The sequence below is a fragment of the Roseovarius sp. MS2 genome, assembly GCF_051447875.1.
Classification (GTDB): domain Bacteria; phylum Pseudomonadota; class Alphaproteobacteria; order Rhodobacterales; family Rhodobacteraceae; genus Roseovarius; species Roseovarius mucosus_A.
In genome coordinates, this window is sequence record NZ_JBKHVF010000001.1 from 3,882,232 (window position 1) to 3,937,373 (window position 55,142).

Genomic DNA, 55,142 nt, shown 5'->3' on the forward strand with positions numbered 1-55,142 from the left:
CGGGGCCGCCCATGTACGAATATCGCGCACCCATGTCCGCCCCATCAGGGCCGCGCCAATCGTAGGGATAACCGCCACCGGATCACCCGACGCAGGCAGGATCAGAAACCAAGGGCGGCTTGGGCTTTCCCAGAACCGGGTCAGATAGCCGGTGAAATACCGGATTTCCGGCTCGGTTGTCAGCAAAAGCGCGCCAAGCCCTATCTCGGCCATGCCTGCTTGCGCCGCGCGCAGCCGCGCCTTGAACTCTGCCGGCGCGAACCCGCGCCTCACGCCTCTGGACCTTCGCTGAGAATACAAAGCACCCGCGCGCCCGCGCCAAGCGCCAGCCCCGCAATCGCCGCCACCCCAGCCGCCCCCGAAGGCGTCGTCGCCAGCCCCTGCGCCGCCAACCCCTCAAGCACCGCCTCGGCCTCGTCATCCGTGATCGTCACGAACGCATCCGCATCCCGCGCCAATCCCTTGAGCGCGATCAGTGATGGCACCTTGCAATCCAGCCGCCCCATGTTGGACACCGGCCCGCTTGTCTCTAGGGCGCGTCCCGCGCGAATGCTCTCGTAAAGGGCTGGCGCGCGGTCAGGTTCCACCACGATGATCCGGGGCGCATCGCCCCAGACCTGCCGAAACCATGCCGCGCAAGCCCCCGCCAGCCCGCCTACCCCCGCTTGCAACAGAATATGCGTAGGCACTTCCGGCATCTGGCGCGCGGCCTCTTCAGCCATGGCCAGATATCCCTCCATCAACCGATGCGGCAAATCAAGATAGCCGGGCCAGGAACTGTCCGACAATAGGGTCCAGTCGTTATCCATCGCCGCGCGCCCCGCCGCGACCATACTGGCCTCGTAATCTTGCCCCTCGCGCACCACCTCGGCACCCTTGGCACGCAGTCGCGCGGCAAACCCCTCGGGCACGGTTTCCGCCAGATAGATCACCGCCCGCGCCCCGAATAGCCGCGCCCCCGCCGCAACCGACATGCCGTGATTGCCCGCACTCGCCGTCACATAGGTGCGCCCCGCCAGCGCGTGGCTCATATCCTCGGCCCCGGTTTCTGCCGCCTCATGGGCAATCACATAGGCCGCCCCCAGCGCCTTGAAACTGCCCAGCCCCATGCGCCCGCGCTCATCCTTGGCCCAGACCTTTGGCGCAAATCCCGTTACAGGCACCAGCGGTGTCTCTGCCGCCGCCGGGCACCGCCCCAAAAGTGCTTGAACCGCGCCCACATCCACGCTTGGCCATGGTGCGCCGGTCAGAACCGTCTCAGGCAATCCCTCACCGCGCCACGGATTGTCGATTTCTTGCATGTCGTCCCCTGTCCCTCATGAAAATGGCGGGTCCCGAGACCCGCCATTTCAAACCTCACCGCAGTCTAACAGCGCTCAGTGCGCCGCCGCAACCGCCCGCCGCGTCATCACACCAACCAGATGCGCGCGGTATGCCCCCGACCCATGCAGGTCCGAGATCATACCATCCCCCGACAGGGTCAGCCCCTCCAACGCCTCGGGCGCAAAATTGCCCGACAGCGCCGCCTCGGCCTCGGCCCAGCGGAACACACCTTCTTCCGACGCGCCCGTCACGGCCACGCGCACGCCCCCGGCGTATTTGGCAACAAACACCCCCACGAGCGCAAAGCGCGAGGCCGGTTGCTCGAACTTCTGATAGCTGGCCTTTTCCGGCACAGGAAAGCGCACTTCGGTGATGATCTCGCCATCCTCAAGGGCCGTGGTGAACATGCCTTGAAAATAGTCATCCGCCGCGATGCTGCGGTTGGAGGTGATCACCGTCGCCCCCGACCCGAGCACCGCCGCCGGATAACAGGCAGAGGGGTCGTTATTGGCAAGGCTCCCGCCGATGGTCCCGCGATTGCGCACCGCCGGATCACCGATATGCCCCGCCAGCGCCGCCAGCGCCGGATAGGCCCCGGCCCCGGCTGCCACTTCGGCATGGGTGGTGCCCCCACCGATGCAAAGCGCGCCATCATCAGCGGTGCAAATCCCCTGCATCTCTTTGATCGCCGACAGGCACACCAGCTTGGCGGGGGCCGCCAGCCGTTGCTTCAGCGTCGGGATCAGGGTTTGCCCCCCACCCAGCGCCTGTGCCTCTTCTGTGCCCAGCGCCGCAATGGCATCAGCGATGGTAGCGGGACGTTCGATATCGAATGCATACATGATCGCTCTCCTTACCCTTGCATCGCTTGCCAGACGCGCGACGGCGACAGCGGCATATCAATATGGGTGATGTTCCGCCCCGACCGTTGCAGCGCATCAATCACCGCATTGACCACCGCAGGCGGGCTGCCAATCGCCCCGGCCTCGCCACAGCCCTTCACACCCAAGGGGTTGTGCGTGCAGGGCGTCTGACAGGAATGATCCACCTGATAGAACGGCACATCATCGGCACGCGGCATGGCATAATCCATGTAGCTGCCCGTCTGAAGTTGACCGTTCTCGTCATAGACGCAGGATTCCAGCAAGGCCTGACCAATCCCTTGACCAATGCCGCCATGCACCTGCCCCGACACGATCATCGGATTGATGATATTGCCGAAATCGTCAGCGGCGGCGAAACGCTCGATCGTGACTTTCCCTGTGTCCGGGTCCACCTCAACCTCACAGGCATAGGCCCCCGAGGGATAGGTGAAATTCGACGGATCATAAAACGCCGTCTCTTCCAAACCCGGCTCGATATCCGCCAGCGGATAGTTATGCGGCACATAAGCGGCGAGGGTCACATCGCCCCAGGCTACCGATTTATCCGTGCCCGCAACACTGAACTTGCCATCTTTCAGCTCGATATCGGCCTCCGAGGCCTCCATCAGATGCGCCGCGATCTTCTTGGCCTTGTTGATGATCTTTTCGGTCGCACGCACCATCGCCGAGCCACCAACCGCGATGGACCGCGACCCGTAGGTGCCCATGCCCATCGGCGTATTGGCGGTGTCGCCATGCACGATCTCGACCATATTGGCGTCAATGCCGATCATCTCGGCCACCACCTGCGCGAAAGAGGTCTCGTGCCCCTGCCCGTGGCTATGGCTGCCGGTCATCACCACCAGCCCGCCGGTGGCATTCACCCGCACCGTCGCACTCTCGTAAAGACCCGCACGCGCGCCCAATTGCCCGACAAGGTTCGAGGGCGCGATGCCGCAGGCCTCGATATAGCAATTGATGCCCAGACCGCGCAGCTTGCCCTTGGCGGCACTTGCCTCACGCCGCGCCTCGAAACCACCGAAATCCGCGATCTCTTCCAGCTTGTCCATCGTGGCATGGTAATCGCCGGTGTCATATTCCACCGCCACGGGTGTGGCATAGGGGAACTGGGTGATAAAGTTCTGACGACGCAGCGCGATGGGATCAACCCCCAATTCCCGCGCCGCCTTGTCGATCACCCGCTCCAATTGATAGGTCGCCTCGGGGCGGCCCGCGCCACGATAGGCATCTACCGGCACCGTGTTGGTGAACACCGCCTTGACGTTCACATAGATCAGCGGCGTGCGGTAATTCCCCGCCATCAGCGTGCCATGCAGCCAGGTGGGCACCGAGGGCGCAAAGGTGCTCAGATACGCCCCCATATTCGCATAAGTATCGGTGCGAACGGCGGTAAAGTTGTTCTCGGCATCCAGCGCCAATTCGATCTTGGTCACGTGATCGCGCCCATGGGCATCGGTCATAAAGGCCTCGGACCGCGAACTGGTCCATTTCACCGGCCGGTTGAGCGCCTTGGCCGCAAAGGTGCAAAACGCCTCTTCCGCATAGTGAAAGATCTTGGATCCGAATCCACCACCCACATCGGGCGCCACCACGCGCAGCTTGTGCTCGGGGATACCCAGCACAAAGGCCCCCATCAGCAAGCGGATCACATGCGGATTCTGACTGGTGGTGTAAAGCGTCGAATCGCCTGTTGAGCGGTTGAAATCGCCCACCGCCACACGCGGTTCCATCGGATTGGCCACCAGCCGGTTGTTGATCAGTTCCAGCGTGGTGACATGGGCCGCCTTGGCAAAGGCCTCATCCACCGCGCCTTTGTTCTCTTCGACAAACCCCCAATCATAACAGAGGTTGTTCTTCAACTCGTCATGCACCAGCGGCGCGCCCGCCTCCAGCGCCTTCTTCATGTCCACAACCGCCGGCAATTCCTCGATGTCGAGCTCAATCGCCTCGGCGGCATCGCGCGCCTGCGCATAGGTCTCGGCCACCACGGCGGCAATCGGATCGCCGACATGGCGCACCTTGCCGCGCGCCAGCACCGGATGCCCCGGCTCTTGCATGACCTCGCCAAACCGGTCGGTGACCTGCCAGCCACAGGGCAGCCCGCCCACGCCTTCGAAATCCGCGCCGGTGAAAATCCGCAACACCCCCGGCATGCTCTCTGCCGTGCGCGTGTCGACCTTGTTCAGCCGCCCATGCGCCACATCCGAGCGCAGGAAATGCACATAGGCCTGCCCGCGCAGATTGATGTCATCGGTGTAATTGCCATTCCCGGTCAGAAACCGGATATCCTCGCGCCGCTTGGTGCTGGCGCCAATGCCGCCGTCTTTTGGCATGACATTCTCCTCCCTGAATGATGCGGGGTTTCCCCCATCAAACCCGCAGCGCTTTCATCATTCCCCCAATACTCCGAGGGTGCGCCGCAGGCGCGGGGGCAGCGCCCCCTAATACGCCTTATTCCGCCGCGATCCGGCTCACGTCCTGACCACTGGCCGCCAAAATCGCCTTGACGATATTGTGATAGCCCGTGCAGCGGCAAAGATTGCCCTCGAGGTAATCGCGCACCTCAGACTCACTTGGCGTCGGGTTCTCTGCCAAGAGCGCCGCCGCCGACATCACCATACCGGGCGTGCAGAACCCGCATTGCAAGCCGTGATGATCCTGAAACGCCTGCTGAATCGGATGCAGCGTGCCATCCGGCTCGGCCATGCCTTCGATGGTCTTGATCTCGGCACCTTCGGCCTCGGCGGCAAACATCGTGCAGGATTTCACGGCCTTGCCATCCACATGCACCACGCAGGCGCCACATTGGCTGGTGTCACAGCCCACATGCGTGCCTGTCAGGCCAAGGGACTCTCTCAGAAATTCGACAAGAAGCGTGCGGCCCTCGATCTGGCCCGACGCTGGCTTGCCATTCACGGTCATTTTGACCTCAGGCATTGGCTCCTCCCGGTTTGAATTGTCCGTCTCCTCATGAGACCTTAGTAGGAAAGGCCCCGCTGTCCAGTGCGACTAAAGCATGCCTCTTGCCCCTTGAGAACCCGGTTTCTTGCCCCTCAGCCACGCCCGCCCCGGCGCGGCTGGGGCCGGGTGGGAATTTCCTTGAGCAAGCCGCCGACGCCCATCGCCGCAATCTCTGCCGCTCCGCAGGGCAGATCACAGGCCACCCGCGCCAAAACCCAATCAGCGCCGTGCAGCACCGGGCTGCGCGCCGATCCGGGCAGGCCGATAACAGGCCGCGCCCCCAAGCGCCCCAGAAAAAGCAGATTGCCGGGATCTACCGGCATGCCGAACCGCTCCACCTCTCCGCCCGCCGCGCGCAGCGCCTGCGGGGCAGTGTCAAACGGGTCCGACGTGGCCGAAGCGGTCAGAATCAGCACGATCTCGCCCTTGGCGCGGGTGATCGCAGCCGCCAGCGCTGCCTCGTCATGCGGGCAGATCAGCGTGTCCACCATCTCCATGCCCAGCCCGGTGACACGCGCCGCAATCGCATCGCGCCCCTTGTCCCCCGGCCCGCCGGGGACATCTGTAATGATCAGGCTTGCCGTGCGATACTGCGCCACCGCCAGCCGCACCGCGCCCCGCGCCGCCTCGGCCGCGCGTTCCAGCGCCGCCCTTGGCACGCCGTAGGCGATGATCTTGACCGTCGCGATCATACCGCCTTCGTGGATCTGATGATGCGGCACCACGGTGGCCACGGTGATCATCGGATCAACCGCATTGGCGGCATGGATCGCCGCCACATCAAGACAGACCACACCGGGCCGCGCCGCAATCAGATTGACCCGGCCTGTAAAGGGCGCGCTGCACGTCATCGCCTCGGCCCCCTCGGCCAAGGCCGCCGCCAATGCCGCCGCCGCGTCATTTTCATGCATGTCCTCGGGATCCAGCATCGCTACTGTGACCGCCCGATACCCCGCCGCGCGCAACGCCGCGATCTGATCGGCGTCAAGCACAGCCCCTTTGCGCAACCGCCCTGTCCCCACCTGTTCGGAATGCGCAAGAATCGCCCCCTCGGCCCGGTCCAGCGGCACGGGGCCAAATTTCATGCGCCTTTCCTCAACACGCGCGTCATTTCGGCAAGGATGCTCACCGCGATTTCCGATGGGCCCGCCGCCCCGATATCCAGACCGATGGGGCCATGAATGCGCGCAATCTCCGCCTCTGAAAATCCCGCCTCCTGCAACCGCGCCACCCGCTTGGCATGGGTGCGGGTCGATCCCAGCGCGCCGATGTAAAACACCTCAGAACGCAGCGCCTCGATCAGCGCCGGATCATCCAGCTTGGGGTCATGGGTCAACAGCACCAGCGCGCTGCGCGCATCCAGACCAAAGGCGCGCACCCCCTCATCGGGCCAGTCCTGCACCACCGTCTCACCCGGAAACCGCGTCTCCGACCCAAAACTCTCGCGCGGATCAATCAGCAGCGGATCATAGCCGGCAATCCGCGCCATCGGCACCAGCGCTTGGGCAATATGCACCGCCCCGACGATGATCAGGCGCAGGGGCGGGTTGTGAATGGCCACAAAGGTTGCGCCATCCTCCTCAAAGCCAGAGCGGTCCATGCGAAACCGCGCGCCATGCCCCTCGCGCTCCAGCCGCCGCCCATCCGGCCCGGTGACATAGGCCACCGGCACGCGGGCATCCCGCGCCAAAACCAGATCGCTCAGCAGCGCCTCGGGCATCACTGATCCGATGGGCTCCACCAACACCCGAATGGTGCCACCACAGGCCAGCCCCACGGCAAAGGCATCGCCATCCGATACGCCATAGTCCAAGAGCACCGGCTTGCCCGTCTCGATGGCCTCCACTGCCTCGACCACAACCGCCCCCTCGACACAGCCTCCCGAAACCGACCCGGCAATCTCGCCCGCGCCAGAAATCGCCAATTGGCTGCCCACCCGGCGCGGCGCGCTGCCCCAGGTCTCGACCACCGTGGCCAAGGCCGCCCCCTTGCCTGCCCGATGCCAGGCAAGGGCTGTCTCCGGGATATCGTCAAAACGGTCCATCTTGCTCATCTCCCTTGCATCGCCGCCATCAGCCGTGCCTTTTCCCCACTGTCGTCGCGGCGCGAAATGGCCTCGGCCAGCTCCTCCAACGTGGCGATGGAATGCCCCGCGCGGAACGCATCGACATGCGGCAACATCGCCTTGATCCCTTGGGCCTTGGGCGCGAACCCCTCCCAGCGCAGCAGCGGATTGAGCCAGATAAGCCGCCGCGCCGAGAGATGCAGCCGCTCCATCTCGTGGCTCAGCGCCTCGGGCGCGTCGCGATCCAACCCATCGGTGATCAAAAGCACCACCGCGCCTTGCCCCATCACCCGCCGCGACCAATCGCGATTGAACGCATGCAGACAGGCCCCAATCCGGGTTCCGCCCTCCCAATCCTGCGCCTGTTTTCCAGCGGCAGCAAGGGCCGCATCCACATCCCGCGTTGCCAGTTGCCGGGTGATATTGGTCAACCGCGTGCCAAAGGTAAAGGCATGCACCCGCGCCCAGCCCGCCCCCTTGGTATTGGCGACAGCATGAAGAAAATGCAAAACCATCCGGCTGTATTGGCTCATGGAACCTGAAATATCGCAAAGCACCACAAGATTGGGCCAGCGCTCGCGCGGCTTTTGCCAATGCAAGCGGCGCAATTCTCCGCCATGGCGCAGCCCCGCACGCAGCGTGCGCCGCGCATCCAGCCGCGCGCCGCTCTGCGCCGCCATACCCCGCCGCGAGGCAAAGGGCTTCACCGGCAGTGTAAGCCGCGCCAACATGCGCTTGGCCTGCGCCATTTCCGCAGTGCTCATCTGTTCGAAATCAAGCCGCCGCAACCGTTCCTCGCCCGACATCGTGGCCGTGGCGTCGATCTCGATCTTGACCTCATCGTCGTCGCGCTCGTCGATTTGGGGGGCATCCCGCATCACCCCATCCAACAGCGCCTCTGCCGCGCGCTTTTCGGCCGCCTGCGCGCTACGGTCCTCCTGCACGCCGCGAATGGCGGGCAGCATCATCGCCATCATATGTTCCACATAGCGCGGATCACGCCAGTAGAGACGAAAAATCTGCGCAAAAACAAGCAGATGCTCGGGTCGCGTCACCAGACAGGCGCGCAGCGTGTAAAAGAAATCAATCCGGCTGGAAAAGCCCGCCATCGCCACCGCCCGGATTGCGTCAATCACCCGCCCGGGGCCAACCGGCACCCCCGCCGCCCGCAAGGCCCGCGCGAAATGCGTGATGTTATGCGTGAGTTTCGGGTCGTCCGGCAGGTCAAGCGGCGCATAGTCGGTCATGGCGCGACGTGGGGGCGCTGCCCCCACACCCCCGAGGTATTTTGAGCCAGCTGAAACATTACGCGGGCTCCAACCCCGCCCGTACTTCATCCAGCAGGCGCTTGGCCTCGGAGCCCTGCAATTTTGCGATATCGTCCTGATATTTCAAAATCGCGCCCAGCGTATCGGCGATCACCTCGGGGCTTAAGCTGATCACATCCAGCGCCAGCAGGCATTTGGCCCAGTCAATCGTTTCCGCCACACCCGGCTTCTTGAACAGGTCCTCGGTGCGCAACCGCTGCACAAAGGCCACGATCTCGCGGCTCAAAACCTCTGCGGCCTCAGGCGCGCGGGCCTGCAAAATCTCGATCTCGCGATCAAAGGTCGGATAGTCGACCCAGTGATACAGACAGCGCCGCTTGAGCGCATCATGCACCTCGCGGGTCCGGTTGGACGTCAGGATAACAATCGGCGGCTCCGGCGCATGGATCGTGCCAAGCTCTGGAATCGTCACCTGAAAATCACTGAGCGCTTCCAGCAAAAATGCCTCGAACGGCTCATCGGTGCGGTCGATTTCATCAATCAGCAACACCGGCGCGCCACCCGGTTGTGGGCGCATCGCCTGCAAGAGCGGACGCTCGATCAGGAACTCTTGCGTGAAAAGCTCATCCTTGAGATGGCTGCGGTCCACGCCCCCCGATGCCTCGGCGGCGCGGATGGCGATCATCTGCCCGGTGAAATTCCACTCATAAACCGCGCTTGCCGCGTCCAACCCCTCGTAGCATTGCAACCGGATCAATCGCCGCCCCAACGCCCGTGCCAGCGCCTTGGCGATCTCGGTCTTGCCGGTGCCCGCCTCCCCTTCCAGAAAGAGCGGGCGACCGAGCGTCAGCGCCAGATAGGTCACCGTGCCCAAGGCCCGGCCACAGACATAATCCTGCCCGGCCAAAAGACTTTGCACCGCGTCAATGGATGTGGGTTTTTGCACGTTGTCGCCTCCCGTCGCCCTCGCTTGCACCAGAACTGCATCGCAACCCCCGGCGGGTCAAGGGCGGCTATGGTAGGGCTTGGATGCCCCGCCCCCGGAATACCCATGGTTTCTCCAAAGTTTTGCCTGATTTCACCGGCATGATCCGTCTCAACAGGCCCGCATTCGAACGGTGCCGCTACGACCGAGGACAAGAGCGACCATGCAGGACAATGCCGACATCTTTGACGCCGACCTCTCCGGTCTGGATTGGGCCGCCTGGTGCGAGCGCGCCAACGAGCTTGCGGGTGAGGATGGCTATGCCGAACGTCTGGGCGATAAACACGCCGCCGTGCTGATCGAACGCAAGCCCACGCTGCTCGTGTCTTTCGAGGCGTTTCATCGATTGCCCACGCTCTCGCCGCAGGCGCAGCCGCTGGGCTGGGCCCTGACCAAGGCGTTGGGCTGGTCGCATCTCTGCCTCATCAGCGAGCGCGACACATGGTTTCGCGACAAGCGGGTCTATGGGTATTTCGACCGGCTGATCGACGATGGCTTCTTTGACGATTTCGAACAGGTAATCTTTTACGGTGCAGGCCCCTGCGGCTATGCGGCGGCGGCCTTTTCAGTCGCGGCCCCCGGCGCCAAGGTCGTCATGCTCAGCCCCCAAGCCACGCTCGATCCGCGCGTCGCCGAATGGGACGACCGATTCCTGCGCATGCGGCGGGTCTCGTTCTGCGACCGCTACGGCTATGCCCCTGACATGCTGGATGCCGCGGCCTCTGCCGTGCTCATCTACGATCCCGAGGTCGAGCTGGACGCCATGCATGCCGCCCTCTTCACCCGCTCCAATGTGATGAAATTCCGTACCCGCTATCTGGGGTATCAGATCGAACCGGCGCTGCTGCGCATGGGCGTGCTGTTCCGCCTGCTGGCCCAAGTCAGCGCCAACCGCCTGACGCGGCTCAGCCTTGCACAGCTCTACCGCAAACGGCGCGAGGATACGCCCTATCTCGCCAATGTGCTGCAGCGGCTCATGGCGGACGAACGCGATGCCCTGACCGTCCTGCATTGCCGCAACGCCATTGGCCGCGGCGTCGGCGGCCCGCGCTTCCGGCGCGCGCTCAAGCATGTGCAGACCAAAGGCCAGCAACCAGACCAATCAGACGACTAACACCCTCTGATCCGCCTCTGGTCTTGGCCCGCGCGATTGTGTATGCGCAAGCGCATGAGCCAGATCCTGACCCTCCGCCGCCCTGACGATTGGCACCTGCATCTGCGCGATGGCGCGATGCTGCGCGCCGTCCTGCCTGAAACCACGCGGCATTTTGCGCGCGCCATCGTGATGCCCAATCTGGTGCCGCCAGTGGTCACGGGGCAGGATGCCGCCGCCTACCGCGCGCGGATCATGGCCGCGATGCCCGAGAGCGCGGAGTTCACCCCGCTGATGACCCTTTACCTCACCGAAAACACCGACCCCGAGGATGTGGCCGCCGCCCATGCCAGCGGGCTTGTGACTGCGGTCAAACTTTACCCCGCCGGTGCCACCACCAATTCCGCAAGCGGTGTGTGCGACTTTGACAAAGTGCGCGCCGTGCTCGAGAAAATGGCCGAAATCGGCCTGCCGCTCTGCGTGCATGGCGAGGTGACGGACCCCAGCGTTGACATTTTTGACCGTGAGGCGGTCTTTATCGACCGCGTGCTCGATCCCGTGCGCCGCGCCACCCCCGGTTTGCGCGTGGTGATGGAACATATCACCACCGCCAATGGCGTGGACTATGTGCGCGCCCATGACCGCGATCTTGGGGCCACGATCACCACCCATCACCTTGTGATCAACCGCAACCATATCCTCGTGGGCGGGATCAAGCCGCATTACTACTGCCTGCCCGTGGCCAAACGCGAAGAGCACCGCCTTGCCCTGCGCGCCGCCGCGACCTCTGGCGATGCGCGCTTTTTCCTGGGCACCGACAGCGCGCCGCATATCGACCCGCTCAAGGAAAGCGCCTGTGGCTGCGCGGGCTGTTTCACCGCCACCAACACGATGTCCATCCTTGCGCATGTGTTCGAAGAAGAGGGCGCGCTTGCGCAGCTTGAGGCCTTCACATCCCTCAACGGCCCTGCCTTCTATGGCCTGCCCGCCAATGAGACCACGCTGACCCTGACCAAAGGCGATCCGGTCACATACCCCCAAAAGATCGACACCGCCGACGGGCCCGTCACCGTCTTTGACCCCGGATTCCCGCTCGACTGGCACGCCACGTAACGGGCGGGGGCTGAGGCTTGCTGGCGCGGCGCTCCGGGGCCTCGGCACCGCCCCCTTCCAAGGCCAGCAACGATTTCTTAACCCTGCCATGGTTCTCTGAAGCCATGTCCAATTACATCCGCCCCCAGATTGCCGGGGCCTGCGTCTTTTTCACCGTGACACTCGCCAACCGACACTCACAGCTGCTCACCCGCGAAATCGCAGCTTTGCGCGCGGCGGTCCGGCGCACCAAAGCCGAACGGCCCTTCGCCATTGACGCTTGGGTTGTGCTGCCCGACCATATGCACTGTGTCTGGACCCTGCCGGACGGTGATAGGGATTTCTCGACCCGCTGGAGCGTGATCAAAGCCCGGTTCTCGCGCGCCATGCCCCCCACACCGCGCCGCCCCAGCCACGCGGCCCGGCGCGAGCATGGGATCTGGCAGCGGCGGTTCTGGGAACATCATCTCCGCAGCGAAGCGGACAAAACCGCCGCAATCCGCCACTGCTGGATCAACCCGGTCAAACATGGCTTGGCCGACCGCCCCGAGGCCTGGCCCTATTCCTCGATCCACCGCGACGGCCCCGCCGATTGGCCATGACCCGCGCCTTTATGCGCTCCACCGCACTCGCCCCGTAGGCTGCGCATTCATTGCGCACCATCTCCACCGGCACCACACCCATGCGTAGGGTGCGCATTCATTGCGCACCCTACGCATGGGTTCGACTTCACGATTGAATCAAGAACCAAGATTTAACGGCTAAAGCTAAGCGTTCCTTTTCAAGTGCATCGGTCGGATTACAATGCGCGATTGGGCCTCGAAGCAAGTTTAGTTCAGTTGAAATTTTCGAAACTGCCTTTTTTGAGGCAAACACCGTTTCAAACAGATCCCAATTGTCCGTGATTAATTGAGAAAGCTCTCCAAATGTTGTGTAATCGATGAGTTGATCAGACCTCGGAGTAACGGCATGGTCAACTTCTTTGCTTCGCCGATCTTTACAGGGACGTTTAATTCGATCCTCATTTACTCTATCACTGTCCCACCAATTGACTCCCTCTGCTTCGAATAGCATTGCTGAAACGAGCCTTCTAATCGAATTCTCCAAGCAATAAAAAACCTCGTAGAGTTCCGCCATATCAGCCGCCTCCTTGCGCAAGTCGGCTTCAAACTGCTCATAGTTTTCAGTTTTCTTCGCAACTCTCTCGCGTTTCGAGTCTAATATTTCCAAATCCAGCCTTTTCTCCAAGCTCCGAAGTTCGCTTGTCATCTGACCAGCGCTCATACCAAATGCTCTCAAGTATCCGTCGGGTCTCTTAGGCATCGTCGTCAGTCAAAAGATTCTGTTTTATTGACTTGAAAATCGCGTTGAATACTTCTTGGTCAGTCGTAGTCGGAAGGTTGATATTGATTGTATAACCCAAATTCAAACCGAAGCTTCCTTGCGCTTCCCGGTGAATGCGCTTACTCGATATTGGTTCTTGGCGATCCGTATTTTCTTTTTTGTCTTGGAAATCAGGTAACTTAGCTTCGCCGGAATTGAAGTCGGCATACACTCTTAAGTTCTTGAAACAGTTTAGTGTTAACTTCACGTTCCTAGCATTAGCAGCTGAACCTGTAACCTGGACGATCAAACCCTCAATTTCATTGTCGTCCATGGTGTGAACATACTCAGAGTGCTTGTACAACTCTGCGTAGCCGTGTTTTAGCGCTTGCGCAGCTGCCGTTCCGCGCGAAGCTGAGTTGCGAAATTTCCGATATATGTCTGTCGCGGAGCCTGATGGGTCTGCGAATCCAATTTTCTTGAGAAAACTGGTCACTTGGTCACCTGAACTACCTGTAATCTTTAGAATTGATTTTACAAAATCTTGGCTTACCCGATCCGGAACCGGAGCCTGAATTATCCCATCAAGAGCGCGCTGAATATTTCCAGGTGAAGCGATGTAAGGAAGATTAGTCATGTTATCACCCCCTCAAACTCCCGCCATTCCCCCTTGCTCATGCCCGAGGTCTCTTGCGTCACGACCTCGCCTTTCAGCATCCGCCGCACGCACTCCAGCGCGGGGGCAGACAAATTCGCCCCGCCCATGCGGTAATCCTCGAACGCCTTATAGGCATAGGGCACCCAATCGGCCACAAGGCGGCAAATCTCCTCGGCATAGACCCGGATTTCATATTGCGCATGGGCATCCGCGCGCAGGCGCAGGAAATGCAAAAGGTTGTGCAGATCGACCTTCCAATACCATTGCGTATAGATATTGGCGGGCAGGTTCATCCGCGCCAATTCCCGTGCCAGCCCCTGCTGGCCCTCTTGCGAAATCATGCCCTCGTAATGGTCATAGCAGCGCATCGCGTCCTCGGTCAGGATGCGCAACACGCGCTGCGCCTCCTCGCCCTCAAGCGCGGCCCCCCGCCCCTGATTGTTGGTGGTCGATTGCGCCGCCAGCATATCGGGCGCGGGAATGTAGAACTCGCGATCCAATATCGAATAGCGCGCGGAATATTCATTCACATTGGCGGTGCGATGCCGAATCCACTGCCGCGCCACGAATACCGGCAGTTTCACATGCAGCTTCAATTCGCACATCTCGAACGGCGTCGAATGCCAGTGACGCATGAGATAGCGAATAAGCCCCTCATCATTCTGCACATGTTTGGTGCCCGCGCCATAACTCACGCGCGCCGCCTGCACGATGGCGGCATCATCACCCATATAGTCGATCACCCGGACAAAGCCGTGATCAAGCACCGGATAGGCGGTGTAGAGATGCTGTTCCATCCCCGCCGCCGTGGCGCGCAGGGTGCTATGGCTCTGAGCGCGCTGCGCGTCGATTTCGGCCTTTTGGTCAGGAGAGAGGGGCATGGCGAGGCCTTTCATCACAAGAACGAGTCGGAGATCACTATATCTTGGGGATACCCCCCACGCAAAGCCCATATCGGGTGTTTGCCCATGCGCCACAGCACAGCAGTTTTTGCAATCCGCAGATGTATCGGGAATTGACTTTTAAATGCAATGGCCTGAGGCTGGCCGCAAAACAAACAATAAACATATATTGAGGGCAGTCTCATCATGAAACACATCGTGGCAGGCCTGATGGCCGCTGCCCTGTTGGGCGGCTGTGGGGGTGGCGGATCATCCAACCCGTTTGACGGTCGAGGCGAAGACGACGACACCACCACACCGCCCCCTGCGGGCAGCAGCGTGCCGGCCGAAATCGCACAGGATGTAACCGGGGTCGCATTCGATCCCGTGACCCAGACACTGACCGTCGAAGGGCTTTCTTTTGACGGCACAACTGACCCGGTTACCTATAACCGCGCCGCAGCGCTCGACGTGCCGGGCTATCAAGCCTACACAATCCAGCAAGACGGCGCGTCGCGCCACAGCACCGCCTTTGCCGCCCAAAGCCAGACCTCGGGTGCCGTGACTGCCGGGGTTGCCGCCACCGGCGGGCCGCGCAACCGCTTCTTTACCGGGGCCTTCTTTGAGAGAACCGGCAGTTACACCCAGCCGACAAGTGGCGAGGTGGTCTATACTGGCCGCTATGTTGGCATAACCAACCTTGACTCCCAAGGGGGCGACTTGCTGCCCCCCCCGCCGGACTTGCCCCGGAACTGATCCCCACCCAGGCCGCATCGACCCAAGGCGATGTGGTGCTGCGCGCGAATTTCGGGGATCGCCAGATCGAGGGCAATATCATCAACCGTCGCCTCTCCGAAACACCGGGTGGCGTCGTGATTGATTTGCCGTCGCTCGTTCTGATCAACGCAGAGATCACCGAGGGCGGCACGTTCAGTGGAACGGTTGAATACGATCAATCCGCCTTTCCCGCCGACCGTGTGACCGGCACCAGTATTGGTTCTTCCGCCGGCGTATTTGGCGGCACCGGCGCAACAGAAGTCGCTGGCGGGATCAAACTCAACGAATTCGACGGGCCGGGCAATCCGCTCGGACTGAACAACGAACTGGAAACCGGAATCTTCGTGCTTGATCGCTAGAGGCGGCGGGATGACCGCAACTCTGAACACCAAGGCGCAGACAGGCTTCGCACTCAGACCGCGTCATATCCGGCACCTGCTGCGCGCGGGGGTCTTTCTCTCGGCGCTCGGTCTGGCAGGGATTGGCGCGGCAACGCCGGCCAACCTCACCCTCGCCCAGGCCGACGCCTTGGCCGCTCAGGCGCTGGGCGCAGGCCAGCCTCGCCTTGCCTATGACCTCAGCAAAGGCCTCTTGCAGGCCGACCGCCGCAATCCCCGCGCGCATTATTATCAGGCTTTGGCGCTCTCGCAGGCCAAGGCCTATGGCGCGGCGGAAAAGAAAGCGGCTCTTGCCTATTGGCACGCCAAAACGGATGAACAGCGCTTTCAGGCCGCCAATCTCGCGGCCCAGCTCAGCTTTGCCGATGACAGATTCACCGGCTCGCAATTCTGGCTGCGCCGCGCGGTTGATCACGCCCCCGATGAGGTGGCCCGCGCCCAGACCGTCACCGCCTTTCAGAACGTGCGCGCGCGCAATCCGCTGCGGTTCGACTTTCGCTTTTCCACCACGCCCTCGGACAATGTGAACAACGGCGCCAACAGCCCGCTCAATGTGATCGACGGCGTGCCGGTGGTGGGCACTCTCAGCCCCTCGGCACAGGCGCTTTCGGGCTTTGTCACCACCGCACAGGCCGCCCTCTCCTATCGCCTAAGCAAGAGCGAGACCCACGAGACGCGGCTTCGTGGCCGGGTCAACGCGCGGCGGGTCGATATCTCAGACCCGGTGCCGGGGCTCAGCGGTGATGATCTGTCCTCAACCGTGCTGGAACTGGGCCTCAGCCAGTATCTTCGCGGCACATCCAAGGCCGTGACCTGGAAATTCGACCTCGACGGTGGGCGCGTCTGGTATGGGGGGGATCCGCTCTATGATTTTGCGCGGGTCGGGGCCACGCGGCATCAGCGCCTGGGCGCGCGCCTGCAGCTCAGTTTCGGGGCCAGCTTCGAGGATCAACTCTACGAGAGCCCGCGCGGGGCCGACAGCACCGTCGCCACCGGCTTTGCCGGTCTGGGCATCAACCTGACGGGGGGCGGTCAGATCGGATTTCAGGTGCAGTATCGCGACACTGACAGCAATGGCGTCAACCGCGCCTCGGATCAATGGACCGGTATTGCCAGCTATCAGATGGGCCGCGCCCTTGGCCCGGCAAACCTCGAATTCTCGCTTGGCATCAGCCAGTTGGATTATTCCAGCTATCAGGTTGGGTTCATCGTCGTGCCGGGCGGGCGTGATGACACTTCGGTGTTCGGTGGGGTCACGGCCACGTTCAACGACTGGGGCTACATGGGCTTTGTGCCCACCCTCTCCGTGACCACCGAACGCAGCGAATCCAACATCAGCCGTTTCGATGTCGAGGAAACCTCGATCACGCTCGGGATCCGGTCCGAGTTTTAGCGCCCAGCCCATCCCAGATTGCCCTCGACACCGGCGCGCGGGCCACTATCCTCCAACCCATTGCAATCACGGAGGATGACCATGCGCATCAAATACCTGCACACGATGGTCCGGGTCAAAGACCTTGAGGCGACACAACAGTTCTTTGCCCTTCTCGGGCTCAAGGAAACCCGCCGTTGGGATAATGAGGGCGGGCGCTTTACGCTCGTGTTCATGGCCCCCGAAGGACAAGAGGACTGCCCGGTCGAACTGACCTACAATTGGGATGGCGACGAGGGCCTGCCCTCGGACAGCCGGCATTTCGGCCATCTTGCCTATGCAACCAGCAATATCTATGACCTCTGCCAGCACCTGATGGACAATGGCGTCACCATCAACCGCCCCCCGCGCGACGGGCGCATGGCCTTTGTGCGCAGCCCCGACAATATCTCGGTCGAGCTTTTGCAAGAGGGCGACGCCCTGCCCCCGGCAGAGCCATGGGCCAGCATGGAGAATATCGGCCATTGGTAAGGCTTGCGGCCTGTCTTCTGGCCGCAAGCCTTGCGGCCCCGGCGCAGGGTGCATGCCGCCTTGCGCTGGTGCTTGCGCTTGATGTGTCCTCTTCGGTCGATGACGCGGAATATGGGCTGCAACGGGTCGGGCTTGCCTCGGCGCTGAACGCGCCCGACATCCGCGAGGCCATCCTGCGCGGCGGGTCGGGCGATGTGGCGCTGGCGGTCTACGAGTGGAGCGGCCGCTTTCAGGACAAGCTGCATCTCGATTGGACGTTCTTGCGCAACGATGCCGACATCACCGGCGCAGTGGCGGTGCTTGCGGGCATGCAGCGCTCGACCAGCGATTATCCCACCGGCCTTGGCTCGGCGTTGGGCTATGGGGCGGCGCTCATGGCGCGCGGCCCCCGCTGCGATCGTCAGGTGATTGACGTCTCGGGCGACGGGGTCAACAATCAGGGCTTCGGCCCGGATCTGGCCTACAAACATTTCCCCTTTGACAACATCACTGTGAATGGTCTGGTCATCGAGGGGCACGATCAGCAGGTCACGCAATACTACCGCCGCGAGGTGCTGCGTGGTCCGGGGGCTTTTCTCGAAATCGCCCAAGGGTTCGAGGATTTCGAGCGCGCGATGTCGCGCAAACTCTACCGTGAAATCAACGATCTCATGCTGGGTGCCCTGCCCCATCCCACGCCCCACCCCCTACCTCAATAAATATAGCGGATCTGATCGGTCCAATAGCGCTCCACCCGCCGCAACGAGGCGGTGATCTGATCAATCCCATCGGGGCCCAGCACGCCGCGCCCCTCCAGCCCCTCGGCATGGCGCGCAAAAAGATCGCCGACAAGATCGCGGATCGTGCGCCCCTTTTCGGTCAAACGCACCCGCACAGACCGGCGATCCGCCTCGCAACGCTGGTGGTGCATATAGCCCATATCCACCAGCTTCTTGAGGTTGTAACTGACATTGCTGCCCTGATAATAGCCGCGCGTCTTCAGCTCACCGGCTGTCACCTCGTGGTCACCGATATTGAACAGCAACAGCGCCTGCACCGCGTTGATTTCCAACACGCCGACGCGCTCGAACTCGTCCTTGATGACATCCAGCAAAAGCCGGTGCAAACGCTCCACCAGCGATAGCGCGTCTAGGTAGCTGCTGATAAAGGCACTTTGGACAGCGCTCGTCGTCAGGGGGCTGTGATAGCTCATGTTGGTCTCCATGCGATACTGCTCGCTGGGGACCATCTGGCAAAAACCCGAACATTCGGTAAATCGCGGCCAAACCACCTAAAATGCGATCTACTTTCCCCCGCTGGCCTCTGCCGCGATCTCTGCCACCAAGGGGGCGAACTGCGCCGGTGGCGCGGCTTGTCCCGTGACCCATTGATAGAGATCCTGATCGTTTTCGCACAACAGCGCATCAAACCCGTCAAGTGCGGCCGCATCCATCGCCCCCAGCCGCGCCTCGGCATAGCGGCTCAGGATAATGTCCATTTCCTTGATCCCCCGGCGCATGGCCCGCATCCGCAGGCGCTTGATCCGGTGGGCGGGCGGCTCGTCGGCGGCGCCGGGCGCCTCTACAGGCGTGTCACTCACCGGCCTCCTCCCGCAATTTGGCGCGCAGCGTCTTTTCCAGCCGCCCCAGACGGTCGGTCGCGCGGGTCATCTGCGCACGGATGTCGCGGATCTCGGTCAGCATATCCATCACATCGCGCGACAGCTCGCCCATCTCGGGCGCGCCCGGCCCCTCGCCCTCACCCGACAACAGCCACAAAAGCGAGACATTGAGCATCCCCGCCATCATCGACAGCTTGTTGGCCCGTGGCTCCGACAGGTCATTCTCCCACGCCTTCAGCGTCTTGAGCTTGACGCCCAGCCGCTTCGCCAGATCGGACTGGCTCATGCCAGAGCGCTCGCGCGCGCCGGTCACACGGTCGCCAAAGGTGGTGGCATCGGGATCGAACCAGCCGTCGGTGTTGTCTGCGGTCATCGTCTTCCTTTCAAGTGATCGTGCTTGATCATGCACTAAGCGCACCCTAAGACATTCCATGAGTGAATTCAAACCGGAGCCGGTCATGTCCCGTCTTTCCGCGACATTGTCGCGTGTCAAACCCTCGCCCACCATCGCCGTGACCACCAAGGCACAGGAACTCAAGGCAGCCGGGCGCGACGTGATCGGGCTTGGGGCTGGAGAGCCGGATTTCGCCACGCCCGCACATATCCGCGCCGCGGGCATCCGCGCCATCGAAGAGGGCAAGACCAAATACACCGCCGTTGACGGTATCCCGGAATTGAAGGCCGCAATCTGCGCCAAGTTCAAGCGCGACAACGGGCTCGACTATGTGCCAGCCCAGGTCAGCGTCGCATCAGGCGGCAAGCAAATCCTTTATAATGCCCTCATGGCCACGCTCAATCCCGGCGACGAGGTGTTGATCCCCGCGCCCTATTGGGTCAGCTACCCCGACATGGTGCTCTTGGCAGGCGGCGAGCCGGTGATTGCCCCTGCGGGCATCGAAACCGGGTTCAAACTGACGCCAGAGGCGCTCGAGGCCGCGATCACACCGAAAACCCGTTGGTTCATCTTCAACTCGCCCAGCAATCCCACCGGGGCAGGCTATACATGGGATGAGTTAAAGGGGCTGACCGACGTTTTGATGCGGCATCCCCATGTCTGGATCATGACCGACGACATGTATGAGCATCTGGCCTATGACGGATTTGAATTCTGCACCCCCGCACAGGTGGAACCGGCGCTCTATGACCGCACGTTGACCTGCAATGGGGTGTCCAAGGCCTATTGCATGACCGGCTGGCGGATTGGCTATGCGGCGGGTCCACAAGACCTCATTGCCGCGATGCGCAAGATCCAGTCGCAGAGCACGTCGAACCCCTGCACCATCAGCCAATGGGCGGCGGTCGAGGCGCTGAACGGCAGCCATGATTTCATCGCCGAGAACAACGTCGTCTTTGCCCGCCGTCGCGATCTGGTTGTGGCGATGCTCAATGAGATCGAGGGCCTGGAATGCCCCACGCCCAATGGCGCGTTCTATGTCTACCCGTCGATTGCCGGGTTGATCGGCAAGACCAGCGCGGGCGGCGCGGTGATCGCGGATGATGAGGCCTTTGCTACGGCGCTTCTGGAAGAAACCGGCGTGGCGGTGGTGTTCGGCGCGGCCTTTGGCCTATCCCCGAATTTCCGGATCAGCTATGCAACCTCTGATGACGCGCTGAAAGAGGCATGCACGCGGATTCAGACGTTCTGTAAAGGGCTGACATGACCACAGGCAAGATAACCGCAAACCTGCCCAGCCGGGATTTCGATGCAACCGAGCGCTTTTACGCGATGCTCGGCTTTCAGACCGAATTCCGCAATGCAGGCTGGATGATCCTGAGCCGGGAGGGCATGACGGTCGAGTTTTTCCCGCATCCCGATCTGGACCCCGGCACCAGTTGCTTTTCCGCCTGCCTGCGTCTGCCCGAGATTGACAGCCTGCATGCCGAATGGCGCGGCGCCACGGATCTGCCCGACACGCGCAACGCCATCCCGCGATTGACCGATCCTTTCACCCTTGCGAATGCGCCCCGAATGTTTGCGCTGGTCGATCCCGACGGTTCGCTCTGGCGCGTTCTGGAAAGTGCCTGACCATGGCGGGTGATCTGCCGGAATATTACTTCAGGGTCCGTGAAAACGGGGCCTTCGTGTTTCGGGTCGATACCGAGAACCGGCAGCGCCGGATCGAGATGGAACAGATCGCCACCGTCAACATCCGCAAATCCGAAATCAAGCCGCATGGCGAACGTGCCCTGACCGACGCCGACAGTGCCGCCATCACAGCGTGGATGGAGGAACGGCTGAAACTGGTCGAATATCGCGACATCGACGATATCCTGCGCGCGGTGGATTACCTCAACACCACGACCCATTGGGTGCAGTCCAAGGCGACCGATGACCAGCTTGAACAGGTGACGGATTCGCTTCTCTTGGCGATGCATGACCTGCGCTCTGTGCTGGTGCGCAAAAAAGCGGATCGGCTGCTCAAGGGCGAGTGAGGCGGCAGAAGTGTCATCGCGCCAAGGGCTGCCATACCCCAGCGCGGAATCAAGGCGCGGCGCTTTTGCGAGGACTCAAGCCCCCCTCACCGCGAGCAGCTTGCCCCGCCCAGCACGCAGAACTTGGCGCAATGGGGATGGTTCAGCGCCACGTCGCGCTCGGCCTCGGCCAGCGTTTCGCCCAACTCGAACTCGGGCGCATAAGGCAGCAGCGTGCAGGCCACCACCGCAGGCCGCGCCGCCCCCCGGCGCTTGACCACCATGCGCGACGAGGCGCACATGATGTCCTCGGGCCGCTTGTCCAGAATATCCCAACAGGCCGTGGTGATTTCGGGCACTTCGGCCCCCTCGTCCATCTCGGGGAAAAGCACGGTGGCACCCGGATCATAGGCGTCAATCTCAAACCCGTGTTCCGCATAAAACGCCGCATACCCCGCACGAGACTGCGCCTCGCTCTCGCCCCAGACGGTGCGCCCGGCCACAGTCATGCGGATGCCATTGTCACGCAACCAGCACATGCCCTCCAGCGTCTTGGCAAAGGCCCCCGCGCCGCGCTCTTCGTCATGCAAAGCCTCCGACCAGTGGTCGACCGAAATCCGCAAGGTCAGCTTCTCGCCCCAGGTCTTCCCCAGATCAAGCAGCCCTGCGCGCATCGTCTTGCGCATCATCGGGCGCATGGCATTCGTCAGGATCAACACCTCGAACCCCGCCTCCAGCGCCGCCCGCGCCATGCCGATCATCTCGGGATTCATAAAGGGCTCGCCGCCGGTAAAGGCGATCTCACGCAGCGGCCAGCCCCGCGCGCGCACCTGCCCCAGATAGTCGCGCACCTCCGATTCGGAGATATAAACCAGCGCGTCATTGCTGGGCGAACTCAGGATATAACAGTTGCGGCACTCGATGTTGCAGAGCGTGCCGGTGTTGAACCACAAGGTCTCAGGATGGCTTAGCGCAACAGAGGCCCGCACATCACCCTTGGCGGTGCGCGCCGGGTCTTGAAACTTGCCCTGATTGGCTGGGCCGGTGACGGAATCTTTCATAAAGTCATCCACGAACTGATTTTCTTTTCCTATCTATCGCTCCCGCTCTGGCAAGAGAAGCGTTCTGACGCCATTGTGAAGACGCCCCAACATGTTAGAGTTGCCGCGGCGGATACTGCGCCCGAAAAACGGGCGAATGACGAGCAAAGGAGATGGGCCATGGCCTCTCGGGTGATCCCGGTCGATCCCTTCGATCTGGTGATTTTTGGCGGCACCGGCGATCTGGCACGGCGCAAGATTTTGCCCGCCCTCTTCCGCCGCTTTGTCGCAGGCCAGATCGAAGGCGATGTGCGCCTGATCGGTGCCGCACGCGGCGACATGGACCGCGACGGCTATCGCGCCATGGCGCGCGCCGCGATCACCGAATTCGGCGGCGAAGAATCAGCCCGCAAAAAGGATCTCACCGCCTTTCTCGACCTGCTCGATTTTGTCACGCTCGATGCGCGCGGCACGGAAGGCTGGGAACCGCTGGCCACCCTCATGCGCCCCGACCGCATCCGCGCTTTCTATTTTTCGGTGGCCCCGGCCCTCTTTGGCGATCTGGCCAAACGCCTGCACAAACACGGCATGGCCGATGAACGCAGCCGCATCGTGGTGGAAAAACCCTTTGGCCGTGATCTCGACACCGCGCGCGACCTCAACCGCACGCTGGCGCGACATTTCAGCGAAGGTCAAATCTACCGAATCGACCATTATCTCGGCAAGGAAACCGTGCAGAACCTGATGGCGATCCGCTTTGGCAACGTGCTCTTTGAACCGCTCTGGAACAGCCAATATGTCGATCATATCCAGATCACCGTGGCGGAATCCGTCGGCGTCGGCGGGCGTGGTGATTACTATGACAAATCCGGTGCCATGCGCGACATGGTGCAAAACCACATGATGCAGCTCTTGTGTCTCATCGCGATGGAGCCGCCGGCGAAATTCGAACCCGACGCCGTGCGCGACGAGAAACTCAAGGTCATCCGCGCCCTTGATCCCGTGGCACGGCGCAATGTGGTGCGCGGCCAGTATGAGGGCGACGGCACGCAACCCGGCTACCGCAATCAGGTGGGCAACCGCGACAGCACAACCGAAAGCTTCGTGGCGTTAAAGGCGCATATTTCCAACTGGCGTTGGGCGGGCACACCGTTCTATCTGCGCACCGGCAAACGCCTGCGCGACCGCGCCAGCGAAATCGCCGTGGTGTTCAAGGATGCGCCGCATTCGATCTTTGGGGCCGATGCCGGGCGACACCGCAACATCCTCACGATCCGCCTGCAACCCAATGAGGGGATCGAGCTGGGCGTGACGATCAAGGAACCGGGGCCGGGCGGCATGCGCCTGATCGACGTGCCCCTCGACATGACCTTTGCCGAGGCGCTAGGGCCGGAAGAGGCGGATTTCCCCGATGCCTACGAGCGGCTGATCATGGATGTGATCCGCGGCAATCAAACCCTCTTCATGCGCGGCGACGAGGTCGAGGCAGCCTGGGCCTGGACCGATCCCATTATCGCCGATTGGGAGGAAGAAGGCGCGACGCCCCTCGACTATGCCACCGGCTCCTCAGGACCAGATGATGCGCTGATGCTCATGCACCGCGATGGACGCCGCTGGCGGGAGATACGACCATGACCTTCGTAGACTATGCCGATGACGAAATGCTGGTCATGGGGCTGGTGGATGTGCTCTCGACCGACCTGCGCAACGCCCTGCGCACCCGCGACCGCGTGCTCTTTGTCGTGCCCGGCGGCACCACACCGGGGCCAATCTTTGACGGGCTTTGTGGCCTCGATCTCGACTGGGACCGGGTCGATATCCTGCTCTCAGACGAACGCTGGCGCCCCGAGGTGCATCTGCGCTCCAACACCCGCCTTCTGCGTGAACGCCTCTTGCGCGACCGCGCCGCCGCGGCGCGCTACCTGCCGCTCTATGCCAAATCGCCAGAACCCGAGGAGGTGCTGGCCGAGTTGGAAACCAACATCGCCCCCGCCCTGCCGATTGATGTCTGCCTGCTGGGCATGGGCACAGATATGCACACCGCCTCGCTCTTTCCCGGTGCCGATCGCCTCGCCGATGCGCTGGCCGAGGATGCCCCCATCCTCGTGCCGATGCGCGCGCCGGGTCTGGAAGAGCCGCGCGTCACCCTGTCGGCGCATGTCCTGAATGGGGCCCTTTGCAAACACGTGGTCATCACCGGCACACAGAAACGTGCGGCGTTCGAGCGCGCACAGCATATGCGCCCCCTTGAGGCCCCGATTGCCGCCGTGCTAGCGGGAGCCAGAGTACATTGGTGCCCCTGAGAGGATTTCAAAATGTGGTCAGAGGTGGAAGAGGTCGCCAAAGCGGCGCGAGATATCGACATCACCGGGTTGTTCAGCGATCCCACCCGCGCCGAGACCTTTTCAACCCGCTTTGACGGGATGCTTTTTGACTACTCCAAAACCGCCCTCACCGTCCCTGCCCGCGCCGCCCTGCTGACGCTCGCCCAAACCGCAGGCGTTGCGGCCCGCCGCGCCGCGATGTTCGCGGGCGAGGCGATAAACGAAACCGAGGCGCGCCCCGTTCTGCACACCGCGCTCCGCAATCTCTCGGGCCAGCCGGTGATGGTCGAGGGCAGCGATATCATGGCCGAGATTACCGAAACCCGCGCCCGCATGGCCCGCTTTGCCGATACCGTCCGGCAGGGGCCGATCACGGATGTTGTCAATATCGGCATCGGCGGCTCGCACCTTGGCCCCGAGATGGCGGTGCGCGCGCTGCGCCCCTATCACGACGGGCCGCGCTGCCATTTCGTCTCAAATGTCGATGGGGCCGACATCGCCGATACATTGGCGGGGCTGAACCCGGCAACCACCCTCGTGATTGTCGCCTCCAAGACCTTTACCACCATCGAAACCATGACCAATGCGGCCACGGCGCAGGCGTGGATGACCCGCGCCGGGGTCAATCCCGGGCCACAATTCGCCGCCGTATCCTCTGCCGCCGCAAGGGCCGCTGACTGGGGCATCGACGCAAGCGCTGTGTTCGGCTTTGGCGATTATGTGGGCGGGCGCTATTCGGTTTGGGGGCCCATCGGCCTGCCGCTTATGATCGCCATCGGGCCAGACCGGTTCAAGGACTTTCTGCGCGGTGCCGAGGCGATGGACCAGCATTTCCAAACCGCCACCCCGCTCGAGAACATGCCCCTCCTGCTCGGTCTCATCGGCCTGTGGCATCATCAGGGCCTGGGCCACGGCACCCGCGCCGTATTACCCTATGACCAACGCCTCGCGCGCCTGCCCGCCTATCTGCAACAGCTTGAAATGGAATCGAACGGCAAGCGCGTGAGCATGTCCGGCGCAGCGCTCAGCCGCCCCTCCGGCCCCGTCGTCTGGGGAGAGCCGGGCACCAATGGCCAACATGCCTTTTATCAGCTGATCCATCAGGGCACCGCCGTGGTTCCTTGCGAATTTCTCGTGGCGGCCACCGGGCACGAGCCAGAGCTTGCGCATCACCACCGCCTGCTCGTGGCCAATTGCCTTGCGCAATCCAAGGCGCTCTTGCGCGGGCGCTCGCTTGACGAGGCGCGCGCGCTGATGCGCGACGCAGGCTACACCGGCCCCGAGCTTGAGCGGCAGGCCGCACACCGCGTCTTTCCCGGCAACCGCCCCTCGACCACGCTGATCTATGACCGGCTGACGCCGCGCCGTCTGGGCCAGATCATTGCGCTCTATGAACATCGCGTGTTCGTCGAAGGCGTGATCCTCGGGATCAATTCGTTTGATCAATGGGGGGTGGAACTGGGCAAGGTGCTCGCCGTCGATGTCGACGCCATGCTCACCGGCGACACCAACCCCACGCGCGACGGATCAACCGCAGCGCTCGTGGCCTTTGCCCGCGCAGCCGGGGTCTGAGACGCGGGCAAGCTCCAACTCTGCTCTGCCCGCAAAATTTGACTTGGCGCAAAGTGTGACACAAAAAATTCATATATCATTCCGGGATTAATCATTGATCCAAAACGGAGTGCCGCATGACCGAGTCGCCCCTGTCCTCCCTGCCTACGCCCGAACCTGCGGCCATTCCCACCTCCCTGCCCGAGCTTGCGGTTGAGAAACCAACCCCGGCACCTGCAGCGGCAAACCTCCTCGCCACCCCGGCTGAAAACGATCCCAATTCCCTGCGTGACGCTTTCGAAAGCGGGGCCTATCCCTATGAAACCCGCATGGGTCGCCGCAGCTACGAGACCCAAAAGGCGCACCTTCAGGCCGAATTGCTCAAGGTGCAGCTTTGGGCCCAAGAGACGGGGCAGAAATTTGTGCTGATCTTCGAGGGGCGCGATGCAGCGGGCAAGGGCGGCACAATCAAACGCTTCACCGAACATCTTAACCCGCGCGCCGCCCGTGTCGTGGCCCTCAACAAACCCACCGATCAAGAACGCGGCCAGTGGTATTTTCAGCGCTACGTCCAACACCTGCCCACCTCGGGCGAAATGGTGCTTTATGACCGCTCTTGGTACAACCGCGCCGGGGTCGAGCGGGTGATGGGCTTTTGCCAGCCGCATGAATACCTCGAATTCATGCGCGAGACCCCCGAATTAGAGCGGATGCTGGTGCGTTCGGGGATCCGGCTCTACAAATACTGGTTCTCGGTCACGCAGGGCGAACAGCGCGCCCGCTTTGCCAGCCGCGAAACCGATCCGCTCAAGCAATGGAAACTCAGCCCCATCGACAAGGCCAGCCTCGATAAATGGGACGACTACACCGAGGCGAAAGAGGCGATGTTCTTCTACACCGACACCGCCGACGCGCCCTGGACAGTGATCAAGTCGAACGACAAGAAACGCGCGCGCCTCAATTGCATGCGGCACTTCCTGAGCTCTCTCGACTACCCCGGCAAAGACCCCAAAATCGCTCAGGCCCCCGATTCGCTCATCGTCTCGAACGCACAGCACGTGCTGCACAAAAGCGATCACATCTTGGGCAAATCCCTGCACCCCGAGGACCGCAAGAGCCGATGAGACACGACGACGCGCCCCTTGACGCGGTGCCCCGGTCTGGGCCAAGAGACCGCTCAGGCGGTCAAAAGGCCCGCCTGAGGCGTCAGACAAGGGGCAATCCGTGATCATCAAGGCACTCGACTCGCTCGGCGGGCTTCTTTTCGGGCGGGAAAAATACCGCCGTGGCCATTACAAACTGGCCAAGCGTCTGGCCGCGCGGCAGCGCTTTGAGGTCTACAAACCGCATCTGATTTGGCTCACAGACCCCGAATTCATCGCCGCCCGCGACATGGCCGAGGCCCGCGGCATCGAAGGCAGCCCACATGATCGCTGCTTCACGCTGATGACCTCTGCCCGCATGGTGCGCGCGATTGAGGGTAATTTCGCCGAATGCGGCGTGCGCTATGGCAAATCCTCGCTTTTCCTGCTGACCGGCGCGGGCGCGCAAAGCACCAAACGCCTGCACATCTTTGACTCCTTCCAAGGTCTGTCGGAACCCAGCGACGCCGATGTGCAATCGGGTGGCAAATCGGAATGGTCCAAGGGTGATCTGGCCGTGCCAGAGGATATCGTGCGCCAGAACCTCAGCGCCTTTGGCGACCGTGTGGAATTGCACAAAGGCTGGATTCCCGACCGCTTCAACGATGTCGCGGATCAGGAATTTTCGCTCGTCCATGTCGATGTGGACCTTTACGAGCCGACACTCGCCTCGGTCGAATTCTTCTATCCTAGGGTCAAGCCGGGCGGCGTCATCCTCTGCGACGATTATGGCTCTGGTGATTGCCCCGGCGCGAAAAAGGCGATTGACGAATTTTTCGCCGACAAGCCGGAAAACGTGCTCTCCCTGACCAGCGGCCAATCCTTTGTGATCAAGGCCTAGGCGAGCTTTCGCGCGGGGCATTCCGCCCCCGCAAACGCGCCTTGCAGCAGGCGCGCCACGCGCCTAAGTCTGACGGTATGAAACCGCTCATCCCGATGGCCCTTGCGGCAACACTCTGCCTGCCCGCCGCCCGCTTGGGCGCGCATCCGCATGTGTTTGTTGATGTTGCCCTGCGCTTTACCGCGGATACCCAAGGGCGCCTGTCAGAGGTCGAGGTGACCTGGAGCTATGATGATTTCTTTTCCCTCCTGATCCTCACCGACATGGGCCTAGACCCCGATGGCGACGGCACCCTGACCGAGGCGGAATTGGCCCAGCTCAAAGGGTTTGATCTGATCGAGTGGCCAGACGGCTTTGAGGGCGATCTTTACATGTATCAGGGCGAGACCAAGATTGTCCTTGATCACCCGATCCCCACCGGCATTGCCCTCACCAATGGCCGCATCATTGCCACCCATACCCGCACCTTCGGCCCAGTCAAAGCCGACGCTCTGCGCATCGAGGCGTACGATCCCACCTATTACGTAGCCCATAGCCTTGCCGGTCCCATCACGCTGCCCAAGGGCTGCGTCTATACGATCACCGAACCCGACCTTGACGAAAGCCAGGAACAATTCCGCCAGATGCTGAGCGAACTCAGCGCCGAGGAACAATATTCCGGGGTCGAGATCGGCAATCTCTTTTCCGAGAGCCTTTCGGTCACATGCGCCGCCCCCTCCTAAGCCTTGCGGCCCTTGCGCTCGCAGCCCTTGTGATCTGGCTCTGGGGCTTTGGCGGGGCCGCGCAAGTCTCAACTTGGGCCCGCGCCGGACAGGCCGAGACGCAACAGGCCATGGCCCGCCTTCTGCGCGCATTGCGTGCGGGCGAACCGGGGGCGCTGGCCGGGTTGCTGGGCCTTTGCTTTGCCTATGGCTTCTTTCACGCGGCGGGGCCGGGCCATGGCAAGATCCTGATCGGTGGCTACGGCATGGCCGCACGCGTCAGCGCACTTCGCCTGTCGCTCTTGGCGCTGGCCTCCAGCTTTGCACAGGCCGCAGCGGCGGTGCTGCTGGTCTACTCTGGCGTGTTCCTCTTTGACCTCACGCGCCAGCATATGACCGATCTGGCCGAAGATATCATGGCCCCCGCCAGTTTTGCCGCCATCGCCCTTGTCGGCCTCTGGCTGGCCTTTCGCGGCCTGCGCCGCTGGCGGGCATCCCGCCCCGCCCGGCACCATGACCACCATCACCACGCTGACCATAACCACCATAATCACCATGACAACGACGCGCCTTGTTCTTCCTGTGGGCATAAACACGGGCCAACTCTGGCCGAGGCCGAGGCCGTCACCGGCTGGCGCGACGCCGCCGCCCTGATTGGCGCCGTGGCGATCCGCCCCTGCACCGGCGCGCTCTTCCTCCTCATCCTCACTTGGCGCATGGACCTTGACCTCGCGGGCATCCTTGGCGCTTTCGCCATGGGACTTGGCACCGCCAGCGTCACCCTCGCCGTGGCCCTCGCCTCTGTCACCTTGCGCGAAGGCGCGCTGGCGCGTCTCGCCGCTGGCGATACCGCCCGCGCCCTGCCGCTCTTTGAAATCGCGGCAGGCGTGATCATTGCAGCACTCTCGACGCATCTCATGCTGAGCACGCTCTGACGAGGGTTGCACCCCGCCCCGCCCCCGTCTAACGCCAAGACTATGCAACCCCGGCTCACATATCGCCAACATGCCCGCGCCGTGCTGGGCCTTGGCCTGCCCCTGATCGGCAGCCATGTGGCGCAATTCGCCATCACTTTCACCGATGCAATCATGCTGGGCTGGTACTCGGTCGAGGCCTTGGCCGCCGAGGTTCTGGGCGGCACCATGTTCTTTGTCCTCTTCATCATGGGCTCAGGCTTTGCTTGGGCCGTGATGCCGATGGTGGCCTCTGCACAGGCCACAGGTGCCATCCCCCAGGTGCGCCGCGTGACGCGCATGGGCCTTTGGGCCTCGATCCTCTTTAGCCTTGCCACGCTGCCGCTGATGCTGGGCTCTGGCGCTCTGTTTGACCGTATGGGCCAAGAGCCCGCCACCGCCGCCCTCGCCGCCGACTACCTCGAAATCGCAGGGCTTGGCATTCTACCCGCGCTCATGGTGATGGTGCTCAAATCCTATCTCGCGGCGCTCGAACGCACCGCCGTCGTGCTCTGGGTGACGCTGGGCGCGGTGGCGCTCAACGCTGCCATCAACTATCTGCTCATTTTCGGGCATTTCGGCTTTCCGGAACTTGGCGTGCAGGGCGCGGCCATCGCCTCGCTCGGGGTCAATATCGCGTCCTTCGTGGTGCTTGGCGTCTATGTCCATCGCTCCGCCCCTGAACACGCCATCTTTCAACGCTTCTGGCGCCCCGACCCCGAGGCGCTGGGCCGCGTCTTTCGGCTAGGCTGGCCCATTGGCCTGACCAATCTGGCCGAAGTTGGCCTTTTCGCGTCCGCCTCGGTGATGATGGGCTGGCTCGGCACCCTGCCCTTGGCCGCCCATGGCATCGCCATGCAGATCACGTCGGTCATCTTCATGATCCACCTTGGCCTCTCCAACGTCGCGACCGTGCGCGCAGGTCAGGCGCATGGCCGCGGCGATGGCACGGCCCTGCGTGACGGCGCGCGCGTGGTGCTTGGCCTCTCCGCCGCTGTGGCGCTCGCGACCATGGCACTCCTTCTGCTGCTGCCCGATCTGCTGGTGGGCCTTTTTCTGGCCCCCGACGATCCTGACCGGGCCGAGGTCATCGCCATTGGCCGCCAGCTTCTTGCCGCCGCCGCCCTCTTTCAACTGGTGGACGCGGCCCAAGTGCAGGCGCTTGGCCTCTTGCGCGGGGTGCAAGATACCCGCGTGCCCATGGTGATCGCCGCCCTCAGCTATTGGGCGGTCGGTGTCCCCGTTAGCTACCTTCTGGGCTTCACCTTTGGCTTGGGTGGCCCCGGCATCTGGCTTGGCCTGGCCTCGGGGCTGGCGCTGGCAGGGGTGTTCATGTTGGTGCGGTTCTGGCGCTGGTCCGTGCGCCAAATTCCATCACAGCCCAGCAGTCTGCGGCAACAGGGGTGATTGCGCGGCCCCGCTTGCGTTGGTAAAGGAAACTAACCAATTTCGGAGGACGCCATGCCCGTCATCACCAATATCGCCGATCTCAAACAGATCTACCGCCGCCGCGTCCCCAAGATGTTCTACGATTACGCCGAATCCGGCAGCTGGACAGAACAGACCTTCCGCGAGAATACCACCGACTTTGACAAGATTTACCTGCGCCAGCGGGTTGCCATCGACATGACCGGGCGCAGCACCGCCAGCCAGATGATCGGACAGGATGTGGCCATGCCCGTGGGCCTTGCCCCGGTCGGCCTTACCGGCATGCAACACGCGGATGGCGAGATCAAGGCCGCCCGCGCCGCCGAGAAATTCGGCGTGCCCTTCACCCTCTCCACCATGTCGATCTGCTCGATCGAGGATGTGGCCGAAAACACCACCAAACCGTTTTGGATGCAGGTCTATACCCTCAAGGACGATGATTTCATGCAGCGCCTCTTTGACCGGGCGCGCGATGCCAAATGTTCGGCGGCGATGATCACCGTCGATCTGCAAATGCTGGGGCAACGCCACAAAGACCTGAAAAACGGCCTCTCCGCCCCGCCCAAGCTGACCCCCAAAAGCGTCGCCAACATGATGACCAAGGTCCATTGGGGCCTGGGCATGCTGGGCACCAAGCGGCGGTTCTTCGGCAATATCGTGGGCCATGCCAAGGGCGTGACCGATCCCTCCTCGCTCAGCACTTGGACCTCCGAGGCCTTTGATCAGGCGCTCGATTGGGACCGCATCCGCCAATTCCGCAAGATGTGGGACGGCCCGCTGATCATCAAGGGCATCATGGACCCGGTCGATGCGCGCGAGGCGCTCAACGTGGGGGCCGATGCCATCATCGTGTCAAACCACGGCGGGCGGCAGCTTGACGGCGCGCTCTCGGCCATTCGCGCCCTGCCCGCCATCGTCGACGCCGTAGGCGACAAGATCGAGGTGCATCTTGATAGCGGCATCCGTTCGGGTCAGGACGTGCTCAAGGCGCTCAGCCTTGGGGCCAAGGGCACCTATATCGGCCGCGCCTTCGTCTATGGTCTGGGCGCGATGGGCGAGGCGGGCGTGACCCGCGCGCTCGAAGTCATCCACAAGGAATTGGACAGCACCATGGGCCTCTGCGGTCGCCGTGACGTGAAAACGCTCGACCGCGATATCCTGCTGGTGCCCGAGGATTTCACCGGCCGCTGGACGGTGTAAGGCGCGTCACTTCCCCAACAACCGCCGCAAGAACCCGCGCCGCGCCTGCACCTGAGGTGCGGGCGCCGGGCCTTTCGCCGCAGTCCACGCCGCCAGAACGGCGCGCGCCTCCTCGTCCAACGGCACCTCCGACGCAGGGTCTTCTGCGACATCCACATCAAACGCCCCGCGATGCTCCGCACGCCGAACAAGATCGTGATTGCTCCCCTTCCAACGGTCCACCACCGCCTGCCGCAGGGCATGCGGCATCAAGAACCGCCGCTTTGGCACCGCGATCACGCCCGGCGCTTCGGCAAAAAACCGATCCAGCGCCACATCCACCTGCCCCGCCGAGGCCCCCGCCGCCCGCATCTCTTGCTTAAGCAGCCGCGCAGGCTCGATCAGGCCCGTGGGCGGGCTGACATTCGCCAGTGGCACATCGGCATCTTCGCCATAGCACAGGCTCCCCGCGCCAATCTGCTCCAGCACGAAATTCACCGGATCGCGCCGCGCACTCCCCGGCTGTATCACGGCAGTGAACACCCGATCCCGGCCAACATATTTCCCCCAATACAGGGTAAAAAGCGCATAGTTCAGTACATCTTGCTGCGTGCGCTTTTCCAGCAGTTCCGCGATGGTGCCGTCCCAGGTATGGGCACCTTTGACATGCTGCTTGAAATCAGACTCAAGCCAGTGATCCTGCCTGCGAAACAGCGCAATCACCGAAACCTCGAACCCCCGCGCGCGCAATGCCTCAATGAACTGGATGACCGCCGCAGATTTATAGAGCGCCGAGAACGCTTCTGAACTCAGCACCACATCGCCCGTCCCGCTGGAAAAGAAATCCAGCGCCGCCGCGATCGCCTCTTCCCTCTGTCGCAAAATGGAAATCGCCAGACGCGCGGCATTGCCCTGCCCCTCTGCCTCTGGCCCTTCGGGCATCTCATAGGCAATCCCCAGCCCTCGCAGCGCCTCTTGCCGTTGCACCAACGCCGCCTGTATCGTCGTCGTTGCACATTTGGGCATGCCGACATGCAGGAAAGCGCGGCGTGGCATTTGGGTCAGGCTCCTCTTGCGTCACGGGACCGACGGATAGGTCACGCATCCCCCCCAAGCAACAAGATTCCGCTTTTCAAATCCGCAAAACCCGGCTATTGGCGCAGCTTCATGCGGGGACTACAGCCTTGGAGGAGCCCCGCCCTAACTTATGGAGAGATTAAATGGCTGGAGAAATTCCTGATCTTCAAGCCCAGGAACGCGCGGGGACAGGCAAGGGCGCCGCTCGCGCAGCCCGTCGTGCGGGTATGGTTCCGGGTGTCGTGTTTGGTGGCGATAAAGAACCGCTGGCGATCAACATTCCGTTCAACGCACTGCTCAAGCGCCTGAAAAAGGGCCGCTTCAAGTCGACGCTGTTCAACCTTCAGGTTGAAGGCCATGACGATGTGCGCGTGATCTGCCGCGACGTTCAGCGCGATGTGGTCAAGGATCTGCCGACCCATGTCGACCTGATGCGCCTGCGCCGCACCACCCGGATCAACCTGTTCATTCACGTTGATTTCATCAACGCCGAACAGTGCAAGGCCCTGCGCAAGGGCGGCGTGCTGACCGTTGTGCGCCCCGAGGTGGAACTCAACGTGCTCGCCGGCGATATCCCCGATCACGTCACCGTGGACCTCTCAAAGGTCGAGAAAATCGGCGATGTCGTCACGATCTCGATGGTCGATCTGCCCGCAGGCTCCGAGCCGGTCATCAAGGACCGCGATTTCGTGATCTGCAATATCTCCGCGCCGTCGGCACTGCGCTCGCAGGGCGATGACGAAGAAGAAGAAGATGGCGAAGAGGACTGATCCTGCCGGACCAGACCTTATTCTATACCGCGCGGCCCCATCGGGGCCGCGTTTTCTTTTGCCCCCACCGCAGCCTGTTGATTCCCGCCGCCCAAACCCCTAGACCGTGGCCCATTCAGGATCGGGGGCACCACCCATGCAGCTCTTCGTAGGTCTCGGCAATCCGGGCGCGAAATACGAACGAAACCGCCACAATATCGGCTTCATGGCGCTTGACCGCATCGCCGAGGATCACGGCTTTGGCCCATGGCGGTCCAAGTTTCAGGGCATGGTCTCTGAGGGCACCTTGGACGGCGCGCGCACCGTCCTGCTCAAGCCGATGACCTTCATGAACCTCAGCGGTCAATCCGTGGGCGAAGCGGTGCGGTTCTACAAAGTGACCCCCGCCGATGTCACCGTCTTTCACGATGAATTGGATCTCGCCCCCGGCAAGCTACGCTGCAAGACGGGCGGCGGGCACGCAGGCCACAACGGGCTGCGCTCGATCCATCAGCATATTGGCGAGGCCTATGCCCGCGTGCGCCTTGGCATCGGCCATCCGGGCCACAAAGACCGCGTGGCGCAGTACGTCCTTCAGGATTTCGCCAAATCCGAGGCCGACTGGCTCGACGATCTTTTGCGCGGCATCGGCAAAGGCGCGCCATGGCTCGCCCAAGGCAAACCCGACCGCTTTCAGAACGCCGTCGCGCAGGCCATGACACCCCCCAAACCCGCGCGCCCTGCCCCAGTACAGACCGACCGCGCCCCACCCCCAGAGCCTGAGGCCACACCAGACCCTCGCTCGCCCATGCAAAAGCTGATGGACAAATTCCGTTAGGCCATTGATCTCAAGGTAAGGCTTGATCAAGCGCGGCGTCACTGCTCAACTGCCGACAAAACCGAAGAGGATGGGAATGCGCAACGCTCTCAAATGGCTGGGACGGATCCTGCTGCTGTTGGTCCTTGCCGCGGCAGCGGTGGGCCTCTGGAAACGCGACCAGATCACCCGCCTCTGGGCGGTCAACAGCCTCTTTGACGCAGACCGCATCGTCCAGAACTTCTCGCATATGGACCGCGCCTTTTTATCCGTGCCCGTGCCGCGCGGCACCGGCCCCGTCTCGCCCCTGCCCGCAGGCCCGGCCATGACCCTGCCCGCCGTGGCCACTGACTGGATCACCGCCCGCAACGTGACCTCGCTCATGGTCCTGCACCGGGGCGCTGTGGTGCATGAAAGCTATCACCTTGGCACCGCCCCCGAGGATCGCCGCATAAGCTGGTCCGTCGCCAAAAGCTTTTTGTCGGCCCTCTTCGGGGTAGTCATAGCCGAGGGTCAGATTGCCTCGCTCGATGATCCGGTCACGCGCTACGCCCCCAGCCTCGCGGGCAGCGCCTATGACGGCGCCAGCATCCGCCACGTGCTGCTGATGATGAGCGGCGTTGCCTTTGACGAGGATTATCTCGACTACGCATCAGACATCAACCGCATGGGCCGGGTTCTGGCCCTTGGCGGTACGATGGACGGCTTTGCCGCCGGTCTCACGGCGCGCGATGCCGCCCCCGGCACACGTTGGAAATATGTCTCGATCGACACGCATATTCTCGCCATGGTGCTGCGCGGGGCCACCGGGCGCAGCCTGCCAGACCTCTTGACGGAAAAGATCATCCAACCTTTAGGCTTCGACTCCGAACCCTATTACCTCACCGATGGCGAGGGCGTGGCCTTTGCGCTTGGTGGCCTCAACGTCACAACCCGCGACTATGCCCGCTTTGGCCTGATGGCTGCCAATCTGGGGCGCTACAACGGGCAACAGGTGGTGCCAGAGGATTGGATGCGCGCGGCCACAACACCCACCGCCCCCACAGCACCGGGCGATCTGCAATATGGCTTTCAATGGTGGATGCCCGCCGATGCCCAACCCGGCGAATTCTTCGGCCACGGCATTTACGGCCAATATATCTACATCGACCGCGCCCGCGAGGTGGTGATCATCGCCACCTCCGCCGACCGCGCCTTTCGCGAACCGGGCGTCAAACACGGCAATATCGCCGTGCTGCGCCAGATCGCCGGAGCGCTTTGATCCCGAAACGCCGCCCCGGGCTTGACCCGGGGCCTCTCCTCTTGGGAAACGAGGTCCCGGGTCAAGCCCGGGGCGGGTAATAGACGCCTAGCTTACCCCAAGGCCGCATCACAGCGCCCGCAGGTGCCGGGATGCTTGTGCTGCCCCACATCAGGCAGAATTTTCCAACAGCGCTGGCATTTCTCGCCTTCCGCGCGCTCGAAAACCACGCCGACCGTGTCCACCTCAGGCAAACGAAACGCCTCATCGGGGCGCGGATCGCCGGTCAGCATCAAATCCGACGTGATACAAATATCCGCGAAATCCACCGATTTCAGCGCCGTCAGCATCTCGGCATCGCGGATATGCACCACCGGTGCCGCCTCTAGGCTGGCCCCAATCACCTTGTCTGTCCGCTGCACCTCTAGCGCCGCCGTCACCACCCGCCGCGCCTGCCGCACCATCGCCCATTTCGCTGCCAAGGGCTCATTAAGCCACTCGGCGGGCGTATCGGGAATATCCGTGAGGTGAATGGAACTGTCCTCACCGGGGAAGCGCGACAGCCACACCTCCTCCATGGTAAAGACCAGCACCGGGGCGAGCCATGTCGTCAGCCGGTGAAACAGCAGATCTAGCACCGTCCGCGCCGCCCGCCGCCGCGCCGTGTCGCCATCGCAATAAAGCGCATCCTTGCGAATATCGAAATAGAAGGCACTCAGATCCAGCGTGCAGAAGTTAAAGATTTGCTGGAAAACCCCTTGGAAATCATAGGTTTCATAGCCTTTCTTCACCTTGTGATCCAGCTCCGCCAGACGGTGCAGCACCCAGCGTTCCAGCTCCGGCATCTCTGCCGGGTCCACGCGATCCGCCTCGGTGAACGGGGCCAAGGCCCCCAGCATGAACCGCAGCGTATTGCGCAAACGGCGATAGCCATCGGCCACGCCCTTGAGGATTTCCGGCCCGATCCGCAAATCGGCAGTATAATCCGCCTGCGCCACCCAAAGCCGCAGAATATCCGCGCCATATTGCTTGACCACTTCCTCGGGCGCGACCGTATTGCCCAAGGATTTCGACATCTTGTTGCCCTTCTCATCAAGGGTAAAGCCATGCGTCAGCACCCCCCGATAGGGCGCGCGCCCGCGTGTCCCACAAGCCTGCAACATCGACGAATGGAACCAGCCGCGATGCTGATCCGTGCCCTCTAGGTATAGATCGGCCAAACCATCCTCAGACCCGTCCTCGCGGTCGCGCAGCACAAAGGCATGCGTCGAGCCGGAATCGAACCACACATCGAGAATGTCATCGACCTTGCGCCAGTCGTCCGGGTTCACGATGCCCGACAGGAACCGCTCTTTCGCGCCCTCTTTATACCACGCATCCGCACCCTCTTCCTCAAAGGCCGCAAGGATACGCGCATTCACCTCTTCATTCCGCAAAAGGTAATCAGAATCCGTGGGTTGTGCGCCGTTCTTCACAAAGCAGGTGAGCGGCACACCCCAAGCGCGCTGACGGCTCAGCACCCAATCGGGCCGCGCCTCGATCATCGAATAAAGCCGGTTGCGCCCGGTCTTGGGCGTCCATGTCACCAACGCATCAATCGAGCGCAGGGCGCGTTCGCGAATGCTGGTGCCATAGGTGTCCTGCCCGTCGCCCACCGCCCGGTCAATCGCCGCAAACCACTGCGGCGTGTTGCGATAGATCACAGGGGCCTTGGAGCGCCACGAATGCGGATAGCTGTGCTTGATCTTGCCCCGCGCGAGCAGCCCGCCCACCTCAGCCAGCTTGTCAATCACCGCCTTGTTGGCATTGCCCTCCTTGCCCTTGCGATCAAGGATGAACTTGCCGCCAAAGAACGGCAGATCAGGCCGGAAAGAGCCATCTTCCAGCACGTTATAGGTAATCACCTGCTCCAGCATGCCCAAGTCGCGGTAAAGCTCGAACTCCTCCATCCCGTGCGAGGGCGCGCAATGAACAAACCCGGTGCCTTCTTCGTCACTCACGAAATCAGCCGCCCGGAAATCGCGCAGGTCATCCCATTCGCCATTCCCGCCTTCGGCCCCTTTCAGCGGATGCTCAAGCTGCATCCCCGCCAATTCCTGCGCCGGCACATCGCGCAAACGGCGATACATCGACGGCTCCAGCCGCGCGCGGGTCATCACATCCTCGGCGCGGGTATCGGCGAGGATGAATTTCTCCCCCACCGCCGCCCAACACTCGCCCGGCGTCCCGGTCACCTCATAGAGGCCATAGGAAATGCTCTCGCCGTAAACCACGGCTTTGTTTGAGGGCATGGTCCACGGCGTCGTGGTCCAGATGACGACAGAAGTATTCTCAAGACCGGGGTTGCCGTGCCCCTTGTTCACGGCAAACTTCACCCAAACCGTAAAGCTCTCCTTGTCGTGATACTCCACCTCCGCCTCGGCCAGCGCGGTTTTCTCGACCGGCGACCACATCACGGGCTTTGACCCCTGATAGAGCACCCCGGTCATCAGAAATTTCTGGAACTCCTCCGCGATGATCCGCTCGGCGCGGAAATCCATCGTAAGGTACGGGCGATCCCAACAGCCGGTGATCCCCAGCCGCTTGAATTCCTCGCGCTGAATGTCGATCCAGCCCTCGGCGAACTTGCGGCATTCCTGACGGAAATCGACCACATCCACCTTGTCCTTATCCATCCCCTTGGCGCGGTATTGCTCTTCGATTTTCCACTCGATCGGCAGCCCGTGACAATCCCAGCCGGGGATATAGCGCGCATCGCGGCCCATCATCTGCTGGCTGCGCACGACCATATCCTTGAGGATTTTGTTCAGCGCATGCCCGATGTGCAGATGCCCGTTGGCATAGGGCGGGCCATCGTGCAGCGTAAAGGGAACACGCCCTGCGGCCTGCTCGCGCAGCTTCTCATAGACCCCGATCCGCGCCCAACGTGCCAGCCACTCAGGCTCGCGCGCGGGCAATCCGGCGCGCATCGGGAAATCGGTCTCGGGCAGGTTCAGCGTGTCTTTGTAATCCGGCGTCTGTCCCGGTGTCTGTGTCGTGTCGGCGCACATGGTTTGCGTCCTTGTCACTGGTCTGGAATTTGGGGGGTGAAAGGTGGCGCGGGTGCCCATACGCCTTGTCCCGGCAGCTCGATTGTCTCAGAGCGCCGGGCATGTAATTCGAATAATGATCGCTTTGCGTCTCATCATGCGACGCCTTATAGGCGCGCTCCGGCCAAGCGTCCAGAGGGCGCAGCCCCCGCCTGTCTGAAAAGAAAGCGGCCCGAATTCTTTTCAGGGATTCGCCCCCACCAGACCAAATCAGGGGATTGCCTCTGCCCGCACCCCGCGCCACATAAGACGCATGACCGCCACCCTGCCCCCGCGTTTCCCCATCACCCGCCCCGAGATCGAACGGGTCGTGACCGCGTTCTACGCGGCGGTGCGCGCGCATCCCGGTCTTGGGCCGATCTTTGCGGTCCATGTCACCGACTGGCCCGCGCACGAGGCCAAGGTGGCCGATTTCTGGGCCAATTCGATTTTGCACGAACGCGTCTATGACGGCAGCCCGATGGCCGCCCATGTCAACGCCCGCAACGTGCAACCGGGCATGTTCTCTACATGGCTTGCGCTGTTTGATGCGGTGCTCGCGCGCGAACTCTCTCCCGATCAGGCCGCGGCATGGTCAGCGCTGGCGCATCGCATCGGGCGGTCCTTGCGCGCGGGCGTGGTGGATCGCAGCACCCATGCCGGTGGCATCCCGAAACTGCGCTGAACCCGGCCAATCCTTGCCAAACCGCAGACATGCCAGCGGCCAGTTTCGGCCTACAGCGGGAATCTGCCTTTTGACACCCCCCAAAATGGCAGCAAAGCGCCGGAAATCCCCACAGGCCTTGGGCACGCTCGGTGATCACCCCACCTCTGGTCTATGGTGATCCCAGTCAGAAAGGAGCCTCTCATGCATATCCCCCAAGATGACATCCAACGCCAAGCCAATCGCGACCTCAACCGCTATGGCCCTCCCGGCCATGATCCGGCGGCGGGCACGCGCGGCGGGCTGACGGGCCTGCTGGTTGTCGTGATCCTGATGGGCGCGCTGATCGCCTTCAGCATGCTCAGCCCGTCGAATACCGGCGACACCACCGCCCCACCCAGCGTGATCGACGGCGCAACATCGCAACAAACCCCTGCCGCCCCGGTCGACTAACGGCCACACTCACGGCGCAGACGGCCCGGCCATTCTCCACCATGGCCGGGCCGCGTGATGCCCGCCTGCCTCAATCAAGCGATGTCACCCACAAAACCGTGGCATCCTCGACACTGACCGAAATCACGTTATGCCCCATCGTGGCATCGTAATAGGCGCTATCCCCCCGGCGCATCTCAATGGGCTCGTAAAACTCGGTAAAAAGCCGCACCACCCCGGTCAGCACATACAGAAATTCCTCGCCGTCATGGCGCACCCAGCCGCCGAACTCCTCAACCGAGCGGGCACGGATCCGCGCGCGGTAGGGCATCATGCGTTTCTGGCTCAGCGCATCGGCCAGCAAATCATGCTCATAGGTGGCGGTCGCCTTGGCAGTGCCCTCGCCCACGCGCGTCACCGCCATGCGCCCGTTGATCCGGTCGCGCGACGGCGGGGTAAAAAGCTGCGGGACAGAGATTTCCAACCCCTGCGCCAGCTTTTTCAAGGCGTCATAGGTGGGCGACATCTGGCCATTCTCGATCTTCGACAGGGTCGAGCGTGCCAGCCCCGCCTGCTTCGCCGCCTGTTCCAGCGTCCAACCGCGCGCCTTGCGCAGGCTGCGCACCCGCGCGCCCAGATCAAGCGGCTCAGGTGCGGCGGCACCGCCGGTCTCGCGCGTCACGCGCAGCAGAGGGGGTAAAGCTTGATCGGTCATAGCCCCATGCTATAGGCCAAGCGCAGACACCCTTGCAACCGCCGCCAGAGCCTCCTAAGCCAACGCAATGACCGCGATATTCGATCAAGGGCCAAGCGCCCCCTGTCCCACCCCCTTCAACCTCGCCGCGCATGTTCTGGGCCGGGCCGAGGCGCAGCCGGACAAGATCGCGCTGGCGGTCCTCAGCCTCGCCAAGGCCGACCGCTGGAGCTATGGCCGCCTTTTGGCTGCTGTGCGCGGCACCGGCACCGGCCTTTTGCGCGCGGGTCTCACCCCCGGCGACCGGGTTTTGATGCGGCTGGGCAATACGGTGGAATTTCCGATTGCCTATCTCGGGGCCATCGCCGTTGGTCTCATCCCCATTCCCACCTCCAGCCAACTGACCGCGCCCGAGGTGGCGGGCATGATAGAAACCACCCAACCGGCCCTGATCCTGCGCGCCGCAGGCGTGGCTTGTCCTGAAACCGATATCCCCACGCTCGATGAACCCACCCTTGAGGCGATGCGCGATCTGCCCCCCGCCGATTGGCACATGGGCGACCCCGACCGCCCCGCCTATATCATCTATACCTCCGGCACCTCGGGCATTCCGCGTGCCGTGGTCCATGCCCATCGCGCCATCTGGGCGCGGCAGATGATGTCTGACGGCTGGTACGCGCTACGCGCAGATGACCGGCTCTGCCATGCGGGTGCCTTCAACTGGACCTTTACCCTTGGCACCGGCCTGATGGACCCATGGACCATGGGCGCGACCGCCCTCATCCCCGCGCCCGGTATCACGCCCGAACAATTGCCGCTCCTCCTCAAACGCCATGACGCCACGATCTTTGCTGCCGCCCCCGGCGTCTATCGCAAACTCTTTCAGCCGGGTGCTTCCCTCTCTCTGCCGCATCTGCGGCACGGGCTGGCGGCAGGCGAAAAACTCTCGGACACCATCCGCCAGCATTGGCAAAACGCCACCGGCACGCCAATCTACGAGGCCTACGGCATGTCCGAATGCTCAACCTTCATTTCCGGCAGCCCCGATCATCCCGCCGCCCCCGGCACGCTTGGCCGCCCCCAGACTGGCCGCCGGGTCGCGATCCTTGCCAACGGCACACCTGTGCCCCTTGGCACCGAAGGCACTATCGCGATCCACCGCTCAGACCCCGGCCTGATGCTGGGCTATCTCGGCGCGCCCGAGGTCACGGCCGAGAAATTCACCGGCGATTGGTTCCTCACGGGCGATCAGGGGATGATGGATGCCGCAGGTCACATCACCTATCTGGGCCGCGCCGACGATATGATGAACGCCGGTGGCTACCGCGTCTCCCCGATGGAGGTCGAGTCCGCACTCAGCGCCCATCCCGGCATCACCGCCGTCGCCGTGACCGATATTGCGGTGAAAGAGGATGCGCGCGTCATCATGGCCTTCTATACTGCTCCCCAAACCCTCGACCCCGCCACGCTCGACGCCTTCGCGCGGACGCGGCTCGCGGGATACAAGGCCCCGCGCGCCTATCACCACGTCGCGGCCCTGCCCACCGGGGCCAATGGCAAAATCCTGCGCCGCGCCCTGCGGCCGATCTATGAGGGCCTCCATGGTCAAGCTTGATATCATCTCCGATCCGATCTGCCCCTGGTGCTATATCGGCAAGACCCTGCTCGATCAGGCCTTGGCCCAGCGCCCCGATCACCCGTTCGAGATTGAATGGCATCCGTTCCAGCTCAACCCCGACATGCCCGCCGAAGGCATGGACCGCCGCGACTATCTAGAGACCAAGTTTGGCGGCAAAGACGGGGCCATCCGCGCCTATGCCCCCGTGCTGGAACGCGCCGAGGCGGCGGGGCTCACGATTGATTTCGCCGCCATCAAACGCACGCCCAACACGCTTGACGCCCATCGCCTGCTGCATTGGGCCGGCATCGAAGGCTGTCAGGACCGCATGGCCATGGCCCTCTTTCAGGCCTATTTCAACGAAGGCCGCGACATCGGCGACCCCGAGGTTCTGGCCGATCTCGCTGACAGCCTCAGCTTGGATGGCGCCATGATCCAGCGCCTTTTGGCCACCGAAGCCGACCGCGAAGACATCCGCACCCGCGATGCGCAATTTCGCCAGATGGGCATCACCGGCGTTCCCACTTTCATCGTCGGCGGTCAACATGCCGTGCCCGGCTGCCAACCCACCGACCTCTGGGTCAAGGTGATCGATGACCTGACCGCCGCCGCAAGCTGAACCTCACGCCAAGGCCATCCGCCGCGCCAATCGCCGCTCGCGCCAAAAGGTATAGATGCCCGAGGCGATGATGATCCCCGCCCCCGCCAGCGTCCAGACATCGGGCCGCTCGTCAAAGAGCGTGACCCCGATGATCAGCGCAAACACCAGCCGCGAATAGCGAAACGGCGTGATCACCGCCACATCACCGAGCCGCATCGCCGCCACGATGGCATAATAGGCCGACACCCCGCACAGAAGCGCCAGCGCCAGATCGCGCCAGTTCACCGCCGTGGGCATCGCAGGCGTGCCGTGAAACGCCAGCAAAATTACCCCCGTCGGCACCAGCGTGGCAAAGGCATAGGTCGACAGCTGCATGGAGGAGATCGATCTTGGCACGCGGCGCGTCGCCAGATCGCGCGCCGCCAACCCAAAGACCGCCAAAACCGCAAAAAGCGACGCTGGCTCAAACCCCGCCATGCCGGGCCGGATCACCATCAGCACGCCGCAAAACCCCACAAGGATCGCCGCCCACCGCCGCCAGCCCACCGCTTCCCCCAAAAAGAGCGCGGCCCCCAAAGTGACCGCAAGCGGCGTGGCCTGCAAAATCGCCGAGGCCGACGACAGCGGCGTCAGCGCAATCGCCATGACAAATCCCAGCGTGCCCACCAACTCGCCGCAGTTGCGCAGGATCACCGACCGAGACACCAGATCCCGCGACCAAAGCCGCCCCCCCTGCGCCCGCGTCATCGCGCCAAAAATCAGCGCCCCGCCCAGGCCCAACAGAATGATGATCTGCCCCACCGGCAGAGTATCCGCCAGCCGCTTGATGAACATATCCTCCAGCGCGAAACCGCCCATCGAGAGAACCATCAGAATACTGCCGCGCAGGTTTTCCATCTCAGACTTTCTTGGCCGGGTTGCAAATCGGTGGAACGCCCGTGATAGCCCGGATCACCTGCCCAAAAAAGCGGCAGAGCTATGACAGCACAACATGACCGCTATGCTTGGCCTTATGCTCGGGCTCGACATGGATCGTGACCCGCGCCCCCGGCAGTGCCGCCATCAGCGCCGCCTCGATGCGGTCGCAAAGATCATGCGCCGCCTCAACCGTGGTTGCCCCCGGCATCACCAGATGGAATTCGATGAACGTGACCGGCCCGGCATGGCGCGTGCGCAGATCATGCGCCTGCAACGCGGCATCGTCGCTGGCCGCCGTTTCGATCACCCGCCGAATGGTGGCCAGTTCCGCCTCGGATACCGCCTCATCCATCAACCCGCTCAGCGACGCCTTGATCACCATACTGCCCGACCACAGGATATTGACCGCCACCAACAACGCCATCGCCGGATCAAGCCAGAGCCACCCCGTCGCCAGCGCCAGCCCCACCCCAAAGAGTACGCCCACAGAAGACACCACATCCGTCATCAGATGCTTGCCATCCGCCACCAACGCCGGCGAGCGATAGCGCCGCCCGTTGCGGATAAGCGCCAGAGCCCAGATTGCGTTGATCGCCCCCGCCGCCATATTGATCGCCATGCCCAGCAGGGGCGCATCCATCGCGCGCGGGGCCTGAAACCCGTCATAGGCCTCCCGCAGGATAAAGAGCGCCGCAATGACGATCAAAACCCCCTCCAGCACCGCCGAGAAAAACTCTGCCTTGTGATGTCCGAACGGGTGATTGTCATCCGCAGGCCGCCGCGCCACCCTCAGCGCGACAATCACCGCAAGGGCCGTGGCCAGATTGACAAGACTCTCCAGCGCATCCGACATCAGCGCCAGAGACCCGGTAAGCGCCCAAGCCAGCGCCTTGAGCGCCAGCACGATCAACCCCACGATGAGGCTGCCAATCGCCAGCCGCATCACCCGCGCGTTGACGGTGCCCGCGTCACTCACCGGATTTGATCGGCACGCCATAGAGTTCGAGCCGATGCCCGATCAGGCGATACCCCAGCTTTTCAGCGATCTTGTCTTGCAACGCCTCAATCTCAGGATCGACAAATTCGATCACCTCACCCGAATTCATGTCAATCAGATGATCGTGATGGTCGCGCTCGGCATCCTCATAGCGCGCGCGCCCGTCGCCGAATTCCAGCTTGTCGAGAATGCCCGCCTCTTCAAACAGCTTGACGGTGCGATAGACCGTCGCAATCGAGATCCGAGGATCACGCCCCGAGGCGCGGGCATAGAGCTCCTCAACATCCGGATGATCATCCGACCCTTCCAGCACGGACGCAATCGTGCGGCGCTGCTCCGTCATGCGCAGCCCTTTGGCTTCGCAACGCTCGGTGATGGTCTCAGTCATGGGCGGCCTCATCTTCTCTTGCGGCGGTGCCTTACCCGCAAGGGGCGGTTCTGACCAGCCCCTTTGCCGCCCAGTCTGGACACTCAATGTGTCGTTGTGCGCGAGAATAACTGAATGACCACGATACCCGCAAGGATCATGCCGGTCCCGATGATCGCGGGCAGATCCAGCTTCTGACCAAAGACCACATAGCCAATACAGGCAATAAACACGATCCCCAGCCCCGACCAGACCGCATAGACCACCCCCACGGGCATCACCTTAAGCGTTTGCGCAAGAAGGTAAAAGCTGATCGCATAGGCCACCACCACCAGAACCGACGGCCAGAACCGGGTGAATTGCTGGCTGGCTTGCAATGCCGTGGTGCCCGCTGTTTCAGCGAGAATGGCAAGGAAGAGGATCAGATAGACCTGTGGGATCATGGCACGCGCTCCGGTCTTGGGCAGTCGCGCCCAGACTTATGCGAGGGCGCGCGCGGCGTCCACCGGGAAAGGGACGGGGTTTCGCCTGCGCCTTGCTCGGAAACCCCGCGCGGAACAAGGCGCGTCGCGCCGCCGCGCGGCTCATCTCTTGATGCAAACCTCAGCGAACCCCAATCCCCTTAAACCCTTCTTGCCAGCCCCCTCACCCCACCCCATATTCCTCTCATGTTGAAATTCACCCCGATCCTTCTCGCCATCCTTTACGCGCTCGCCATGTACCGCTTCTCGGTCTGGCGCACCTCGCGGGAATTGGATGCGCAATCGACCGAATTGGCCGACCCCAAGCTCAAGGCGATGACAGACCGCCTCGCCCGTGCGCTCGACCTGCCCCGCGTGCGGGTGCATATCTACGAGATTGACCCGGTAAATGGTCTGGCAGCCCCTGACGGGCGGATTTTCATCACCCGTGGTTTCTATCGCAAGTTTCAGACCGGCGAGGTTTCAGCCGAAGAAATGGCCTCGGTCATCGCGCATGAGCTGGGCCATGTCGCCTTGGGGCATTCGCGCCGCCGGATGATCGACTTTTCCGGGCAGAACGCCCTGCGCACCGCCCTTGCCATGATCCTGTCGCGCTTCATCCCCGGTCTGGGCGTCTGGATCGCCAATGGTCTGACCACCCTGCTCGCTGCCCGCCTCTCGCGCGGCGACGAGTATGAGGCCGATGCCTATGCCGCCGCCCTGTTGACCAAGGCGGGCATCGGCACCGCCCCGCAAAAATCTCTGTTCGAAAAACTCGAAGCGTTAACAAACGGTGCGGGCGGTGCCATGCCCGCATGGTTGCTCAGCCACCCCAAGACCGCCGAACGGATCGCCGCCATCGAAAAGCTCGAAAACCGCTGGCACCAAAGCCTGCCCTGATCCCCCGTCATCCTCGGGCTTGACTCGAGGACCTCTCACCCCCAACCACCTTACAAAACCATCGTACCAACCTTACAAACCTTACCATTCGTCACCCTTCAAATTTTTTGATCAAATTATCTTGGCAAGCCCCCCATTGCCGGGCTAGGCTGTTACAAAATCATCATCAGGACTTTCTTCCAATGGATCTTACACAGTTCCAGACCTTCCGCGTGGCTGCCTGTGACCTCAATGGCCGGATGCGCGGCAAACGCCTTCCCGCCGCCCATGCCGACAAACTCAGCACAGGTAGCGTGCGGATGCCGCTCTCATCGCTAAATCTTGATATCTTTGGGGCAGACATTGAAAACTCGCCCCTCGTTTTTGATACGGGCGACATCGACGGCGTGCTCCTGCCCACCGACCGCGGCCCGGTGCCCCTGCCCTGGCTTGAAGTGCCACAGGGCCTTGTGCCCATGGTCATGCACCACGAAGACGGCACGCCCTTTGCCGGCGATCCCCGCCACGCACTGGTCGCCGTGCTGGATCGCTACGCCGCTTACGGCTGGCATGTCGCCGCCGCGACCGAGTTGGAATTTACCTTGGTGGACGGAAAAGGCAATACTCTCAAGAACATACGCGACCCCCGCAATGGCCGCCGCATGAAGTCTCCGGGCATTCTTTCGCTCGGCCAGATGGATGCGTTCGACGGATTTCTCAGCGCCTTGTACGACGCCGGTCTGGAAATGGGCCTTCCGGTCGAGACCGCCGTCAGCGAGGCGGGGATTGGCCAGTTCGAACTGACCCTGCATCACCAAAACGCCCTGCGCGCCGCTGATGACACATGGCTTTTCAAGACGCTTATCAAGGGCTTGGCCCGCCAACACGGCTATGTCGCCACCTTTATGGCCAAACCCTTCGAGGATGACACCGGCAACGGGATGCATATGCATTTCTCGGTGATGGACAAGGCCGGCAATAATGTTTTCAACGATGGCACAGCGGCTGGCACCGACGTCCTACGCGCCGCCGTCGCCGGATGTCTTGCAGCAATGCCGCCATCCACGCTAATTTTCGCGCCACATGCCAACAGCTATGCAAGACTGGTTCCCGGCGCGCATGCGCCAACCGGTGCGGGCTGGGGCTATGAGAACCGCACCACAGCGGTCCGCATTCCCGGCGGCCCGCCCGCTGCGCGCCGCATCGAGCACCGCGTTGCGGGCGGCGATATCAATCCATATCTCAGTTTTGCTGCTATTCTAGGCGCCGCGATCACCGGGATCGAAGAGGGGCTTACCCCGCCGCCGCCCATCAGCGGCAATGCCTACGAGGTCGAGATGCCGCAACTGGCCGCAGATTGGGCCACAGCAATTGACTGGTTTGAACAGGATGCCATGATGGCGCGCATCTTTCACCCCGATCTGATCCGCAACCTCGTGATGACCAAGCGTCAGGAATTGGCCTATATGTCGCCGATTCCCAAAGAAGACCACTGGAAGACCTATCTCGAAACGGTGTAGCCTTAAGGGGCAACCCCGCCTTAATTTGATCAAATCAAGAGACCGCCATGAAAATCGGCATCCTGAAAACCGGCCACGCCCCCGACATCGTCCAAGACGAGTTGGGTGACTACGAGGTGATGTTCGCCCAGCTGCTTGATGGGCACGGCTTTGAGTTCGATCATTACAACGTGGTGGATGAAGAATTCCCTACCGGACCGGACGCCGCAGACGGCTGGCTCATCACCGGCTCCAAACATGGGGCTTATGAGGACCATCCTTGGATCGCGCCGCTGGAACAGCTGATCCGCGACATCCACGCGAGCGGGCGTCCCTTGGTGGGTGTCTGCTTTGGCCATCAGATCATCGCGCAGGCCATGGGCGGCAAGGTCGAGAAATTCGGCGGCGGCTGGCAGGTGGGCGTCACCGACTATGACATCGAAGGCCAGCGCCTGCCCCTCAACGCTTGGCATCAAGATCAAGTTACAGAACTGCCCAAAGGGGCCGAAGTGGTTGGCTCAAGCGCATTTTGCGAGAATGCGGCCCTGCTCTATGGTGATCGGATCTACACGATTCAGCCGCATCCCGAGTTTACCGCCACCATGATTGACCGCCTTATTCACCACCGCGCACCCGGCGTGGTGCCCCCAGACCTGATTGCAGCGGCCAAGTCAAAACTTGACCATCCCACCGCAAATGCAACGATAGCCGCCCGCATGGCGGAGTTTTTCAAACGAGGTGCCAGCCATGGCCGATCTAAGTGAACTTACAAATTCCCTGCCCAAAACAGCCCAGACCTATCTGGAGAACCGCCGCCTAGACGAGGTGGAATGCATCATCTCGGATCTGCCCGGCATCGCACGCGGCAAGGCGGTGCCCGCCACAAAATTCGCCAGGCAGAAATACTTTCACCTGCCGGATTCCATCTTTTTCCAAACCATTACAGGCGATTGGGGCGAAGCAGCCGGCGAAGGCGGCTTTATCGAGCGCGACATGATCCTGCGCCCTGACATGTCCACCGCCACCGCCGCCCCCTGGACGGCCGACTGGACGCTGCAGGTGATCCACGACGCCTTTGACCGCGAAGGCGCGCCCATCCCGTTTTCCCCGCGCAACGTGCTGCGCCGGGTGGTCGATATGTATCACGCCCATGGCATGAACCCCGTGGTCGCCCCGGAAATGGAATTCTTCCTCGTGGCCCGCAATCTCGACCCGGCGCATGAGATCAAGCCGATGATGGGCCGCTCCGGTCGCCCCGCCGCCGCCCGTCAGGCCTATTCCATGACAGCGGTCGATGAATTCGGCCCCGTGATCGACGACATCTATGATTTCGCCGAAGCGCAAGGGTTCGAGATCGACGGCATCACCCAAGAAGGCGGGGCCGGGCAGCTGGAAATCAACCTGCGCCATGGCGATCCGATCAAACTGGCGGATGAAGTGTTTTATTTCAAACGGCTGATCCGCGAAGCCGCCCTGCGCCATGACTGTTTTGCCACCTTCATGGCCAAACCCATCGCCGACGAGCCTGGCAGTGCCATGCATATCCACCACTCGATCCTCGACATGGAAACAGGCCGCAACATTTTTGCCGGGCCACAGGGCGGTGAAACCGACGCGTTTTTCCACTTTATCGGCGGCTTGCAGAAACACCTGCCCTCGGCCATCGCGGTACTGGCCCCCTATGTCAATTCCTACCGTCGCTACGTCAAAGATCACGCCGCGCCGATCAACCTTGCATGGGGCCGCGACAACCGCACCACGGGCATTCGCGTGCCGCTCTCGGGCCCCGAGGCGCGGCGGGTGGAAAACCGCATGGCGGGCATGGATTGCAACCCCTATCTGGGCATCGCGGCCAGCCTTGCCTGCGGTCTCTTGGGTATCCTCAACGAGGATTGGCCCGACAAACAGTTCAAAGGCGACGCCTATTCCGGTGAGCCGGATATCCCCAATGTCATGGGCGACGCGCTTGATATGTTCGAAGAGGCCAAGGCGCTGCACGAGATCCTCGGGCCGGAATTTGCCCGCGTCTACGCCATCGTGAAACGCACCGAATACGAGGAATTCCTCCAGGTCATCAGCCCATGGGAGCGTGAGCATCTCCTTCTCAACGTCTGAGCCGCGCGGCAGGGGCGTGCTAATGAGTATTTGCACCAAGAAGAAGCCATGAACCTGCTCTATTCCAACGACCGGCGCGGCTGCTATCCGCCAAGCTGGTATGCGGCCACGGCCACACCCCTGCCAGAGTTCGCGCCGTTGCGCGGCACAGAGCGGGCCGATGTCTGCGTGGTGGGCGCGGGCTATACAGGCCTTTCGGCGGCGCTACACCTTGCAGAGGCGGGATTTGATGTCGTCCTGCTCGAGGCGCAGCGCGTGGGCTTTGGCGCATCGGGGCGCAATGGCGGGCAATTGGGCAGCGGTCAGCGGATGGAACAAACCGCGCTGGAACGTCTGGTGGGCGCAGAGGATGCCCTGCACCTCTGGCAGTTGGCCGAAGAGGCCAAGGATCTGGTAAAATCCCTCGTCGCGCGACATGGAATAGACTGTCATCTAAAACCCGGTGTGGCACATGCCTGTTTCTCGGCGCGCGAAATGGCGGCGGAACACGACTATGCCGATCATCTGGCCGCGCGATACGGATATGAGCAGATCGAAAAGCTGGATGCAGCAGGCTTTGCAGCACTCTGCCCCTCGCCAGCCTATCACGGCGGCACTCTGGATATGGGGGCCGCACATTTGCACCCACTTGGCCTTGCGCTCGGCCTCGCGCGCGCCGCTCTTGCGGCAGGCGTGCGTATCCATGAAGGCTCTGCCGTGCATCAGATTACCCGCGGTGCCAAGCTGCGCGTTGCCACCGATGCGGGATCAATCGAAGCGGATCACCTTATTTTGGCCTGCAACGGCTATCTTGGCGGGCTCGAGCGCAAGGTCGCCGCGCGGGTCATGCCGATCAACAATTTCATCGTGGCAACAGAACCTTTGGGGGATGCGGCGGCCCGCGTGCTGGCGCGCGACGTGGCGGTCGCGGATACAAAGTTCGTGGTCAATTACTTTCGCCTCAGCCATGACAAGCGCCTGCTGTTCGGTGGCGGCGAGAGTTATGGCTATCGCTTCCCCAAGGATATCCGTGCCACCGTGCGCAAACCGATGCTCGAGATTTTTCCGCATCTGCGCGACACAAAGCTCGACTATGCGTGGGGCGGCACGCTGGCCATCACGATGCGGCGGATGCCCTATCTGGCACGGCTTGCGCCTAATATTCTGACCGCTTCGGGCTATTCCGGGCATGGCGTGGGCACAGCCACCCATGCGGGCCGCCTGATGGCCGAGGCCGTACGCGGCGAGGCATCCGGGTTTGACTGCATGGCGCGCGTCCCGGCCCCGGCGTTTCCGGGGGGCACCGCCCTGCGCAGCCCACTTTTGGTGCTGGCGATGACATGGTTTTCGCTGCGCGACCGCCTCGGTCTCTGATCCAATCATCAGCGTGATATTGCCCTTTGCCCCATCGCCAGTGGGGTTTTCTTTGACAAACTGTCACAATTAACGCCTATATGTTCCGGAAACCCGAAACCTAGCTTCAGGAAATCCGAAAACATGGCCCTTGCCCCTAATGTCTATGACGCAGAACCCATCCCGGAAGCCGCCCGCGCGGAAATCGACCGGATGCTGCAATCGGGCGATCTCTTCCGGTATACCGCTCCGGAAAATGCCCCCGTGACGCTGCTGGAGCGGGAGTTTGCTGCACTGCTGGGCTCGAAATACGCGCTGGCCGTGTCCTCTTGCTCGGCTGCGCTGTTTCTCTCACTCAAGGCGCTTGGCCTGCCGCGCGATGCGCGGGTCTTGATCCCCGGCTTTACCTTTGCCGCCGTCCCGTCTTCGGTGCTGCATGCCGATTGTGTGCCCGTGCTCTGCGAGGTGGGCGAGAATTACCGCATCGACATCGCCGATTTCACGGCACGTCTGGACACGGTGCAGGCGGTGATCATCAGCCATATGCGCGGCCATACCTCGGATATGGATGCGATCATGGCGCTCTGCACGGCGCGGAACATTCCAGTGATCGAGGACGCGGCACATTCGCTTGGCACTACATGGGGCGGGCGCAACATCGGCACCATCGGGCAAATCGGCTGTTTCAGCTTTCAATCCTACAAGCTGGTCAATGCTGGCGAAGGCGGGATCATGGTCAGCGACGATGCCGATCTGATCGCCCGCGCCGTCATCATGTCGGGTGCCTATGAGCACAACTGGGCCAAGCATCTGACAGCACCGGATGCAGCCCTTGAGGCGGCGTTTGCCCGCGCTCAGAACCAATTGCCGCTCTACAATCTGCGGCTCAACAACCTGTCGGCGGCAATCATCCGCCCTCAACTGGCCGAGGTGGCGCGGCGGGTGCGCGATGGGCGCACCAACCATGACTATGTCGCGGCGCGGCTCAATACCTCGCCTTGGATGCAGGTGCCCGAAAAATTACCCCTTGAAGAGCGCGCGCCAGACTCCATCCAATTCAATCTGGTGGGGATGACCGAAGACGACACCCGCGCCTTTGCCCAAGCGGCGGCGGACCGCGGCATCAAGGTACAGGTATTTGGCCTGAGTACCGATAATGCCCGCGCCTTTTGGAACTGGCAGTTTCTGCCGGGTGCGGCCCCGGTGCTGCCAAAAACCCGCGCGATGTTGATGCGCGCCTGCGACACCCGCCTGCCCGCGCGCCTGACCCGCCCCGATCTTGATCTGATCGCCGATGCGCTGGCCCTGGCGGCAGAGGATGTGATGGGCCGCAGCCGCGCCTACGGCACCTGACCCGAAATAAAAAAGGGCCGCCCGCACTCCACGGACGGCCCGACGGGACTCTGCTTGCGCGTTACTCGGCTTTGCCGGCTTCGACGGAAATCTGCACCGCAACCTCGTCGCTGACGAAGGGCGTAAATTTATCCACGCCGAAATCCGAACGCAGCAGCGTTGTGGTGGCGTCAAACCCGACCCAAGGCTTGCTGTTCATCGGATGTGCATCGGCCTTTTGATTGAGGCGCGCATCGAGCACGACCGACTTGGTCACACCGTTCATGGTCAGATCGCCCGTGATGAGGGCAGTGTTGTCGCCCGTAACCTCGATCCCGGTCGAGGTGAAGGTGACCATATCGCCCTCGGTCGCGCCAAAGAAATCCTCGGACATGAAATGCTCGTCGCGCTTTTCCCAACCGGTGAACATCGACATGACCGGCATCGACACATTGACCGACGAGGCGGCCGGGTCTTCGGCGTCGAACATGATCTCACCTGCAAAGCCAGAGAACATGCCATAGGTCGTGGAAAAGCCCAAGTGGTTGTAAGAGAACACAACCTGGCTGTGGCTGGGGTCTAGCTCATATTTTTCAGGGGCAGCAGCCGCGCCAGTCGCGGTCAAAGCAAGCGCTGTGGCGAGCAGGATATTCTTCATCGGAAACCTCCAGAGGGTGAAATGTGACTTACCTGTTCACATTTGGCGCTCTGGGACCAAATCACAATCCCGTAGTTTCAAACAACCTCTGTGGATTGGCGAACACCTGCCAACATCAGGTCCCCGCTTGGTTCAGGCTGGAAAGCCCAAAGCACGACGCAGGGCCTTGGCCGTTGCACGATCCTCGATCTTCATCGCAACGATCTGACGACCGGCGGCATCGCGCGCTGTCAGCACGCGGTCCCGCATCGACAGTTCCGAAAGGCTGTCAAGATCATGGACCGCAACCCGCGCGGCCCGACCGCCCGCAACCGGGGCGATCACATGTAGGCGGCGGTTCATCACATCAACCTGAATTTCAGGCCCTGCCTGCACCGCACGCGCGCGGCTCAGACACATCAGGCCCGCGAAGAGCAGAGTTACAAAGAAAAGAAGCTTGATCATCATCATGGCAGAGTCCTGCGCCCCCGCAGAAACCAGCCAGAGACCGAAGGCCGAAAAGATCAGCGCACTGCCGCACAAGGTCTGCGTGGCGCGACCAAGATCGAGTGCCCGGGCCTCTGCCTGAGCATGGCCAGTGCTCTCGTGGTAATCGAATGGTGCGTGCGTGAACTCGCGCTCAAAATCCGGAAGGGCAACCATGGTCATACTCCTTTTCACCTCGAACAACACAACCGTGCCCACCAAATTCGTCCGTATTGCGGCAGGTCAGCGGCATTCTGCGGGCCGGATCAATGCGCCTTGCGCCGCCCTGCGGGGCGATGTATACGCGCCCAATCTTTCGCAATCGTTATGAACCGCGCAGTCTCTCGTGGATGGGGCGCGAAAGAGCCAAAGCCCGT

At 62.3% G+C, this 55,142-nt stretch carries 58 protein-coding genes (1 of these 58 running past the window's edge); 33 read left to right on the plus strand and 25 right to left on the minus strand.

The genetic code is table 11. The features are described 5' to 3' along the window. From ACLGGT_RS18910 to ACLGGT_RS18950, 9 genes are all read right to left on the minus strand, one after another. On the minus strand, positions 1 to 273 hold the start of the coding sequence (locus tag ACLGGT_RS18910; RefSeq protein ID WP_437197241.1) for a M24 family metallopeptidase. The gene continues 858 nt to the left of window position 1, outside the view; the window shows 273 of its 1,131 coding nt (coding positions 1-273); its start codon is at positions 271 to 273; its stop codon lies off the left edge, out of view. Further along, a complete protein-coding gene (locus ACLGGT_RS18915) occupies positions 270 to 1,301 on the minus strand; it encodes a pyridoxal-phosphate dependent enzyme (protein ID WP_437197242.1) in 1,032 nt (343 codons plus the stop codon). Before ACLGGT_RS18915 ends, ACLGGT_RS18910 begins: the two co-directional genes overlap by 4 nt. A 75-nt stretch (positions 1,302 to 1,376) precedes the next feature. Beyond that, entirely contained in the window at positions 1,377 to 2,165 is a 789-nt protein-coding gene (locus ACLGGT_RS18920; protein WP_437197243.1) for an FAD binding domain-containing protein, read from the minus strand. An 11-nt stretch (positions 2,166 to 2,176) separates the two neighbouring features. After that, positions 2,177 to 4,540: a xanthine dehydrogenase family protein molybdopterin-binding subunit gene (locus ACLGGT_RS18925; protein WP_008283197.1), complete on the minus strand. Its 2,364-nt coding sequence runs from the start codon at positions 4,538 to 4,540 to the stop codon at positions 2,177 to 2,179. A gap of 118 nt (positions 4,541 to 4,658) precedes the next feature. Beyond that, positions 4,659 to 5,144 (minus strand): (2Fe-2S)-binding protein, encoded by a 486-nt coding sequence (locus ACLGGT_RS18930; RefSeq protein ID WP_422000881.1) that lies wholly within the window; start codon positions 5,142 to 5,144, stop codon positions 4,659 to 4,661. Between the two features lie 116 nt (positions 5,145 to 5,260). Beyond that, positions 5,261 to 6,253 (minus strand): molybdopterin-binding protein, encoded by a 993-nt coding sequence (locus ACLGGT_RS18935; RefSeq protein ID WP_008283200.1) that lies wholly within the window; start codon positions 6,251 to 6,253, stop codon positions 5,261 to 5,263. After that, positions 6,250 to 7,212, minus strand: a complete 963-nt coding sequence (locus ACLGGT_RS18940; protein WP_437197244.1) for an XdhC family protein — start codon at positions 7,210 to 7,212, stop codon at positions 6,250 to 6,252. Before ACLGGT_RS18940 ends, ACLGGT_RS18935 begins: the two co-directional genes overlap by 4 nt. 5 nt (positions 7,213 to 7,217) lie before the next feature. Continuing rightward, entirely contained in the window at positions 7,218 to 8,480 is a 1,263-nt protein-coding gene (locus ACLGGT_RS18945; protein WP_151979088.1) for a vWA domain-containing protein, read from the minus strand. A 58-nt stretch (positions 8,481 to 8,538) separates the two neighbouring features. Further along, on the minus strand, positions 8,539 to 9,447 hold the full coding sequence (locus tag ACLGGT_RS18950) for an AAA family ATPase (RefSeq protein WP_081506377.1): 909 nt from the start codon (positions 9,445 to 9,447) through the stop codon (positions 8,539 to 8,541). A 202-nt stretch (positions 9,448 to 9,649) separates the two neighbouring features. Here ACLGGT_RS18950 and ACLGGT_RS18955 point away from each other — a divergent pair, with 202 nt between their 5' ends. The 3 genes from ACLGGT_RS18955 to ACLGGT_RS18965 all read left to right on the plus strand — a co-directional run bounded on the left by ACLGGT_RS18955 (position 9,650) and on the right by ACLGGT_RS18965 (position 12,273). Continuing rightward, complete coding sequence (locus ACLGGT_RS18955) at positions 9,650 to 10,600, plus strand: phosphoadenosine phosphosulfate reductase (RefSeq protein WP_081506378.1); 951 nt, start codon at positions 9,650 to 9,652, stop codon at positions 10,598 to 10,600. 54 nt (positions 10,601 to 10,654) lie between these two features. Then, positions 10,655 to 11,692, plus strand: a complete 1,038-nt coding sequence (gene pyrC, locus ACLGGT_RS18960) for a dihydroorotase (protein WP_437197245.1) — start codon at positions 10,655 to 10,657, stop codon at positions 11,690 to 11,692. 104 nt (positions 11,693 to 11,796) lie between these two features. Further along, positions 11,797 to 12,273, plus strand: a complete 477-nt coding sequence (locus tag ACLGGT_RS18965) for an REP-associated tyrosine transposase (protein ID WP_437197430.1) — start codon at positions 11,797 to 11,799, stop codon at positions 12,271 to 12,273. A gap of 127 nt (positions 12,274 to 12,400) precedes the next feature. On the opposite strand, the gene ACLGGT_RS18970 is transcribed toward ACLGGT_RS18965, so the two are convergent. Genes ACLGGT_RS18970 through thyX form a run of 3 tightly spaced genes read right to left on the minus strand, consistent with a single transcriptional unit; the run spans position 12,401 to position 14,533 of the window. After that, positions 12,401 to 12,955, minus strand: a complete 555-nt coding sequence (locus ACLGGT_RS18970; RefSeq protein ID WP_437197246.1) for a Swt1 family HEPN domain-containing protein — start codon at positions 12,953 to 12,955, stop codon at positions 12,401 to 12,403. Between the two features lie 31 nt (positions 12,956 to 12,986). Continuing rightward, entirely contained in the window at positions 12,987 to 13,631 is a 645-nt protein-coding gene (locus ACLGGT_RS18975) for a DUF5343 domain-containing protein (RefSeq protein WP_437197247.1), read from the minus strand. Beyond that, positions 13,628 to 14,533 (minus strand): FAD-dependent thymidylate synthase, encoded by a 906-nt coding sequence (gene thyX / locus ACLGGT_RS18980; RefSeq protein ID WP_437197248.1) that lies wholly within the window; start codon positions 14,531 to 14,533, stop codon positions 13,628 to 13,630. Before thyX ends, ACLGGT_RS18975 begins: the two co-directional genes overlap by 4 nt. A 207-nt stretch (positions 14,534 to 14,740) precedes the next feature. Here thyX and ACLGGT_RS18985 point away from each other — a divergent pair, with 207 nt between their 5' ends. The 5 genes from ACLGGT_RS18985 to ACLGGT_RS19005 all read left to right on the plus strand — a co-directional run bounded on the left by ACLGGT_RS18985 (position 14,741) and on the right by ACLGGT_RS19005 (position 18,309). Further along, positions 14,741 to 15,289 carry a hypothetical protein gene (locus ACLGGT_RS18985; RefSeq protein WP_437197249.1) on the plus strand — a complete coding sequence of 183 codons (549 nt, stop codon included), beginning with the start codon at positions 14,741 to 14,743 and terminating at the stop codon, positions 15,287 to 15,289. 35 nt (positions 15,290 to 15,324) lie between these two features. After that, complete coding sequence (locus ACLGGT_RS18990) at positions 15,325 to 15,669, plus strand: hypothetical protein (protein WP_437197250.1); 345 nt, start codon at positions 15,325 to 15,327, stop codon at positions 15,667 to 15,669. A gap of 10 nt (positions 15,670 to 15,679) precedes the next feature. Next, complete coding sequence (locus tag ACLGGT_RS18995; RefSeq protein WP_437197251.1) at positions 15,680 to 17,101, plus strand: hypothetical protein; 1,422 nt, start codon at positions 15,680 to 15,682, stop codon at positions 17,099 to 17,101. An 81-nt stretch (positions 17,102 to 17,182) separates the two neighbouring features. After that, a complete protein-coding gene (locus tag ACLGGT_RS19000) occupies positions 17,183 to 17,611 on the plus strand; it encodes a VOC family protein (protein WP_008282253.1) in 429 nt (142 codons plus the stop codon). Continuing rightward, complete coding sequence (locus tag ACLGGT_RS19005; RefSeq protein WP_437197252.1) at positions 17,578 to 18,309, plus strand: DUF1194 domain-containing protein; 732 nt, start codon at positions 17,578 to 17,580, stop codon at positions 18,307 to 18,309. Before ACLGGT_RS19000 ends, ACLGGT_RS19005 begins: the two co-directional genes overlap by 34 nt. Here ACLGGT_RS19005 and ACLGGT_RS19010 read toward each other — a convergent pair. The 3 genes from ACLGGT_RS19010 to ACLGGT_RS19020 form a co-directional block, all read right to left on the minus strand. Then, the gene (locus ACLGGT_RS19010) at positions 18,303 to 18,803 is read right to left on the minus strand and encodes a MarR family winged helix-turn-helix transcriptional regulator (protein WP_081508532.1); all 501 of its coding nucleotides are present in this window, start codon (positions 18,801 to 18,803) and stop codon (positions 18,303 to 18,305) included. The two genes, ACLGGT_RS19005 and ACLGGT_RS19010, sit on opposite strands and share 7 nt — an antisense overlap. A 90-nt stretch (positions 18,804 to 18,893) precedes the next feature. Further along, complete coding sequence (locus tag ACLGGT_RS19015) at positions 18,894 to 19,190, minus strand: succinate dehydrogenase assembly factor 2 (protein ID WP_008282256.1); 297 nt, start codon at positions 19,188 to 19,190, stop codon at positions 18,894 to 18,896. Next, positions 19,183 to 19,584 carry a helix-turn-helix domain-containing protein gene (locus ACLGGT_RS19020; RefSeq protein WP_008282257.1) on the minus strand — a complete coding sequence of 134 codons (402 nt, stop codon included), beginning with the start codon at positions 19,582 to 19,584 and terminating at the stop codon, positions 19,183 to 19,185. Before ACLGGT_RS19020 ends, ACLGGT_RS19015 begins: the two co-directional genes overlap by 8 nt. Before the next feature lie 85 nt (positions 19,585 to 19,669). Between ACLGGT_RS19020 and ACLGGT_RS19025 the strand changes: the two genes are divergently transcribed. Genes ACLGGT_RS19025 through ACLGGT_RS19035 form a run of 3 tightly spaced genes read left to right on the plus strand, consistent with a single transcriptional unit; the run spans position 19,670 to position 21,644 of the window. Further along, positions 19,670 to 20,872 (plus strand): pyridoxal phosphate-dependent aminotransferase, encoded by a 1,203-nt coding sequence (locus ACLGGT_RS19025; RefSeq protein ID WP_437197253.1) that lies wholly within the window; start codon positions 19,670 to 19,672, stop codon positions 20,870 to 20,872. Next, a complete protein-coding gene (locus ACLGGT_RS19030; RefSeq protein ID WP_009818506.1) occupies positions 20,869 to 21,237 on the plus strand; it encodes a bleomycin resistance protein in 369 nt (122 codons plus the stop codon). Before ACLGGT_RS19025 ends, ACLGGT_RS19030 begins: the two co-directional genes overlap by 4 nt. Positions 21,238 to 21,239: 2 nt before the next feature. Then, entirely contained in the window at positions 21,240 to 21,644 is a 405-nt protein-coding gene (locus ACLGGT_RS19035) for a hypothetical protein (RefSeq protein ID WP_008282259.1), read from the plus strand. An 86-nt stretch (positions 21,645 to 21,730) separates the two neighbouring features. Here ACLGGT_RS19035 and ACLGGT_RS19040 read toward each other — a convergent pair whose 3' ends face one another. After that, positions 21,731 to 22,684: a radical SAM protein gene (locus tag ACLGGT_RS19040; RefSeq protein ID WP_437197254.1), complete on the minus strand. Its 954-nt coding sequence runs from the start codon at positions 22,682 to 22,684 to the stop codon at positions 21,731 to 21,733. Positions 22,685 to 22,843: 159 nt separating this feature from the next. Here ACLGGT_RS19040 and zwf point away from each other — a divergent pair, with 159 nt between their 5' ends. The 9 genes from zwf to ACLGGT_RS19085 all read left to right on the plus strand — a co-directional run bounded on the left by zwf (position 22,844) and on the right by ACLGGT_RS19085 (position 32,803). After that, complete coding sequence (gene zwf / locus ACLGGT_RS19045; RefSeq protein ID WP_437197255.1) at positions 22,844 to 24,298, plus strand: glucose-6-phosphate dehydrogenase; 1,455 nt, start codon at positions 22,844 to 22,846, stop codon at positions 24,296 to 24,298. Beyond that, a complete protein-coding gene (gene pgl, locus ACLGGT_RS19050; protein WP_008282262.1) occupies positions 24,295 to 24,966 on the plus strand; it encodes a 6-phosphogluconolactonase in 672 nt (223 codons plus the stop codon). Before zwf ends, pgl begins: the two co-directional genes overlap by 4 nt. A 12-nt stretch (positions 24,967 to 24,978) precedes the next feature. Further along, positions 24,979 to 26,559, plus strand: a complete 1,581-nt coding sequence (pgi, locus tag ACLGGT_RS19055) for a glucose-6-phosphate isomerase (protein WP_437197256.1) — start codon at positions 24,979 to 24,981, stop codon at positions 26,557 to 26,559. 116 nt (positions 26,560 to 26,675) lie between these two features. Beyond that, complete coding sequence (ppk2, locus tag ACLGGT_RS19060; RefSeq protein ID WP_437197258.1) at positions 26,676 to 27,662, plus strand: polyphosphate kinase 2; 987 nt, start codon at positions 26,676 to 26,678, stop codon at positions 27,660 to 27,662. A 100-nt stretch (positions 27,663 to 27,762) separates the two neighbouring features. After that, positions 27,763 to 28,521 carry a TylF/MycF/NovP-related O-methyltransferase gene (locus ACLGGT_RS19065; RefSeq protein ID WP_437197259.1) on the plus strand — a complete coding sequence of 253 codons (759 nt, stop codon included), beginning with the start codon at positions 27,763 to 27,765 and terminating at the stop codon, positions 28,519 to 28,521. Positions 28,522 to 28,598: 77 nt separating this feature from the next. After that, positions 28,599 to 29,243 carry a DUF1007 family protein gene (locus ACLGGT_RS19070; RefSeq protein WP_437197260.1) on the plus strand — a complete coding sequence of 215 codons (645 nt, stop codon included), beginning with the start codon at positions 28,599 to 28,601 and terminating at the stop codon, positions 29,241 to 29,243. Next, complete coding sequence (locus ACLGGT_RS19075) at positions 29,225 to 30,157, plus strand: nickel/cobalt transporter (protein ID WP_437197261.1); 933 nt, start codon at positions 29,225 to 29,227, stop codon at positions 30,155 to 30,157. Before ACLGGT_RS19070 ends, ACLGGT_RS19075 begins: the two co-directional genes overlap by 19 nt. A gap of 42 nt (positions 30,158 to 30,199) precedes the next feature. Continuing rightward, complete coding sequence (locus ACLGGT_RS19080) at positions 30,200 to 31,582, plus strand: MATE family efflux transporter (RefSeq protein ID WP_081506390.1); 1,383 nt, start codon at positions 30,200 to 30,202, stop codon at positions 31,580 to 31,582. Positions 31,583 to 31,636: 54 nt separating this feature from the next. Next, a complete protein-coding gene (locus ACLGGT_RS19085) occupies positions 31,637 to 32,803 on the plus strand; it encodes an alpha-hydroxy acid oxidase (protein WP_151979071.1) in 1,167 nt (388 codons plus the stop codon). A gap of 6 nt (positions 32,804 to 32,809) precedes the next feature. Here the strand turns inward: ACLGGT_RS19085 and ACLGGT_RS19090 are convergent, their stop codons facing one another. After that, entirely contained in the window at positions 32,810 to 33,838 is a 1,029-nt protein-coding gene (locus tag ACLGGT_RS19090; protein ID WP_437197262.1) for a hypothetical protein, read from the minus strand. A 164-nt stretch (positions 33,839 to 34,002) separates the two neighbouring features. On the opposite strand from ACLGGT_RS19090, the gene ACLGGT_RS19095 reads away from it, so the two are divergent. The 3 genes from ACLGGT_RS19095 (at position 34,003) to ACLGGT_RS19105 (ending at position 36,686) form a co-directional block, all read left to right on the plus strand. Further along, positions 34,003 to 34,629: a 50S ribosomal protein L25/general stress protein Ctc gene (locus ACLGGT_RS19095; RefSeq protein ID WP_008282271.1), complete on the plus strand. Its 627-nt coding sequence runs from the start codon at positions 34,003 to 34,005 to the stop codon at positions 34,627 to 34,629. 136 nt (positions 34,630 to 34,765) lie between these two features. Continuing rightward, entirely contained in the window at positions 34,766 to 35,446 is a 681-nt protein-coding gene (pth, locus tag ACLGGT_RS19100; RefSeq protein WP_437197263.1) for an aminoacyl-tRNA hydrolase, read from the plus strand. Positions 35,447 to 35,522: 76 nt separating this feature from the next. Next, entirely contained in the window at positions 35,523 to 36,686 is a 1,164-nt protein-coding gene (locus tag ACLGGT_RS19105) for a serine hydrolase domain-containing protein (RefSeq protein ID WP_437197264.1), read from the plus strand. Positions 36,687 to 36,778: 92 nt separating this feature from the next. Here the strand turns inward: ACLGGT_RS19105 and ileS are convergent, their stop codons facing one another. Next, positions 36,779 to 39,715, minus strand: coding sequence for an isoleucine--tRNA ligase (gene ileS, locus ACLGGT_RS19110; RefSeq protein WP_437197265.1), 2,937 nt, complete (start codon positions 39,713 to 39,715; stop codon positions 36,779 to 36,781). A 292-nt stretch (positions 39,716 to 40,007) separates the two neighbouring features. On the opposite strand from ileS, the gene ACLGGT_RS19115 reads away from it, so the two are divergent. Both ACLGGT_RS19115 and ACLGGT_RS19120 read left to right on the plus strand, forming a co-directional pair. Beyond that, on the plus strand, positions 40,008 to 40,418 hold the full coding sequence (locus ACLGGT_RS19115; protein WP_375553422.1) for a group III truncated hemoglobin: 411 nt from the start codon (positions 40,008 to 40,010) through the stop codon (positions 40,416 to 40,418). A gap of 183 nt (positions 40,419 to 40,601) precedes the next feature. Continuing rightward, the gene (locus tag ACLGGT_RS19120; RefSeq protein WP_008282276.1) at positions 40,602 to 40,850 is read left to right on the plus strand and encodes a hypothetical protein; all 249 of its coding nucleotides are present in this window, start codon (positions 40,602 to 40,604) and stop codon (positions 40,848 to 40,850) included. A gap of 70 nt (positions 40,851 to 40,920) precedes the next feature. Here the strand turns inward: ACLGGT_RS19120 and ACLGGT_RS19125 are convergent, their stop codons facing one another. Then, entirely contained in the window at positions 40,921 to 41,544 is a 624-nt protein-coding gene (locus ACLGGT_RS19125) for a helix-turn-helix domain-containing protein (protein WP_081506396.1), read from the minus strand. Positions 41,545 to 41,611: 67 nt separating this feature from the next. Between ACLGGT_RS19125 and ACLGGT_RS19130 the strand changes: the two genes are divergently transcribed. Next, positions 41,612 to 43,138: an AMP-binding protein gene (locus tag ACLGGT_RS19130; protein WP_437197266.1), complete on the plus strand. Its 1,527-nt coding sequence runs from the start codon at positions 41,612 to 41,614 to the stop codon at positions 43,136 to 43,138. After that, complete coding sequence (locus tag ACLGGT_RS19135) at positions 43,125 to 43,760, plus strand: DsbA family oxidoreductase (RefSeq protein ID WP_008282279.1); 636 nt, start codon at positions 43,125 to 43,127, stop codon at positions 43,758 to 43,760. The genes ACLGGT_RS19130 and ACLGGT_RS19135 overlap by 14 nt, the downstream gene beginning before the upstream one ends. A gap of 3 nt (positions 43,761 to 43,763) precedes the next feature. On the opposite strand, the gene ACLGGT_RS19140 is transcribed toward ACLGGT_RS19135, so the two are convergent. The 4 genes from ACLGGT_RS19140 to ACLGGT_RS19155 form a co-directional block, all read right to left on the minus strand. Continuing rightward, a complete protein-coding gene (locus ACLGGT_RS19140; RefSeq protein ID WP_008282280.1) occupies positions 43,764 to 44,639 on the minus strand; it encodes a DMT family transporter in 876 nt (291 codons plus the stop codon). 79 nt (positions 44,640 to 44,718) lie between these two features. After that, the gene (locus ACLGGT_RS19145; protein ID WP_437197267.1) at positions 44,719 to 45,657 is read right to left on the minus strand and encodes a cation diffusion facilitator family transporter; all 939 of its coding nucleotides are present in this window, start codon (positions 45,655 to 45,657) and stop codon (positions 44,719 to 44,721) included. Then, positions 45,629 to 46,045, minus strand: a complete 417-nt coding sequence (locus tag ACLGGT_RS19150; RefSeq protein ID WP_008282282.1) for a Fur family transcriptional regulator — start codon at positions 46,043 to 46,045, stop codon at positions 45,629 to 45,631. Before ACLGGT_RS19150 ends, ACLGGT_RS19145 begins: the two co-directional genes overlap by 29 nt. Positions 46,046 to 46,128: 83 nt before the next feature. After that, on the minus strand, positions 46,129 to 46,467 hold the full coding sequence (locus ACLGGT_RS19155; RefSeq protein ID WP_008282283.1) for a DMT family transporter: 339 nt from the start codon (positions 46,465 to 46,467) through the stop codon (positions 46,129 to 46,131). 225 nt (positions 46,468 to 46,692) lie between these two features. Between ACLGGT_RS19155 and ACLGGT_RS19160 the strand changes: the two genes are divergently transcribed. The 6 genes from ACLGGT_RS19160 (at position 46,693) to ACLGGT_RS19185 (ending at position 53,663) form a co-directional block, all read left to right on the plus strand. Further along, complete coding sequence (locus ACLGGT_RS19160) at positions 46,693 to 47,385, plus strand: M48 family metallopeptidase (protein WP_008282284.1); 693 nt, start codon at positions 46,693 to 46,695, stop codon at positions 47,383 to 47,385. Between the two features lie 182 nt (positions 47,386 to 47,567). After that, positions 47,568 to 48,884 (plus strand): glutamine synthetase family protein, encoded by a 1,317-nt coding sequence (locus ACLGGT_RS19165; protein ID WP_081506400.1) that lies wholly within the window; start codon positions 47,568 to 47,570, stop codon positions 48,882 to 48,884. Positions 48,885 to 48,931: 47 nt separating this feature from the next. After that, on the plus strand, positions 48,932 to 49,627 hold the full coding sequence (locus ACLGGT_RS19170) for a type 1 glutamine amidotransferase (protein ID WP_008282286.1): 696 nt from the start codon (positions 48,932 to 48,934) through the stop codon (positions 49,625 to 49,627). Beyond that, on the plus strand, positions 49,611 to 50,978 hold the full coding sequence (locus ACLGGT_RS19175; RefSeq protein WP_008282287.1) for a glutamine synthetase family protein: 1,368 nt from the start codon (positions 49,611 to 49,613) through the stop codon (positions 50,976 to 50,978). The genes ACLGGT_RS19170 and ACLGGT_RS19175 overlap by 17 nt, the downstream gene beginning before the upstream one ends. Before the next feature lie 48 nt (positions 50,979 to 51,026). Further along, positions 51,027 to 52,331: an NAD(P)/FAD-dependent oxidoreductase gene (locus ACLGGT_RS19180; RefSeq protein WP_437197269.1), complete on the plus strand. Its 1,305-nt coding sequence runs from the start codon at positions 51,027 to 51,029 to the stop codon at positions 52,329 to 52,331. A gap of 123 nt (positions 52,332 to 52,454) precedes the next feature. Beyond that, positions 52,455 to 53,663, plus strand: a complete 1,209-nt coding sequence (locus ACLGGT_RS19185) for a DegT/DnrJ/EryC1/StrS family aminotransferase (RefSeq protein ID WP_437197270.1) — start codon at positions 52,455 to 52,457, stop codon at positions 53,661 to 53,663. A gap of 61 nt (positions 53,664 to 53,724) precedes the next feature. Here the strand turns inward: ACLGGT_RS19185 and ACLGGT_RS19190 are convergent, their stop codons facing one another. Both ACLGGT_RS19190 and ACLGGT_RS19195 read right to left on the minus strand, forming a co-directional pair. Further along, positions 53,725 to 54,300, minus strand: coding sequence for a YceI family protein (locus ACLGGT_RS19190; protein ID WP_437197271.1), 576 nt, complete (start codon positions 54,298 to 54,300; stop codon positions 53,725 to 53,727). Between the two features lie 132 nt (positions 54,301 to 54,432). Continuing rightward, entirely contained in the window at positions 54,433 to 54,942 is a 510-nt protein-coding gene (locus ACLGGT_RS19195; RefSeq protein ID WP_437197272.1) for a hypothetical protein, read from the minus strand. Between the last annotated feature and the right edge of the window lie 200 nt (positions 54,943 to 55,142).

Excerpts from the sequence above, each read along its gene's own strand:
- ACLGGT_RS18915 (WP_437197242.1), bottom strand. The coding sequence starts at position 1,301 with ATGCAAGAAATCGACAATCCGTGGCGCGGTGAGGGATTGCCTGAGACG.
- ACLGGT_RS18920 (WP_437197243.1), bottom strand. The coding sequence starts at position 2,165 with ATGTATGCATTCGATATCGAACGTCCCGCTACCATCGCTGATGCCATT.
- ACLGGT_RS18925 (WP_008283197.1), bottom strand. The coding sequence starts at position 4,540 with ATGCCAAAAGACGGCGGCATTGGCGCCAGCACCAAGCGGCGCGAGGAT.
- ACLGGT_RS18930 (WP_422000881.1), bottom strand. The coding sequence starts at position 5,144 with ATGCCTGAGGTCAAAATGACCGTGAATGGCAAGCCAGCGTCGGGCCAG.
- ACLGGT_RS18935 (WP_008283200.1), bottom strand. The coding sequence starts at position 6,253 with ATGAAATTTGGCCCCGTGCCGCTGGACCGGGCCGAGGGGGCGATTCTT.
- ACLGGT_RS18940 (WP_437197244.1), bottom strand. The coding sequence starts at position 7,212 with ATGGACCGTTTTGACGATATCCCGGAGACAGCCCTTGCCTGGCATCGG.
- ACLGGT_RS18945 (WP_151979088.1), bottom strand. The coding sequence starts at position 8,480 with ATGACCGACTATGCGCCGCTTGACCTGCCGGACGACCCGAAACTCACG.
- ACLGGT_RS18955 (WP_081506378.1), top strand. The coding sequence starts at position 9,650 with ATGCAGGACAATGCCGACATCTTTGACGCCGACCTCTCCGGTCTGGAT.
- pyrC (WP_437197245.1), top strand. The coding sequence starts at position 10,655 with ATGAGCCAGATCCTGACCCTCCGCCGCCCTGACGATTGGCACCTGCAT.
- ACLGGT_RS18965 (WP_437197430.1), top strand. The coding sequence starts at position 11,797 with ATGTCCAATTACATCCGCCCCCAGATTGCCGGGGCCTGCGTCTTTTTC.
- ACLGGT_RS18970 (WP_437197246.1), bottom strand. The coding sequence starts at position 12,955 with ATGAGCGCTGGTCAGATGACAAGCGAACTTCGGAGCTTGGAGAAAAGG.
- ACLGGT_RS18975 (WP_437197247.1), bottom strand. The coding sequence starts at position 13,631 with ATGACTAATCTTCCTTACATCGCTTCACCTGGAAATATTCAGCGCGCT.
- thyX (WP_437197248.1), bottom strand. The coding sequence starts at position 14,533 with ATGCCCCTCTCTCCTGACCAAAAGGCCGAAATCGACGCGCAGCGCGCT.
- ACLGGT_RS18985 (WP_437197249.1), top strand. The coding sequence starts at position 14,741 with ATGAAACACATCGTGGCAGGCCTGATGGCCGCTGCCCTGTTGGGCGGC.
- ACLGGT_RS18995 (WP_437197251.1), top strand. The coding sequence starts at position 15,680 with ATGACCGCAACTCTGAACACCAAGGCGCAGACAGGCTTCGCACTCAGA.
- ACLGGT_RS19000 (WP_008282253.1), top strand. The coding sequence starts at position 17,183 with ATGCGCATCAAATACCTGCACACGATGGTCCGGGTCAAAGACCTTGAG.
- ACLGGT_RS19005 (WP_437197252.1), top strand. The coding sequence starts at position 17,578 with ATGGGCCAGCATGGAGAATATCGGCCATTGGTAAGGCTTGCGGCCTGT.
- ACLGGT_RS19010 (WP_081508532.1), bottom strand. The coding sequence starts at position 18,803 with ATGAGCTATCACAGCCCCCTGACGACGAGCGCTGTCCAAAGTGCCTTT.
- ACLGGT_RS19020 (WP_008282257.1), bottom strand. The coding sequence starts at position 19,584 with ATGACCGCAGACAACACCGACGGCTGGTTCGATCCCGATGCCACCACC.
- ACLGGT_RS19025 (WP_437197253.1), top strand. The coding sequence starts at position 19,670 with ATGTCCCGTCTTTCCGCGACATTGTCGCGTGTCAAACCCTCGCCCACC.
- ACLGGT_RS19030 (WP_009818506.1), top strand. The coding sequence starts at position 20,869 with ATGACCACAGGCAAGATAACCGCAAACCTGCCCAGCCGGGATTTCGAT.
- ACLGGT_RS19035 (WP_008282259.1), top strand. The coding sequence starts at position 21,240 with ATGGCGGGTGATCTGCCGGAATATTACTTCAGGGTCCGTGAAAACGGG.
- ACLGGT_RS19040 (WP_437197254.1), bottom strand. The coding sequence starts at position 22,684 with ATGAAAGATTCCGTCACCGGCCCAGCCAATCAGGGCAAGTTTCAAGAC.
- zwf (WP_437197255.1), top strand. The coding sequence starts at position 22,844 with ATGGCCTCTCGGGTGATCCCGGTCGATCCCTTCGATCTGGTGATTTTT.
- pgl (WP_008282262.1), top strand. The coding sequence starts at position 24,295 with ATGACCTTCGTAGACTATGCCGATGACGAAATGCTGGTCATGGGGCTG.
- pgi (WP_437197256.1), top strand. The coding sequence starts at position 24,979 with ATGTGGTCAGAGGTGGAAGAGGTCGCCAAAGCGGCGCGAGATATCGAC.
- ppk2 (WP_437197258.1), top strand. The coding sequence starts at position 26,676 with ATGACCGAGTCGCCCCTGTCCTCCCTGCCTACGCCCGAACCTGCGGCC.
- ACLGGT_RS19070 (WP_437197260.1), top strand. The coding sequence starts at position 28,599 with ATGAAACCGCTCATCCCGATGGCCCTTGCGGCAACACTCTGCCTGCCC.
- ACLGGT_RS19075 (WP_437197261.1), top strand. The coding sequence starts at position 29,225 with ATGCGCCGCCCCCTCCTAAGCCTTGCGGCCCTTGCGCTCGCAGCCCTT.
- ACLGGT_RS19080 (WP_081506390.1), top strand. The coding sequence starts at position 30,200 with ATGCAACCCCGGCTCACATATCGCCAACATGCCCGCGCCGTGCTGGGC.
- ACLGGT_RS19085 (WP_151979071.1), top strand. The coding sequence starts at position 31,637 with ATGCCCGTCATCACCAATATCGCCGATCTCAAACAGATCTACCGCCGC.
- ACLGGT_RS19090 (WP_437197262.1), bottom strand. The coding sequence starts at position 33,838 with ATGCCACGCCGCGCTTTCCTGCATGTCGGCATGCCCAAATGTGCAACG.
- ACLGGT_RS19095 (WP_008282271.1), top strand. The coding sequence starts at position 34,003 with ATGGCTGGAGAAATTCCTGATCTTCAAGCCCAGGAACGCGCGGGGACA.
- pth (WP_437197263.1), top strand. The coding sequence starts at position 34,766 with ATGCAGCTCTTCGTAGGTCTCGGCAATCCGGGCGCGAAATACGAACGA.
- ACLGGT_RS19105 (WP_437197264.1), top strand. The coding sequence starts at position 35,523 with ATGCGCAACGCTCTCAAATGGCTGGGACGGATCCTGCTGCTGTTGGTC.
- ileS (WP_437197265.1), bottom strand. The coding sequence starts at position 39,715 with ATGTGCGCCGACACGACACAGACACCGGGACAGACGCCGGATTACAAA.
- ACLGGT_RS19115 (WP_375553422.1), top strand. The coding sequence starts at position 40,008 with ATGACCGCCACCCTGCCCCCGCGTTTCCCCATCACCCGCCCCGAGATC.
- ACLGGT_RS19120 (WP_008282276.1), top strand. The coding sequence starts at position 40,602 with ATGCATATCCCCCAAGATGACATCCAACGCCAAGCCAATCGCGACCTC.
- ACLGGT_RS19125 (WP_081506396.1), bottom strand. The coding sequence starts at position 41,544 with ATGACCGATCAAGCTTTACCCCCTCTGCTGCGCGTGACGCGCGAGACC.
- ACLGGT_RS19130 (WP_437197266.1), top strand. The coding sequence starts at position 41,612 with ATGACCGCGATATTCGATCAAGGGCCAAGCGCCCCCTGTCCCACCCCC.
- ACLGGT_RS19135 (WP_008282279.1), top strand. The coding sequence starts at position 43,125 with ATGGTCAAGCTTGATATCATCTCCGATCCGATCTGCCCCTGGTGCTAT.
- ACLGGT_RS19140 (WP_008282280.1), bottom strand. The coding sequence starts at position 44,639 with ATGGAAAACCTGCGCGGCAGTATTCTGATGGTTCTCTCGATGGGCGGT.
- ACLGGT_RS19145 (WP_437197267.1), bottom strand. The coding sequence starts at position 45,657 with ATGGCGTGCCGATCAAATCCGGTGAGTGACGCGGGCACCGTCAACGCG.
- ACLGGT_RS19150 (WP_008282282.1), bottom strand. The coding sequence starts at position 46,045 with ATGACTGAGACCATCACCGAGCGTTGCGAAGCCAAAGGGCTGCGCATG.
- ACLGGT_RS19155 (WP_008282283.1), bottom strand. The coding sequence starts at position 46,467 with ATGATCCCACAGGTCTATCTGATCCTCTTCCTTGCCATTCTCGCTGAA.
- ACLGGT_RS19160 (WP_008282284.1), top strand. The coding sequence starts at position 46,693 with ATGTTGAAATTCACCCCGATCCTTCTCGCCATCCTTTACGCGCTCGCC.
- ACLGGT_RS19165 (WP_081506400.1), top strand. The coding sequence starts at position 47,568 with ATGGATCTTACACAGTTCCAGACCTTCCGCGTGGCTGCCTGTGACCTC.
- ACLGGT_RS19170 (WP_008282286.1), top strand. The coding sequence starts at position 48,932 with ATGAAAATCGGCATCCTGAAAACCGGCCACGCCCCCGACATCGTCCAA.
- ACLGGT_RS19175 (WP_008282287.1), top strand. The coding sequence starts at position 49,611 with ATGGCCGATCTAAGTGAACTTACAAATTCCCTGCCCAAAACAGCCCAG.
- ACLGGT_RS19180 (WP_437197269.1), top strand. The coding sequence starts at position 51,027 with ATGAACCTGCTCTATTCCAACGACCGGCGCGGCTGCTATCCGCCAAGC.
- ACLGGT_RS19185 (WP_437197270.1), top strand. The coding sequence starts at position 52,455 with ATGGCCCTTGCCCCTAATGTCTATGACGCAGAACCCATCCCGGAAGCC.
- ACLGGT_RS19190 (WP_437197271.1), bottom strand. The coding sequence starts at position 54,300 with ATGAAGAATATCCTGCTCGCCACAGCGCTTGCTTTGACCGCGACTGGC.
- ACLGGT_RS19195 (WP_437197272.1), bottom strand. The coding sequence starts at position 54,942 with ATGGTTGCCCTTCCGGATTTTGAGCGCGAGTTCACGCACGCACCATTC.